44 protein-coding genes and 1 pseudogene (2 of these 45 cut by a window edge) are annotated in these 57,671 nt (G+C 58.0%); 24 read left to right on the forward strand and 21 right to left on the reverse strand.

Annotated features, from left to right (window positions below; genetic code table 11):
- Both mngB and mngA read right to left on the reverse strand, forming a co-directional pair.
- Positions 1-2,107: the 5' portion of a mannosylglycerate hydrolase gene (gene mngB / locus AB5Y99_RS14370; protein ID WP_368209984.1), read on the reverse strand. The gene continues 548 nt to the left of window position 1, outside the view; 2,107 of the gene's 2,655 nt are visible here — the first part of the coding sequence; the start codon lies at positions 2,105-2,107; the stop codon falls past the left edge of the window.
- Between the two features lie 86 nt (positions 2,108-2,193).
- Complete coding sequence (gene mngA / locus AB5Y99_RS14375; protein WP_368209985.1) at positions 2,194-4,140, reverse strand: PTS 2-O-a-mannosyl-D-glycerate transporter subunit IIABC; 1,947 nt, start codon at positions 4,138-4,140, stop codon at positions 2,194-2,196.
- 247 nt (positions 4,141-4,387) lie between these two features.
- On the opposite strand from mngA, the gene AB5Y99_RS14380 reads away from it, so the two are divergent.
- Entirely contained in the window at positions 4,388-5,107 is a 720-nt protein-coding gene (locus tag AB5Y99_RS14380) for a GntR family transcriptional regulator (RefSeq protein ID WP_201966151.1), read from the forward strand.
- 116 nt (positions 5,108-5,223) lie between these two features.
- On the opposite strand, the gene xseA is transcribed toward AB5Y99_RS14380, so the two are convergent.
- Positions 5,224-6,603, reverse strand: a complete 1,380-nt coding sequence (gene xseA / locus AB5Y99_RS14385; RefSeq protein ID WP_368209986.1) for an exodeoxyribonuclease VII large subunit — start codon at positions 6,601-6,603, stop codon at positions 5,224-5,226.
- Between the two features lie 88 nt (positions 6,604-6,691).
- Positions 6,692-7,330 carry a cold shock and DUF1294 domain-containing protein gene (locus AB5Y99_RS14390; RefSeq protein ID WP_307895037.1) on the reverse strand — a complete coding sequence of 213 codons (639 nt, stop codon included), beginning with the start codon at positions 7,328-7,330 and terminating at the stop codon, positions 6,692-6,694.
- Positions 7,331-7,982: 652 nt separating this feature from the next.
- On the opposite strand from AB5Y99_RS14390, the gene guaB reads away from it, so the two are divergent.
- The 5 genes from guaB to AB5Y99_RS14415 all read left to right on the forward strand — a co-directional run bounded on the left by guaB (position 7,983) and on the right by AB5Y99_RS14415 (position 13,427).
- Entirely contained in the window at positions 7,983-9,446 is a 1,464-nt protein-coding gene (gene guaB / locus AB5Y99_RS14395) for an IMP dehydrogenase (RefSeq protein WP_005360033.1), read from the forward strand.
- An 84-nt stretch (positions 9,447-9,530) separates the two neighbouring features.
- Complete coding sequence (guaA, locus tag AB5Y99_RS14400) at positions 9,531-11,120, forward strand: glutamine-hydrolyzing GMP synthase (protein ID WP_368209988.1); 1,590 nt, start codon at positions 9,531-9,533, stop codon at positions 11,118-11,120.
- A gap of 379 nt (positions 11,121-11,499) precedes the next feature.
- On the forward strand, positions 11,500-11,772 hold the full coding sequence (locus AB5Y99_RS14405; RefSeq protein WP_216977817.1) for a hypothetical protein: 273 nt from the start codon (positions 11,500-11,502) through the stop codon (positions 11,770-11,772).
- Between the two features lie 399 nt (positions 11,773-12,171).
- Positions 12,172-12,612, forward strand: coding sequence for a hypothetical protein (locus tag AB5Y99_RS14410; protein WP_216977816.1), 441 nt, complete (start codon positions 12,172-12,174; stop codon positions 12,610-12,612).
- Positions 12,613-12,701: 89 nt separating this feature from the next.
- The gene (locus AB5Y99_RS14415; protein WP_216977815.1) at positions 12,702-13,427 is read left to right on the forward strand and encodes a hypothetical protein; all 726 of its coding nucleotides are present in this window, start codon (positions 12,702-12,704) and stop codon (positions 13,425-13,427) included.
- Between the two features lie 311 nt (positions 13,428-13,738).
- Here the strand turns inward: AB5Y99_RS14415 and AB5Y99_RS14420 are convergent, their stop codons facing one another.
- Entirely contained in the window at positions 13,739-14,566 is an 828-nt protein-coding gene (locus AB5Y99_RS14420; RefSeq protein ID WP_199415521.1) for a bifunctional transcriptional activator/DNA repair enzyme AdaA, read from the reverse strand.
- 51 nt (positions 14,567-14,617) lie between these two features.
- Positions 14,618-15,382 (reverse strand): SDR family oxidoreductase, encoded by a 765-nt coding sequence (locus tag AB5Y99_RS14425; RefSeq protein WP_216977814.1) that lies wholly within the window; start codon positions 15,380-15,382, stop codon positions 14,618-14,620.
- A 318-nt stretch (positions 15,383-15,700) separates the two neighbouring features.
- Here AB5Y99_RS14425 and AB5Y99_RS14430 point away from each other — a divergent pair, with 318 nt between their 5' ends.
- Both AB5Y99_RS14430 and AB5Y99_RS14435 read left to right on the forward strand, forming a co-directional pair.
- The gene (locus AB5Y99_RS14430; protein WP_368209991.1) at positions 15,701-17,071 is read left to right on the forward strand and encodes a leucine-rich repeat-containing protein kinase family protein; all 1,371 of its coding nucleotides are present in this window, start codon (positions 15,701-15,703) and stop codon (positions 17,069-17,071) included.
- Positions 17,072-17,353: 282 nt separating this feature from the next.
- A complete protein-coding gene (locus AB5Y99_RS14435; RefSeq protein WP_005337003.1) occupies positions 17,354-18,001 on the forward strand; it encodes a thiopurine S-methyltransferase in 648 nt (215 codons plus the stop codon).
- 331 nt (positions 18,002-18,332) lie between these two features.
- On the opposite strand, the gene AB5Y99_RS14440 is transcribed toward AB5Y99_RS14435, so the two are convergent.
- On the reverse strand, positions 18,333-21,119 hold the full coding sequence (locus AB5Y99_RS14440) for an insulinase family protein (RefSeq protein WP_368209993.1): 2,787 nt from the start codon (positions 21,117-21,119) through the stop codon (positions 18,333-18,335).
- 162 nt (positions 21,120-21,281) lie between these two features.
- Here AB5Y99_RS14440 and sixA point away from each other — a divergent pair, with 162 nt between their 5' ends.
- From sixA to AB5Y99_RS14455, 3 genes are all read left to right on the forward strand, one after another.
- Positions 21,282-21,749: a phosphohistidine phosphatase SixA gene (gene sixA / locus AB5Y99_RS14445; RefSeq protein WP_005351311.1), complete on the forward strand. Its 468-nt coding sequence runs from the start codon at positions 21,282-21,284 to the stop codon at positions 21,747-21,749.
- 133 nt (positions 21,750-21,882) lie between these two features.
- Positions 21,883-22,089: a DUF1107 domain-containing protein gene (locus AB5Y99_RS14450; RefSeq protein ID WP_005336998.1), complete on the forward strand. Its 207-nt coding sequence runs from the start codon at positions 21,883-21,885 to the stop codon at positions 22,087-22,089.
- A 164-nt stretch (positions 22,090-22,253) separates the two neighbouring features.
- Complete coding sequence (locus AB5Y99_RS14455; RefSeq protein ID WP_201992559.1) at positions 22,254-23,171, forward strand: DMT family transporter; 918 nt, start codon at positions 22,254-22,256, stop codon at positions 23,169-23,171.
- Between the two features lie 105 nt (positions 23,172-23,276).
- On the opposite strand, the gene AB5Y99_RS14460 is transcribed toward AB5Y99_RS14455, so the two are convergent.
- Positions 23,277-24,893 (reverse strand): peptide ABC transporter substrate-binding protein, encoded by a 1,617-nt coding sequence (locus AB5Y99_RS14460; RefSeq protein ID WP_368209994.1) that lies wholly within the window; start codon positions 24,891-24,893, stop codon positions 23,277-23,279.
- Positions 24,894-25,275: 382 nt separating this feature from the next.
- Here AB5Y99_RS14460 and fbp point away from each other — a divergent pair, with 382 nt between their 5' ends.
- Positions 25,276-26,310 carry a class 1 fructose-bisphosphatase gene (fbp, locus tag AB5Y99_RS14465; RefSeq protein ID WP_005336993.1) on the forward strand — a complete coding sequence of 345 codons (1,035 nt, stop codon included), beginning with the start codon at positions 25,276-25,278 and terminating at the stop codon, positions 26,308-26,310.
- Between the two features lie 100 nt (positions 26,311-26,410).
- Here fbp and mfd read toward each other — a convergent pair whose 3' ends face one another.
- Positions 26,411-29,878, reverse strand: coding sequence for a transcription-repair coupling factor (gene mfd, locus AB5Y99_RS14470; RefSeq protein WP_368210021.1), 3,468 nt, complete (start codon positions 29,876-29,878; stop codon positions 26,411-26,413).
- A 55-nt stretch (positions 29,879-29,933) separates the two neighbouring features.
- The gene (locus AB5Y99_RS14475) at positions 29,934-30,509 is read right to left on the reverse strand and encodes a hypothetical protein (protein WP_005351323.1); all 576 of its coding nucleotides are present in this window, start codon (positions 30,507-30,509) and stop codon (positions 29,934-29,936) included.
- 76 nt (positions 30,510-30,585) lie between these two features.
- On the opposite strand from AB5Y99_RS14475, the gene AB5Y99_RS14480 reads away from it, so the two are divergent.
- The 3 genes from AB5Y99_RS14480 (at position 30,586) to lolE (ending at position 33,849) form a co-directional block, all read left to right on the forward strand.
- A complete protein-coding gene (locus AB5Y99_RS14480; protein WP_005345085.1) occupies positions 30,586-31,821 on the forward strand; it encodes a lipoprotein-releasing ABC transporter permease subunit in 1,236 nt (411 codons plus the stop codon).
- A gap of 88 nt (positions 31,822-31,909) precedes the next feature.
- A complete protein-coding gene (gene lolD / locus AB5Y99_RS14485) occupies positions 31,910-32,608 on the forward strand; it encodes a lipoprotein-releasing ABC transporter ATP-binding protein LolD (RefSeq protein WP_005336988.1) in 699 nt (232 codons plus the stop codon).
- Positions 32,608-33,849, forward strand: coding sequence for a lipoprotein-releasing ABC transporter permease subunit LolE (gene lolE, locus AB5Y99_RS14490; protein ID WP_005360064.1), 1,242 nt, complete (start codon positions 32,608-32,610; stop codon positions 33,847-33,849). Before lolD ends, lolE begins: the two co-directional genes overlap by 1 nt.
- Positions 33,850-33,936: 87 nt before the next feature.
- On the opposite strand, the gene yfbR is transcribed toward lolE, so the two are convergent.
- A complete protein-coding gene (yfbR, locus tag AB5Y99_RS14495) occupies positions 33,937-34,527 on the reverse strand; it encodes a 5'-deoxynucleotidase (protein ID WP_139734674.1) in 591 nt (196 codons plus the stop codon).
- Between the two features lie 92 nt (positions 34,528-34,619).
- The gene (locus AB5Y99_RS14500) at positions 34,620-35,054 is read right to left on the reverse strand and encodes a YccF domain-containing protein (RefSeq protein WP_005336982.1); all 435 of its coding nucleotides are present in this window, start codon (positions 35,052-35,054) and stop codon (positions 34,620-34,622) included.
- A 441-nt stretch (positions 35,055-35,495) separates the two neighbouring features.
- On the opposite strand from AB5Y99_RS14500, the gene tig reads away from it, so the two are divergent.
- The 6 genes from tig to ppiD all read left to right on the forward strand — a co-directional run bounded on the left by tig (position 35,496) and on the right by ppiD (position 43,934).
- Positions 35,496-36,806 (forward strand): trigger factor, encoded by a 1,311-nt coding sequence (tig, locus tag AB5Y99_RS14505; RefSeq protein WP_005345092.1) that lies wholly within the window; start codon positions 35,496-35,498, stop codon positions 36,804-36,806.
- An 86-nt stretch (positions 36,807-36,892) separates the two neighbouring features.
- The gene (clpP, locus tag AB5Y99_RS14510; RefSeq protein WP_005336979.1) at positions 36,893-37,516 is read left to right on the forward strand and encodes an ATP-dependent Clp endopeptidase proteolytic subunit ClpP; all 624 of its coding nucleotides are present in this window, start codon (positions 36,893-36,895) and stop codon (positions 37,514-37,516) included.
- Positions 37,517-37,586: 70 nt separating this feature from the next.
- Positions 37,587-38,861 (forward strand): ATP-dependent protease ATP-binding subunit ClpX, encoded by a 1,275-nt coding sequence (clpX, locus tag AB5Y99_RS14515; RefSeq protein ID WP_005336977.1) that lies wholly within the window; start codon positions 37,587-37,589, stop codon positions 38,859-38,861.
- Positions 38,862-39,002: 141 nt separating this feature from the next.
- Positions 39,003-41,357, forward strand: coding sequence for an endopeptidase La (gene lon, locus AB5Y99_RS14520; protein WP_005336976.1), 2,355 nt, complete (start codon positions 39,003-39,005; stop codon positions 41,355-41,357).
- Positions 41,358-41,597: 240 nt separating this feature from the next.
- The gene (gene hupB, locus AB5Y99_RS14525) at positions 41,598-41,870 is read left to right on the forward strand and encodes a nucleoid-associated protein HU-beta (RefSeq protein ID WP_005315375.1); all 273 of its coding nucleotides are present in this window, start codon (positions 41,598-41,600) and stop codon (positions 41,868-41,870) included.
- A 150-nt stretch (positions 41,871-42,020) separates the two neighbouring features.
- The gene (gene ppiD / locus AB5Y99_RS14530) at positions 42,021-43,934 is read left to right on the forward strand and encodes a peptidylprolyl isomerase (RefSeq protein ID WP_160880833.1); all 1,914 of its coding nucleotides are present in this window, start codon (positions 42,021-42,023) and stop codon (positions 43,932-43,934) included.
- A gap of 189 nt (positions 43,935-44,123) precedes the next feature.
- Here the strand turns inward: ppiD and AB5Y99_RS14535 are convergent, their stop codons facing one another.
- The 5 genes from AB5Y99_RS14535 to AB5Y99_RS14555 form a co-directional block, all read right to left on the reverse strand.
- A complete protein-coding gene (locus AB5Y99_RS14535; RefSeq protein ID WP_005336974.1) occupies positions 44,124-45,716 on the reverse strand; it encodes an ABC-F family ATPase in 1,593 nt (530 codons plus the stop codon).
- Positions 45,717-45,883: 167 nt separating this feature from the next.
- A complete protein-coding gene (locus AB5Y99_RS14540) occupies positions 45,884-47,536 on the reverse strand; it encodes a cation acetate symporter (protein ID WP_368210023.1) in 1,653 nt (550 codons plus the stop codon).
- Positions 47,537-47,547: 11 nt separating this feature from the next.
- Positions 47,548-47,859, reverse strand: coding sequence for a DUF485 domain-containing protein (locus tag AB5Y99_RS14545; RefSeq protein WP_005336970.1), 312 nt, complete (start codon positions 47,857-47,859; stop codon positions 47,548-47,550).
- Between the two features lie 105 nt (positions 47,860-47,964).
- Positions 47,965-48,591, reverse strand: coding sequence for a 3'-5' exonuclease (locus AB5Y99_RS14550; RefSeq protein ID WP_368209995.1), 627 nt, complete (start codon positions 48,589-48,591; stop codon positions 47,965-47,967).
- A 2-nt stretch (positions 48,592-48,593) separates the two neighbouring features.
- The gene (locus tag AB5Y99_RS14555; protein WP_368209996.1) at positions 48,594-50,381 is read right to left on the reverse strand and encodes a putative nucleotidyltransferase substrate binding domain-containing protein; all 1,788 of its coding nucleotides are present in this window, start codon (positions 50,379-50,381) and stop codon (positions 48,594-48,596) included.
- Positions 50,382-50,549: 168 nt separating this feature from the next.
- Here AB5Y99_RS14555 and AB5Y99_RS14560 point away from each other — a divergent pair, with 168 nt between their 5' ends.
- Positions 50,550-51,356, forward strand: a complete 807-nt coding sequence (locus tag AB5Y99_RS14560) for a crotonase/enoyl-CoA hydratase family protein (RefSeq protein ID WP_159143857.1) — start codon at positions 50,550-50,552, stop codon at positions 51,354-51,356.
- A 70-nt stretch (positions 51,357-51,426) separates the two neighbouring features.
- Here the strand turns inward: AB5Y99_RS14560 and AB5Y99_RS14565 are convergent, their stop codons facing one another.
- Positions 51,427-52,926, reverse strand: coding sequence for a sodium:alanine symporter family protein (locus tag AB5Y99_RS14565; RefSeq protein WP_159143856.1), 1,500 nt, complete (start codon positions 52,924-52,926; stop codon positions 51,427-51,429).
- Between the two features lie 348 nt (positions 52,927-53,274).
- Between AB5Y99_RS14565 and AB5Y99_RS14570 the strand changes: the two genes are divergently transcribed.
- Both AB5Y99_RS14570 and AB5Y99_RS14575 read left to right on the forward strand, forming a co-directional pair.
- Positions 53,275-53,712 carry a GNAT family N-acetyltransferase gene (locus AB5Y99_RS14570; RefSeq protein ID WP_323892468.1) on the forward strand — a complete coding sequence of 146 codons (438 nt, stop codon included), beginning with the start codon at positions 53,275-53,277 and terminating at the stop codon, positions 53,710-53,712.
- Positions 53,713-53,788: 76 nt separating this feature from the next.
- Entirely contained in the window at positions 53,789-54,574 is a 786-nt protein-coding gene (locus AB5Y99_RS14575) for a M90 family metallopeptidase (RefSeq protein WP_323892486.1), read from the forward strand.
- A 94-nt stretch (positions 54,575-54,668) separates the two neighbouring features.
- On the opposite strand, the gene AB5Y99_RS14580 is transcribed toward AB5Y99_RS14575, so the two are convergent.
- The 3 genes and pseudogenes from AB5Y99_RS14580 to AB5Y99_RS14590 form a co-directional block, all read right to left on the reverse strand.
- Positions 54,669-55,979 (reverse strand): hypothetical protein, encoded by a 1,311-nt coding sequence (locus AB5Y99_RS14580; RefSeq protein ID WP_368209998.1) that lies wholly within the window; start codon positions 55,977-55,979, stop codon positions 54,669-54,671.
- Between the two features lie 772 nt (positions 55,980-56,751).
- Positions 56,752-56,967, reverse strand: a pseudogene (locus AB5Y99_RS14585) (acetate uptake transporter); the annotation flags it as partial.
- 328 nt (positions 56,968-57,295) lie between these two features.
- Positions 57,296-57,671, reverse strand: partial view of an FAD-dependent oxidoreductase gene (locus AB5Y99_RS14590; protein ID WP_368209999.1) — the end only. 1,031 nt of this gene lie beyond the right edge of the window; the window shows 376 of its 1,407 coding nt (coding positions 1,032-1,407); its start codon lies beyond the right edge, outside the window — the gene reads right to left on this strand; it ends in the stop codon at positions 57,296-57,298.

Genomic DNA, 57,671 nt, shown 5'->3' on the forward strand with positions numbered 1-57,671 from the left:
TGTCGCACTGCTCGCCAATCACTTCAAACTCGCGCAGACCGTCGCTCAGCACCGCCAGCCCCTGCTTGCCATCTTGCAGGGCGACGAAGTTCATCAGTTGCCAGACCGGAATGGGGGCCTCTTTCCACCCTTCCGCCTCCCAGTTCGCCATGGCGCTGTCGCGGGTGGGGCGAGTGATGCAGCCAAACTGGTTGTCGGATACCACGGTGTCGCTCGGGAAGGGGGTGGGGATCAGCACCCGCACCCGGTGATCATCGGCCTGATTGTCGAGCTCCAGCTCGATGTCGATGCGTGGGCTCTGGTGCGCCAGGGTGATGCGGCAGGTGACATCAAGGTGGCCGCTGCACTGGCGGTTGGCCCGCTCGGCTAGGTTGGCCGGCAAGGCCATACGCAGTTTGAGAGTGGCGATGCTCTGCCATGCCTGATGGGTAACCTCGCGAGTCACCGCAAACTCGGTGGAGTAGCGCAGCCACTCGTCCCGCGACGGCGAGTAGTCATACTCGTCACCATCATCGGAGCCCTCTTCCAGCGTGAGCACCTGATCGAAGGTGGTGCCGCGCAGCTTGTCCAGGATCTGCAAGGTGCCGTTGTCGTTGAGGGCGATGCGATAAAAATCGTTCTCCAGCAGCTCGCCGCTGGCCGTCACCGGCTGCTCCAGTCCCGGCTGATTGCCCTCAATATGGAGAGTGCAGTAGCCCATGGCAGGCAGCGGATGGCAGAGCTGGATGTCGTACTCCATAAAGGGGTCGTAGTTGCCGTAGTGCACGATCTGTCTGTCCACCAGTCCCGGGTCAATCTCGCGTCTGGCGCGGATGAAGTAGGGGACCGGCTGGCCCGCCTCATCGCTCAGGGCAAAGGATTGGGCGCGAATGCGGATGCTGGTGTTGATCACCTCCTGACGGGGGAAGGGCATCAGGTTGAACAGGCAGAGCTTGTCGGCTACCTGCACGCCGTCTTCGCACAGCGCCGCCGGCATGTTGTCGACAATCTTGCGCATGTAGAAGCGGATCAGGTTCTCGGCCATGTCGTCGGCCAGAATGAAGCGGGTCATCACCTCCTGATGCACCTTGTCGCTACAGCAGCAGCCGATGCTGTCGTGGGCGTGGTTCTTCATGATCTCCTTCCACATCTTCTCCAACAGCCCGTGGTGGTACTCGAAGCCGAGCGCCCAGGCGATGCTCGCCAGCGGTTCGAGGATGTTGACGATCTTGTTCTCGATGGCGGCGTGGGCCAGCTTGATGTCCATCCGGGTGGAGGAGATGGTGCGGTGTACCCGCATGTATTTGCCGTCGTTGAACTCCCCCTTGAGGGTGGCCAGCTGGTCGCGGCACGCCTCGATGCGCTCGAAGACCTGCTCGAAGCGGCTCATGTGGAATTCACGCTGGGGGTAGATTTCCCGCAGCTTGTCGATAATGGCGAATATGTTCTGTTGCAGCGGCATCTGGTCGTGGCCGTTGGGCAGCAGGATATCCTTGGTCACCGAGGCCTTCTCCAGCACCTCGAAGTAGGATTCGAGCCGCTTGCGCAGCCCAGCTTCATCTTCCGGCAGGTACTTGCCGATGGCGTAGCCGAGCGGCAGTACCTGGGCGGTCACCTCGCTGCCATCGTTGCTCTGCCACAGGAACTCGGTCTTGTCGGTACCGTGGCGCTCGGAGCAGCCGCGCCAGAACATGGCCCGATCGATCCCGAAGCCGTTGAAGATGTGGGGCAGTTGGGAAGACATGCCGAACGAGTCGGGCAGGTAACCGATCTTCATCGGCTCACCAAGGCTCAGGCAGTCGCGCATTCCGTAGAGCAGGTTGCGCAGGATGGACTCGCCGCTCACCTGCATGGTGTCGGTCTGGGTGTACCAGGGGCCGATGATGAGCTTGCCCGCTTCCACCAGTGCCTTCACCCGGGCCTTGTTCTCGGGCTGGATGGCGAAGTAATCCTCCAGCACCGCGGTCTGGCCGTCCAGCACATAGAACTTGTAGTCAGGGTCGGATTCAAGACGCGCCAGGATCTCCGCCATATTGTTGACCAGCAGGATGCGGGACTCCTCGGTGGTGAAGTACCACTCCCGATCCCAGTGCATGTGCGGCGTGATGTGAACTCGTGAAACTGTCATGACAATGATCCTTTGCTGACGCACGGCGGCCCTTGCCTGCAGTGCGGAAAAATAGTCTGTTGAAAAAGTGGTGGTGAAGATGCGCCTTACTCTGCGGCGACCACCTGATAGGTGCCGCGCTGCATGGCGTGACGGCGCCAGCCGATCAGCACCACAGTGGAGATAAGGGTGCCCACCAGCGCCGCACCGAGCCAGACGGCGGCCGCCATCATGGCGCCGTGGCCGCCATCGTGGAGCAGGAACAGGGAGAAGATGCCGGCCCCCGGGGTGGAGAGACCAATCCCCATGGCTCCCACCATGGCGCCGGTGACCACCGAGCCTGCGAGGAAGGAGCCGATCACCCGGATTGGATCTTCGATGGCCATCGGAATGGCGCCCTCGGTGATCCCCGCCAGCCCCAGCAGCCAGGTCGATTTGCCGGTCTCGATCTCGAAGGTCTGGAACAGTCGCGGCGCCAGCATGGTGGAGAAGGTGACGGTAAAGGCCGAGACCATCTTGACCGCGCCGAAGATGGCGTAAGGGCCGTAGACCCCGTTGGCCATGGCGCCGAGGCAGAAGGCGTAGGCCGCCTTGTTGACCGGGCCACCCAAGTCAAACGAGCACATAAAGCCGAGCAGGGCGCCCAGTACCAGCGCATTGGTGCCGGAGAGGCCGTTGAGCCACTCGGTGAGGCTGTTGTTGAGCCAGGCTACCGGCTGGCCGATGACAAACAGCATCAGGCTGCCCGCCACCAGGGTGCCGATCACCGGATAGAGGTAAAAGGTGAGAAAGCCGTTGAAGTTGGGGCTCAGACGCACATGCTGCTTGACCCAGCGCATCAGGTAACCGGCGATAAGACCACCGACCACACCGCCGAGAAAACCGGAGCCAATCATGTTGGCGGCCAGTCCCGCCGCAAAGCCCGGGCCCAGCGCCGGTTTGTCCGCCAGCGAATAGGCGGTATAGGCCGCCAGCACCGGCACCATCAGGGTGCCCAGCATGCCGCCGCCCAGCTTGCGATACATCCAGAGCCAGGAGTTCTCGGTATCAAACAGATGTTGCAGGCCGAAGATCTGGGCCAGCAGCACAGAGACGGCGAGCACGGTACCGCCTGCCACGATCAGCGGCACGGCAAAGGAGATGCCGCTCAGCAGCGCCTGCTTGAGCTCGGTCTTGAAGCCCACCTTCTTTCCGGTTGGCGCCTCGCTCTGGCTGGGGTTGGGCGTCGGGGCGGTGCGACCGGCCTTGGCCGCTTCCAGCGCATCATTGAGGATCCGCTCGGCATGGCGGATGGGCTCGGCCACCGGCGTCTCGATCCGGGGGATACCGGCAAAACGTTCCTGCTCCTTGATGGCCACCTCGGCGGCGAAGATGCAGGCCACGGCAGCATCGAGCGCTTCTTGCGGCAGGCGATCCTCGATGCCGTTGGCACCCTGCTTTTCAACCAGTACCCGAATGCCCAGCTTGCGACCCGCCTTTTCCAGATACTCGGCAGCCATATAGGTGTGGGCGATCCCCGCCGGGCAGGCAGTGACACAGACCACAGCAGGTTGATTTGTATCTAAGTTGTCTTCTTTTGCTGGTTGCTGACCGCTATCCCCTTCGCCATCGAGCAGCGCCATCAGCTGCTCGGCACTTTGGGCCGCCAGCACCGCCTCGCGGGTATCGTCATCAACCAAAGCGGTAGTGAGGGTGGTGAGTAGCTGCATATGGGTAGAGCCCGCCTGATCGGTCGGGATCGCCAGCATGAAGATCAGGTTGACCGGCTCGGGGCCGTCGATCCCCTCCCAGCCCAGCTCCTCGCTCAGGGTGGCGACGGCAAAGGCCGCTTCGCGCACCGCATCGCACTTGCCGTGGGGCACTGCCAGCCCTTCGCCAAGGGCGGTGGGGCCCTGCGCCTCGCGGGCCATGACCGCGGCCAGAAAGGCGGCCTTGTCGTGCAGCTTGCCGGCCTGATCGAGCCGATCAGCCAAGGCATGAATGGCCGCATCCCGATCGGCAAACCGGGTTTGCAGCGTGATGAGATGGGGGCCGGTAAGACTGGTCAGATTCATGATGATCCTCTGTCAGGTTGGCTTGCCAGCAAGCCGTCATGGTGAAAGTGACAGCGATGCTAACAAACCGGCCGACTGATTTTTGTGAGTGGTATCATACAATTCGTTATTTGTATTGTTTTTGTATTGTTTTGTCAAGGTGATTTGTTAGGTCAAATGAGGCTGAGCCGTTTTGTCTGCCGGGCAACTGGGGTAGAATGGCGCCTCTTCCATTTATCATGGCGCAGAGCCGACGAGGTGGCCTTTCGTGTCGAAAAAACCCATGTATCGCCAGATAGCCGACATCATCCAGCAGTGGATTGCGCAAGGGGAGCTGGCCCCCGGCGATGCCTTGCCCACCGAAGCCGAGCTGCGCGAGCAGTTCGGGGTGAGCCGGGTGACGGTGCGTCAGGCTCTCAAGCAGCTGACCGAACTCAACGTCATCGAGAGTATTCAGGGCAGCGGTAGCTACGTGCGGCAGGAGAAGGTGAACTACGACATCTATCAGCTCACCAGCCTCTATGAGAAGGTGACCGATCCGGCGGCCGAGACCCACAGCGACATTCTCGCCTTCGAGGTGATCAAGGCGAGTAGTGAGTTGGCCGAGCGGCTCAATCTGCTGGAAGGGGCGCTGGTCTATTACGTCAAGCGGGTGCGCTTTATTCGCCAGATCGCGGTAACGCTGGAGGAGACCTGGATGCCGCTCGCTCTCTTCCCCGATCTCAGCTACGCGGTGATGCAGGGCTCGAAGTACCACTACATCGAAGAGGTGAAGCAGCTGGTGATCGACCGCAGCGAGCAGGAGATCATTCCGGTGCTCCCCTCGGCGCAGGTAGTGGAGGCGCTCGGTATCGATCCTGCCAAGCCCATTATCGAGAAGGTTTCCCGTGGCTTCTTGCAAGATGGCACCGTGTTCGAGTTCAGTCGCAACTTCTTCAAGAGCGATGACTACAAGTTCACCCTGGTCGCCCGCCGCGCCAAGGGGTGAGCGGGCGGCAGCACCTGAGATAAAAAAGGCCACCACCCTGTTTGCGGTGGTGGCCTTTGTTTTTGGCTGATTGCCGGGCTGAATAGCAGATTGGCTGGTGGTTTGATACAGCCGATCTACTGCGCAGAGTCTTTGATAACTTCCTCGACCCGCACCTGCAGGCTCCCTTGTGCCAGGGTGGTGATGAGCTGATCGCCGCTGCTGACCTGAGCGGCGCGGCTGATGACTTCACCACGCGCAGTACGGGTGATGGAGTAGCCGCGACCCAGAGTAGCAAGCGGGCTCACCCCGTCGAGGCGGGCGGTGAGCATGGCGAGGCGGTGGCTCGCAAGGTCTTGCCGCTTGGCAATCAGGGCATGAAGCCGCTCCTCGGCCAGCTGGTGGCGGCGCTTGCCAGCTGCCAAGAGGCGCTCCGGACTCTTGCCCTGCAGGCGCAGCTCAAGGTTGGCGAGGCGCCGCTCACCCTGATGCAGCCGCTGGCGTAGCAGCTGCTGCAAACGAGTAGATAGCTCGTCGAGGCGCTGGGATTGCTGCTCCAGCCGCCGCTTCGGATCCTGATGGTCGAGCCGCTTTTGCAGCAGGATGAAATCGTGGCGGGCGGCGGTCTGCTGGCGGCTCATCGCCTGCAGCAGTCGCTGCTTGAGGTGAACGAGACGCTGGGCACGGGTGCTTTGATCCGGCGCCACCAGCTCGGCGGCGGCCGACGGGGTAGGGGCGCGCAAGTCGGCGGCAAAGTCGCTGATGGTGACATCCACCTCGTGGCCCACTGCGCTCACCACCGGTATGGCGGAGTGGGCAATGGCACGCGCCACCGCCTCTTCGTTGAAGCACCAGAGATCTTCGAGCGAGCCGCCGCCGCGCCCGACGATCAGCACATCCACCTCGGCGCGCTGGTTCGCTTTGGCGATCGCCGCGACGATCTGGCTGATGGCGGCGCTCCCCTGAACCTGAGTCGGGTAGATAAAGACCGGCAGATCCGGCGCGCGCCGTTTAAGCACCGTCAGCATATCGTGCAGGGCGGCACCTGTGGCGGAGGTGATAAGGCCCACCGCCCGTGGTTCACGGGGCAGCGGCCGCTTGCGGCTTTCGTCAAACAGCCCCTCAGCGCCGAGACGGCGCTTGAGCTCTTCAAAACGCAGGGCCAGCACGCCATCGCCTGCGGGTTGCATCGATTCGATGATCAGCTGGTAGTCGCCGCGCGGCTCATAGAGGGAGACCCGCGCCTGCACCAGCACCTGCATGCCATCCTGCGGGCGGAAGGCCACCCGCCGGTTGTTGCCCTTGAACATGGCGCAGCGCACCTGCGCCGACATGTCCTTGAGGGAGAAGTACCAGTGGCCGGAGCTTGGCATCGCCAGATTGGAGAGTTCGCCGGTCAGCCACACCAGCCCCAGATCCTGCTCCAGGATCATGCGCACGGCGCTGTTGAGGCGGGTGACGGTAAAGACCTGCTGCTCGCGGCCGTTCGCCGCACTGGATGGGGTAAATCGGTTCAAAGGCGTACCTGTGGTCTGCCCCGGCGTGGCCGGGATAAAACGATGGCCGCTATCTTACCCCAGAGCGCGGCTGGAGCCGAGCCCGGACTCAAGCCCAAGGAGCGATCAGACGGAGGATTTCTGTTGTGACAGTGCCCAGGATGGAACGACCCTGAGCCGTCATGGTTAACCCGCACAATAGAAGCAAATTTAGGAATACGGTGACCCAGAACACTTGGCGAAATTCCACTTTAGCTGATTTATGCCTGAGTAACTGTTGGGCAGAAAGGGCGCCAGGCCAACCACCTAGCAGGGCCAGCAGATGCAGGGTGCTCTCTTGAGTACGCCAGTGGTTATGTTGGGCTGCATGTTTATCAATTGCATAGGCAATAAAGGTCATCACACTCAGGGAGGCATATACGATGAAGAGGAATACCGGGATACGCTGAAACAGGGTGAGCGCCAGCAGGCTTGACATAAACAGCAACGGCCATAGCAGACTGATATTACTTCCGCTTCTCTTTATCGCGCTGGACCGTTCATGTGGATACGAGACATTAATAGCATTGCTGCGTTGCCGATTATCTTTCGCTACTTCGTAAATAACCAGATCGCCATTGGTGGGGCGCCGTACTTTTGATTTGAATGACTTGATATGAATAAACGTCCGTTCGCCGCCACCATTGGGTTCGACAAACCCATATCCTTTGTCATCATTCCACTCAGAAATCTTTCCCTGAAATCTCATATATGTTCCCGCTTTCCTTGATTGAAGTGATTTATGGCATGTCATATTGCCATTAATAATGTTTTGAGACTTGTTGTGAATATATTTATAGGCAGTATGAATATGTCTGAAATATATTTCACATTCAGTCTATACAAAGCCCGTTTTCTGCTGTCAGCCTTTCCCTGGAACTGTACGTGCCAGTGGGAGGGCAGCAAGAAAGGTGTTTGGCAGGATATCTTACGAGACCTCGCCTTTTCTCGGCCACTACTTTCATCCCTCTGTAACGGTAAATGTGTCAATCATGGCGTTGGCGTCACAACGGCAACACAGTGGCAGACGCATAGTGGTGACGATGCGTTGCGAACGCATGTCATGTCGGGCGATCTCTGCCTGTTTTATTGAGGGCGAGGGCAGGGGGAGTGGGGATTGTGAAACCGCTGTCCGAGCTGCGCGAACAAGAGGCTTTCTGCATAAAACCCCATTCACCCAACTCTTTTGCCCCGAAATGGCGCTTTTCGTACTGATAATCTTGGTTTTTTGGCGTTTTGGCCGCCTAAAAGAGGGCTATGCCATAAAAAATTCAAAAAACTTCTTTACCAGTGACCAATGCGTGAGTAAACTTCGTCGGCAATATTTTACACCCCCACTTCCTCAACGGTGAGATATTGCCATGCTCAGGATTGCCAAAGAAGCGTTAACCTTCGACGATGTACTGTTGGTTCCCGCCCACTCCGAAGTTCTTCCCAATACTGCCGATCTGCGTACCAAGCTGACCTCCGCCATCAGCTTGAACATCCCGATGATCTCCGCTGCCATGGACACAGTGACCGAAGCCCGTCTGGCTATCGCACTGGCCCAGGAAGGCGGTATCGGCTTTATCCACAAGAACATGTCCATCGAGCAGCAGGCTGCCGAAGTGCGCAAGGTCAAGAAGTACGAGAGCGGCGTGGTCACTGACCCCGTCACCGTGCGCCCTGACATGACCATCGCCCAAATCAAGGAGCTGAGCCACAAGAATGGCTTCGCCGGTTACCCCGTGGTGACTGACGGCAATCAGCTGGTCGGTATCATCACCGGCCGTGACGTGCGCTTCGTGATTGACCTCTCCCAGACCGTTGAACAGATCATGACCCAGAAAGATCGTCTGGTCACCGTGCGTGAAGGGGCCCCTCGTGAAGAGGTGGTTGCCCTGATGCAAAAGCACCGTATCGAAAAAGTGCTGGTGGTGAACGCCGACTTCAAACTCAAGGGCATGATCACCGTTAAAGATTTCCAGAAAGCCGAGCGCAAGCCGCACGCCTGTAAAGATGACAAGGGTCGTCTACGGGTCGGTGCTGCGGTCGGTGCTGGTGCCGGCAACGAAGAACGCGTCGCTGCGCTGGTGGAAGCAGGTGTTGACGTGCTGCTGATCGACTCCTCCCACGGCCACTCCCAGGGCGTGCTGGATCGCATCAAGGCCACTCGCGACGCCTATCCGGATCTTCAGATCATCGGTGGCAACGTGGCGACCGCCGCGGGCGCCAAGGCGCTGGCTGCTGCCGGTGTCAATGCGGTCAAGGTCGGTATCGGCCCGGGCTCCATCTGTACTACCCGTATCGTGACCGGCGTGGGCGTGCCCCAGATCACCGCCATCTCCGACGCCGTTGACGCGCTGGAAGGCACCGGTATTCCGGTGATTGCCGACGGCGGTATCCGCTTCTCCGGCGACATCGCCAAGGCCATCGCCGCGGGCGCCAGCTGCGTCATGGTGGGCTCCATGTTCGCCGGTACTGAAGAAGCGCCGGGCGAGATCGAGCTCTATCAGGGTCGCTCCTTCAAATCCTACCGTGGTATGGGTTCCCTGGGCGCCATGTCCAAAGGCTCCAGCGACCGCTACTTTCAGACCGACAACGCCGCCGACAAGCTGGTACCGGAAGGTATCGAAGGTCGCGTGCCGTACAAGGGTCGCCTCAAAGAGATCATCCACCAGCAGATGGGCGGCCTGCGCTCCTCCATGGGCCTGACCGGCAGCGCCACCATCGACGACATGCGCACCAAGGCAGAGTTCGTGCGCATCTCCGGCGCCGGGATGAAAGAGTCCCACGTCCACGATGTGACCATTACCAAAGAAGCCCCCAACTATCGGATGGGCTGATAAAACGGGGCCCTGCGCCCCGTTTTTCCACCCTTTTTTTATCCCGTGCCCTTTGTGACAACATCAGCCTGATGCAGGAATAAAATGACTAAAGACATTCACCAGCACCGTATCCTTATCCTCGACTTCGGTTCCCAGTACACCCAGCTGATCGCCCGCCGCGTGCGCGAAATCGGCGTCTACTGCGAACTGTGGGCCTGGGACGTAACCGAAGAGCAGATCCGCGAATTCAATCCGAGCGGCATCATCCTCTCCGGCGGCCCCGAGTCCGTCACCGAAGCGGGCAGCCCGCGTGCCCCCGAGTATGTGTTCAACGCCGGTGTCCCAGTGTTCGGCATCTGCTACGGCATGCAGACCATGGCCGAGCAGCTGGGTGGCAAGGTGCAATCCTCCACCGAGCGTGAATTCGGTTACGCCAAGGTGGAAGTGCTGGGCGAAGCTGGCAAGAGCAGCGCCCTCTTGCGCAACATCGAAGATGCCATCGCCGACAACGGCAATGCCATGCTGGATGTCTGGATGAGCCACGGTGACAAGGTCACCACCATTCCGGCCGACTTCACCACCATCGCCCAAACCCCGACCTGCCCGCACGCAGCCATGGCTAACGAAGCCAAGCGCTTCTACGGCGTGCAGTTCCACCCGGAAGTGACCCACACCCGTCAGGGTGCCCGCATGCTGGAGCACTTCGTCAAAGACATCTGCGGCTGCGAATGCCTCTGGACCCCGGCCACCATCATCGACGACGCCGTTGCCCGCATCCGCGAGCAGGTGGGTGACGATGAAGTGATCCTCGGCCTCTCCGGCGGTGTCGACTCCTCCGTGGTTGCCATGCTGGTGCACCGCGCCATCGGCGATCGCCTGACCTGTGTCTTCGTGGACAACGGTCTGCTGCGTCTGAATGAAGGCGAGCAGGTGATGGAGATGTTTGGTGACCACTTTGGTCTGAACATCATCAAGGTTGAAGCGGAAGAGCGCTTCCTCTCTGCCCTGGCCGGTGTTGACGAGCCGGAAGCCAAGCGCAAGATCATCGGCCGCGTCTTCGTTGAAGTGTTTGATGATGAAGCGAAAAAGCTGAAAAACGCCAAGTGGCTGGCGCAAGGCACCATCTATCCGGACGTTATCGAATCTGCTGCCAGCAAGACCGGCAAGGCCCACGTCATCAAGTCTCACCACAACGTCGGCGGCCTGCCGGAAGAGATGAAGATGGGTCTGGTCGAGCCGCTGCGCGAGCTGTTCAAAGACGAAGTGCGCCGCGTTGGTCTTGAGCTGGGTCTGCCCTACGACATGCTCTACCGTCACCCGTTCCCGGGCCCGGGTCTGGGCGTGCGCGTCCTTGGCGAAGTGAAGAAAGAGTACTGCGATATTCTGCGCCGCGCCGATGCGGTCTTTATCGAAGAGCTGCGCAAAGCCGACCTCTACAACCAGGTCAGCCAGGCGTTCGCCGTCTTCCTGCCGGTGCGCTCCGTTGGCGTGATGGGCGATGGTCGCAAATATGACTGGGTCATTGCGCTTCGCGCCGTCGAGACCATCGACTTTATGACCGCCCACTGGGCACATCTGCCGTACGACTTCCTCGGTCACGTATCGAACCGCATCATCAACGAGATCAACGGTATCTCCCGCGTGGTGTACGACGTCTCCGGCAAGCCGCCTGCAACCATCGAATGGGAATAAGCGGCTCGCGCCCTTCTGCCCTTCGAGCATAAAAATGCAAAAAGACGCCCTTGAGGCGTCTTTTCTTTTCTCAATCGTTTGCGCAACACATCTTCTTTTTTCGAGCAGCTTTTTCGCCACCTTGCCCCTGTCATATGTGACAGGGGCATTTTTGCCATCCCGCACTAGGCTCTCTCATGCCAATTGAGCCCGCTGTCAACAGCGGCTTGTGGCTGGGGGGAGGGCTGATCCAGTTGCAGATAGCTGCGTAAATTTGCCCATCGTTATCGTGCCAACCGGCAGTGATGACACCCCGGTGGAGACCGGAAACCACTTGAATCAACGGGGCGCAGCCCGAACGGCCAAACGAGTCGGGATCATAGAGCACGGAGAGTTTGATATGTCAGAACAAGCAGTGTTGGTGGGTGGATGGACCGCATATTACAAGCTGACCGCCGAGGATCAGGCGGTATTTGATCAGGCGCTGAAAGGATTTGTCGGGGTGCAGTACGTACCCTTTGAAGTCTCCACTCAAGTGGTGGCTGGTACCAACTACCGCTTCAAGTGCAAGAGCACTGTGCCGCTTGCCAAACCGATCCATGGCGAAGCCGTGGTACAGATCTTCAAATCACTGGACGGGGATGCCCATATCACCTCCATTACCCCAATCTGATTGGGTGGTAGGGCAAGGCGGGGAGGGGGAAATCTCCTAGCCGGTTTGCTTCAAACCCTGAAAATAAGAAAGACGCCTTAGGGCGTCTTTCTTATTTCCACTACCAGTTACGTCTGATGTGTGGTCGGTATTTGTACTTATTGATTAATTTGTTGATCTTGCTCAGGAAACTATCATCTCACTATTTCCTTGTCTCTCCAGCTTGCTATGATTTTCGTTTAGCAACAGTTTGAGGATTACTGTTTAAAATCAAAGTAATGCCATAGATAAATAGCAGCAAGCTGGAGGCTATTCGGCAATTAAAGCAGCCGGACTTTTAAGGGGTGTTTTGCTATCTTATCGAATTAGTACCATATTCATTCCATCAGATTCACTGTTAGCGACAATGAGGTTTACATTATGTTCGAGCTAGAGAGTCCAAGAAGTCTTTTCGAAGAAATTCAAAGTGCGCTTACAGAGTACAACAGAAAACCTAATAGCAGGCTTTTTCTGTTTATAGTATTTTCTCTTAATCACTTAAGAGAGTGGATTGCTGGAAACGGTGCTAAAGAGGTTTATGATAAATCAAAAGCAGGGAAAGAACTCAGCGATGGAGAGGTTTTCTTACTAGAAATAGGTACGTTAAGTGAGTTTAACTTGGTCAGGTTATTGTGTAATAAAAGCAAACATATATCTGTAAGCTTACCATACGAGCTAACTACTTCTAGAGGCTTTCATGTTGGTAGCCCGTGCACTGACTCGCTTGACCAACTCTATTATACAATTGATGGTCTAGATTCACGACATGTGTTCTTTGTTGTTATGCAAAAATATAGTGAATGGTTTTTAAAGAACAACTAATAAGTGAATTTTTGTAGAATATAAAAAGTTGTGGTGTAAGCTCGAAATTTTACCTGTATGGTTAAAGCTTAAATATTAAGAGGTTTTAGATGACGGATAGGCGATGGGGAATAAATATTGATGTTGAAGGTTTTTCAAATTTATATGAGTCTGGTGAAGATAATCAAACTAGGGCGATCTTGGGGTTGAGTGAGCTAATGCATTCCATTATTCAACTAGGTATTCGAGTTTTTCCTGGCTCCCCCATTTCGAATGAAAGTGATAGGTTGTTTTCACATCAATTTGGTGATGGGTTTATCATAGTTTCAGATTATGAAGAAAGTGATGCCGGTCGAGCTATCGCAATAGCAGTAGCTTTAATGAGGCACATGTTAATTAATGGGTTCGCAACTAAAGCAGCAATATCAACGGGGAGCATGTCTGATATTAGCGGCTGTTACCCAAATGAGATGCGTGATGCGAAAGGAGGTATATTGCCTATGGGGGCGGGTTTGATGACCTCCATCCCTGTTATGGGGACAGCACTAACAAAAGCCCATAAACTTGGAAGTAGGGCCTCTGGATGTGTATTAATAGTAGATAAAACACAGTTTTCTACACTTCCCTCTGATCTTGTCTATAAGTCTGAGTCAAATTTGAGTTTCATTAATTGGCGTTCAGATATTAACTATTTGGCTAAAGGTTATGCTGCAAAAGCAGGCTTACAGTTTGGTACCAATGAGCAATTAAATGAACTATTCGATAATTACGTGAAAACGGAGCCCTGTCCTCCACAAAAATGGATAGCTGGTAGCCAAATCGAGGTGTCCACATAACAATTACAAGTGCTGTAGGGTGCAATGAAATTGCACCTCTACTTTTGTTTCTCATACCTTGCACAAAAGCCGCTCGGCAAATGGTGCAATGCGCTGAGCTTATTGCACCCTACGTCTTTTCGTAAATCCGCTGGGGTGGGGTGGCTAGGCACCATGTCTTGCCAAGGCAACAAAAGGGGCGATCTGCGCCCCGATTCTTCTGATCTCCCTGCTTTATATCGCCGTACGCTGTCTGGCGCTGTCTGATTGTTTGCTGACTCACCACCAACAGTTCTGTTTCTCCCCCATCAGGCGAGCAGAAAAGGCCACCTTCACTCATACCTCGCCGCTTCCCAGGCGTGTATCGCCTGTTTGCGGGTCTCGCCCCAGTGATAGCCGCCGAGTTTGCCGTTTTGCTGGATGACCCGGTGACAGGGGATCATCAAGGCGACGGGATTGGCGCCCACCGCTAGCCCCACGGCGCGGGCGGCTTTGGGGTTGCCGACGGCGTTCGCCACCTGGGCGTAGCTCACCACCTTGGCGGGCGGGATCTGCAGCAGCGCCCGCCAGACGCTGATCTGAAAGTTGGTGCCGCTCACGTGCAGCGAGATGGGGCGATCCGGCGCCTTGCTGCCATCGAACATGGTGTTGATGACCCCTTGAGTGCGTGATGGTGCTTCTTGCAGCGTTGCCGCAGGCCAGCTGCGGGCGAGGTCGGCCAGTGGCGCCTCTGGGGCCTTGTCATCGAGAAACGAGAAGTTGCACACCCCCCGCGGGGTCAGGGCGACGAACGCCTGACCGAAGGGGGTGTCGTGCACCCCGTGATCGATAACCAGCCCGGCCCCGCGCTGCTTGTACTCGCCCGGCGTTACCGCTTCGAGCTGCACGAAGTGATCGTAGAGCCGCGAGCCGCTGCTAAGGCCCAGGGTATCTGCCACCTCAAGCAGGGGGCGCGACTCCTGCAGCAGCGCCTTGGCCCGCTCCAGGGTCAGCACCTGCAGATAGCGTTTGGGCGTCACTCCGGCCCAGCGGCTGAACAGCCGCTGGAAGTGAAAGGGACTTAAGTGAACGTGCGCCGCTATCTCGTCCAGAGTGGGTTGGCGCTCCACCTGACTTGCGATAAAACGGATGGCATCGGCGATGCGGGCGTAATCAGACATAAGGCGCTCTCACGATAAGTTTGCGGTCGCAGTGTGTTGGGGGCGACAACATCATGTGCGACAAATAGATACCCCACCATCGGCCAGCAAGGCAATGCCGGTGGTAAAGCTGGATGCATCGGACGCGAGATAGAGGGCCGAGCGGGCGATCTCCTCCGGTTGGGCCAGCCGTTTGAGGGCATGCATATTCTGCACAAAGGCGAGACTCTCTGGCGTATCGGTAAAGGCCCGCCCCATGGCGGTGTCGGTGCCCCCCGGCAGCAGGGCGTTGACCCGCACCCCTTGTGCCCCATACTCGGCGGCCAGCACCCGGGTCAGGCCGATGAGGCCCGCCTTGCTCGCCGCATAGGCCGCCATGCCGGGCAGCCCCAGGGTATGGCCGACAAAGGTGGAGGTAAAGATAAGCGAGCCGCCGCCGCGCGCATGCATGGCGGGGATCTGGTACTTGGCTCCCACAAAGGCGCTGGTGAGGTTGGTATCCAGAATTTCCTGCCACTGCGCCAATTCAAGCTCCTTTACGCTGCCCGGCGTGCCTGTGGTACCGGCGTTGTTGAAGGCGATATCGAGCCCGCCGAAACGGGTTAGCGCGAGCTCCACCAGATCGCGGGCGTAACTCTCGCTTTTCACATCTCCCGCCAGACTCACCGCCTGGCCCCCCTCATGGCGGATCTCCTCCACCAGTAGATCCAGCTCGGGCTGGCGGCGGGCGCCGACGACGACGCTGGCCCCTTCGCGGGCAAACAGGATGGCGCTGGCGCGACCGATGCCGGAGCTGGCGCCGGTGATGATGGCGACCTTGTTGGACAGTAATGACATGGCAGTTCCCTCGCTGAGTGTGTTGTGCGCCTCTAAGTGGTACACAGGGTTGGCTGTGGGTTGGAACTCCAATAGGTTCCAACCGACTTGGGTTTGGCCCCCACTATGGCAACCACTCCTCGCTGGAACGACCCGAATCTTGCTCTCTTTGTTCCCAAGTCGTTTTGCTACATGTCGATACAGGCCTTTGCGGCAACAAAAGGGGAGAACTGAGCCCCGAATTCTTTATAATGCCCCCCTTTAAAATCGCCGAACCCGGGTTCGGCGCGCTGATGGTCGCTGTGCCATCAGGCAGATCATCAGGATTGAGAAACGGTTATGCATACTCTGGAACAGCTGCGCGCAGGTGAACTGTGCGGTGCCCGCCATCTGAAGCTTTGTGAAAACCTGACGGAGTTCCCCCTCGAGATTTTGAGCCTGAAAGAGACGCTGGAGGTGCTGGATTTGACCGGCAACCAGCTGAACTCGCTCCCCGACGAGCTGGCCGGGTTTGGCAAACTGCGCATCATCTTCTGCTCCGAGAACCGCTTTACCGAGCTGCCCGAGGTACTGGGGCGTTGCCCGGCGCTTACTATGGTGGGCTTTAAGGCCAACCGGATTGCTACCGTCTCGGCCAAGGCGCTGCCCGCCGGTTTGCGCTGGCTGATCCTGACCTATAACCAGATTGAAAGTCTGCCCGATGAGCTGGGCCAGTGCGGCGCCCTGCAAAAGCTGATGCTGGCGGGCAACCGTCTGCGCGAGTTGCCGGCAAGTCTTGCCAATTGCCGCAAGCTGGAGCTGCTGCGCATCGCCGCCAACCGCATCGAACGCTTCCCCGAGTGGTTGCTCTCGCTGCCGCGCCTTTCATGGCTCGCCTACTCCGGCAACCCCTTTAGCGAGGGGGCGGAGGCGCGGGCCATCGATGATGCCCATGTCACGCCGATTGCCTGGGAGACGCTGGCGCTGGGCGATCTGCTGGGGCAGGGAGCATCCGGCGTTATCCATCGCGCCACCCTTGTGGGTAATAGTGCTGATGAAGTGACTCAGGCGAGCGGCAGAGCCGATGCCAGTCAGGTGGCGGTCAAGCTGTTCAAGGGGGCGGTGACCAGCGATGGACTGCCCCGCTGCGAGATGGCGGCATCGCTGGCGGCGGGCACTCATTCCAACCTTATCAAGGTGATAGGCAAGGTGGCGGATCACCCCTCCGGCATTCCGGCGCTGGTGATGGAGCTGATCGACCCGGCCTTTGCCAATCTGGCCGGGCCGCCGAGCCTGGACTCCTGCACCCGGGATATCTATCCCGAGGGGCTGCATCTGAGTGTGCCGGATGCGCTGGCGATGGCCCACGGCATTGCCTCGGTGACTGGCCATCTGCACCGCGCGGGCATCATGCACGGGGACCTCTACGGTCACAATATTCTTTTTGCCCGTGGTTCTGACGCACCGGCTCGCGCCCTGCTGGGGGATTTCGGTGCCGCCTCTTTGTATGAGCGCAGCAACCGCGAGCGGGCCGTGGGCCTTGAGCGACTGGAAGTGCGCGCCTTTGGTTGTCTGCTGGAGGAGCTGTTGGCCCATTGCGATATGCAAGACTCACTGTTCGATGGGTTGCATCAACTCAAAGCGGCCTGCCTCTCGGAACTCCCCGCCGAACGCCCCGATTTTGCTTATATAGAGCGCCAGCTGGCGGCCGCTCGCGCCACGCTGTCGTGATCTTTCTGGCGTTGGCGAGCACGTTTGGCCTGCCAACGTCATTCCCTTTATTCATTCATCGCCATACACCCATGACGTTTTTGCATGGGTTGGTATACCTCTGTCCGTCATAAACGTACCCAATAGCGCCGATTGCGACAGCGAGGCGCAGGGCAAGGGAAGGTCCCGTCATTTGCCGGATAACACGCAGAGGCTGCGCGGCAAAAAGGGAAGGGCAAAGGGTTGCGTGGTGCCGGTTAAGTTGTGATATTGAGGCATCTTTAGTACAGAAGGGTAATAACGATGGAAGCTGCGTTTTGGCATCAGCGTTGGGAAGAGAACCGGATTGGCTTTCATCAGGCGGACTTCAACCACTGGCTGCAATCCTGGTGGTCAGCCCAGCAAGCGGACGAGCCGGTGCTGGTTCCCCTGTGCGGCAAGTCCCGCGACATGCTCTGGCTGAGTGCTCAGGGCCATCCGGTCGACGGTTTCGAGTTATCGAGCCTTGCCGTCAGCCAGTTCTTCAGTGAAAACCAGCTCGCCGCGACCGTGAGCGAAGTGGGCCCTTATCAGTGCCATCAAGTGGACAGCCTGCGCATTTTTCAGGGAGATTTTTTCGCCGCCCCCAGTCTGGGTCGCCGTTACCGGCTGGTCTATGACCGCGCGGCGCTGATCGCCCTGCCGACCGCGATGCGCCGCCAGTATGCAGCCCTGATCAGTTCGCTGGTTGAGACCGGTGGCCAGATCCTGCTGGTGACCCTTGAATATCAGCCGGAGCAGCAGAGTCAGCCTCCCTTCTCGGTGGGTGAGATGGAGGTGCGAGCCCTTTTCGAACGGGATTTTCGCATCGAGGTGCTGGGGCGCGCCGCCGAGGTGGATCACCCGCGGGTGTTGTCGGGCCAGCTCTCCTACTTCGATGAGGTGGCCTACCGGCTGGTTCGCCGTGGCTAACGGACAGCTAACGGGCGGCCAAAGGGTGATCTGCGCCGACAAATCGTCGGGCTGTGCGCTCTTCGCTACCTCCTTTGACGTAGATCAACGTGACTGGCGGGGGGAGTGCCTAATATGAGGCTGTTTCTCAATCACTGTTGGCATTGCAAAGCGAGTATCGGGTCTTTCCCGCTTGCTGATCAGCAACTCAGTGTCTGATTTTCACGCTCATGTTCACTTTTGGCGGCTTTGGTCGCAATTGTTATGGTTTTTCCAGCCGACCCTGATGGGTCGGCTTTTTATTGTCTGTGATTTGCCGGGGGCAGGAAAAATGGGGGATGTCGAGGCCTGATCAGGCCTCGAAGGTGGCGGCATTGAGCCGAAATGCCCGTGGATCATCGATAAACTGGCCAGTGATCCGCTCGTCATGTTCGTGCCCCTGACCATAGCTGCAGAGGATCAGCCGATCGGAGGTGCGCGAGCGCAGCTGGGTGATAAAGCGCACCAGATCGGCGCGGCTCAACTTGCCCACCTCATCGCAGACCCGCTCCCGTTGATCAAACCCCAGATCCTTGTTGCCGATGCTGACCCACAGCCGCTGGCCGCGACTGCGCAGGTTGGCATCCCGCTCGCTCAGCTGGGCTTGCAGCCCCGCCTTGCTCTCTTGCCACTGCTGCTCGGTAAATTCGAGCATGGCGAGTGGGAAGAGGTCGATAAACTCCTCCACCGCATCGAGCAGGATCTGCGGCCCCGCCACCGGCGACTGGATATAGAAGATCAGGCCCGGATGGCGATTGAGGGGCAGGTTGCCGGCACCCACCACATACCCCAGTTGCTGGCGGGTGCGCAGCTCGTGGAAGAAAGTAGAGGACATGATGTGGTTCGCCAGGGTGAAGCAGGCGAGATCCCGCGCCCGGGTGGTGCGGGACTGGTAGTAGACCAGCAGTGCTGAGTCTTCGTGATCGCAACCCTGTTCGCGAATAAGGGTGCCCCTGTCCTGAATGGAGATGAGCGGACGACGGGTCTCGCCGCTCGGCTTGCTGCTGGTGCCATTGATATCGCTCAGGTGACGCTCCATCAGGGCGGCCAGCTCCAGCGCTTCGGCGGCAGTCCAGTCGCCATGCACCAGTGCCTCGACATGCACCTCGCCAAACAGCTGGGCCACGAAGCCGGGCATCTCCTCCAGCTCGACGGTGCGCAGGTGGCGCAGCAACTGCTCGAACGGCGGGTTGTTCGGTTGCAGCAAACTGGTGAGCTGGTTAAAGAGCTGGGAAATGGGGCGCGCCTTGGACTGGTTATCCCAGTTGCGAATGAGCTGCTCCTTGATCTCGGCGAAGCGACCAGGATCCGGATACCCCAGGGTGCGGTTGCCGAGGATCATGTCGAGCAACAGCGGCTGCTTGTCGGCAAAGCCGCTCAGGTTGATGGTAAAGCCCCCCTGATGGGCATAGATCTGATAGCCCAGCCCCGCCAGCTCCGCCGGATAGGTGAGGGCGTTGAGGTGGTCGGCCAACAGCTCCACGGCGAGGCGCGCCATGGCGATATTGCGCGGATTTTTGACCGCATGTTCGCTGTCGATGGAGATATAGAGATTGCCCTTGGGCACGCTGAACAGGTGCTCATGGAGGTGCCAGAGGCGAAAACCGGGGCGATCGATAAGGCAGGCGGGCATGTCGGCGGCAAGCTCGGGCGTGCGCGGATCGAGCCTACTGCTGATAAAGGGGTTGGGTTTGGGCAGCGCCAGCGCCGGCTCCGGCTCGCTCTGTTGCCAGCGAATTTTCTCGGCCTCGGTAATGGTCGCCACGCTATAGGGGGTCTGATACCAGCGGGCCAGCCGATCGGTCGCCACTTCCGGCGCAGTGATGGTGATTCGCAGGTTGTGCGGGGTGAGTTTGGCGAGGAAGCGGCGGATCAGCCCCTCGTCATATTCGCGCATCATGTAGTCGCCGTAGAGCAGATCCTCAGGTTTGTAGCTAAAGAGGTTGAGCACCAGCCCCGACACCGTATCGAGGGGGCGGCCGCGCTCCTGAAAGCGAAACGCCGATTCGAGCACGGTCCGTTTTTCGTCATAGCGCCAGCTCTGCAGCCCTTCGCGGCCAATCAGTTTCAGATAGCCAAACAGGGCGGCGAGGATGTCGTCCACATGTTCAAGGCCCAGAGGAGTGAGGCCGAAGTTGACGCCAAAATCCTTGAAGTTGGCGCCGCTGATGCCACCGCCCGCCGAGAGCTGATTGACCCAGCCTTTCGCCTTGAGCAGGGAGAGCAGGCTGCCATCCCCCTCATAACCAATCAGATGGCTCAGGAAGGTGAGGGGCTTTTTGTCGTAAAACGCGTCCACATTGGGCAAGGGGAAGCTGAGCGACAGCTTGCGGGTCTCCTTGACCGGATTGATGTGGATGCGCACGCCGAGATCATCGAGCCGGTAGAGTGGCATGGTGAGGGTCGGGGTTCCCAAATTGCGATTCAAAATGGGAGCAAAGTAGCGACAGCACCACTGCAACTGGGTATCGATGGATTCCGGCGAGATCATCACCAGCGCCATGCGATCCGCGCTGTAGTGGCTTTCGTAAAAACGGATAAGGTCGGAGCGCAGATCCCGTCCCGGCAGATCGGCCAGGGTATCGAGGTTGCCCACCGAGAACTTGGAGAAGGGGTGCGCCGGGTTGACCGTCTCTTTATGCACCTGATAGCTGCGGCGCATGTCGTCCTGCAGCTTGAGGCGATACTCGGAATCGACCGCGTTGCGCTCCTTGTCCACCCACTCCGGATCAAAGGTGGGGCAGATAAAGAACTGGGAGAAGCGATCCAGCCCCGCTTCGAAGAAGCCGTTGTCGATCTCGAAGAAGAAGTTGGTGAACTCGGTACCGGTCCAGGCGTTGTTGCTGCCGCCATGACGGCTCATAAATTGCTGGTACTCACCAGGCTTGGGGTAGGTGCAGGTGCCGAGAAACAGCATGTGCTCCAGAAAATGGGCCATTCCCTGCCGGTCGGCGGGATCGTCAAAATGGCCGGTATTGACCGCCAGCGAGGCGGCAGATTTGTCTGTGTCGGGATCACAAATCAACAAGACCCTGAGCCGGTTGGCCAGCTCCAGAAAATGGTATTGCCGATGGTCATTGGGACTGGCATATGGGCTCATTGGCGTGTGACTCACGTTGGATTTATTTGAATTTAAACATGATTATCGACCCCGCTATCCCGTCAGGCAAACCCTTTTCTGAGAGGTAGCGCAATTGTTTCCACACCCGTGGCGGGGTAAGATTCCCCGGCTATCAAAACAGGCCCGTTGGGCGAGGTTGTAATGAAGATCTATATCATGCGTCATGGCCAGGCTGGCATGAATGCGAAAACAGATGAACAGCGTCCATTGACCGAGCAGGGTATTGAAGAGTCTATCCAGATGGCCCGCTGGCTGGCGCCTCAGCTGATTGGCCCGCTGGATCGGGTGATCCACAGCAACTATCTGCGGGCACGCCAGACCTGGCAAGCCATATGCAGTGAATTACCTGACGCAGCAGCCGTTGAAGAGAGTGGCGACATTACCCCTTACGGTGATCCCGCTTTCGTGGCCAGCTACCTCACCACTTTGGCGCAGCAACATGACCAGATCCTGATGGTCAGCCATCTGCCGCTGGTGGGTTATCTGGTGCAAAGCCTCTGCCCGGCAGCAGGAGCACCCATGTTCGCCACCTCGGGGATCGCTTGTATCGAGTGGCACGATGGCAAAGGAGCCTTGCTCTGGCTCGAAGGGCCGCATACAATAGGCTAAAAGTTAATAAAAAGTTATAGATTGAATTTTTTGGGAAGAGATGGGCGAGTTTTCCGGATTTTTATAAATACTTTACGGAATTAATTCGCAGAAGCTGCTGTCATACGGATACAACTGCAAGAGGTTGCAAACGATGAGAGTGTTCAAGAAGTACCTGCCACTGATGGTGGCAAAGCATGTCAAAACCTTCTTTAAAGGTCGGATTTACATCCATGGTCGGGGGCGGTTTGATTTCCAATCCGGTTTGTTGCTGATGCCGAATCCGGCGGATATTCCCCACCGCCAGACAGTCACCGAGGTCAACGAGCTGATCTCCAGACTGCACATGGATGCCGCGTGATGCGCTTCTGAACCTGTTTCTGCACTGATATGCCCGCACTTTTGCGGGCATATTTGTTTCTGGCGACTGGCGTTCATCATGTGGCTGTTCAGGCCCACACCTTTGTTTATCTCCCATCGCCCCCTATACTGGCCCGCTGTTGTCTCTTCGGTCTGGATCCTCTCATGCCCCTTGCCTTTCTGTTTCCTTTCTCCTGCATTGCCATCTGGGCTGGCAATGGCATCGTCAGCAAACTGGCGGTTGGTGTTTTGTCCCCCGCAGCCTTGGCCTGGTCGCGCTGGGTGGTGGCTGCGCTGGTATTAAGCCCGTTTCTGGCCCGTCGGGTATGGCGTGCGCGTGCCCGCCTGCGCGCTGGCCTTTGGCAGATCGCCATGCTGGCCTCGCTGGGCATGGTGCTCAACCAGACTTTTGGGTACTACGCGGCGCAAACCCTGGGAGCCACCGAGATGGGGTTGATGATGGGACTGACGCCGCTGCTGACCGTGTTGTTCAGCATCTGGCTGCTGCGCGAGCGGCCCACCTGGGGCGCCGTGCTGGGGGCGCTGCTTTCCCTCCTTGGCTTGTCTATCTTGCTGGGGCAGGGGGATCCGACCCGGCTGTTTACCCAAGGCATTCATATCGGCTCTGTCTATATGCTGATTTCGGCCGGTACTTATGCCCTTTACAGCGTGCTGCTCAAGAAGTGGGATCTGGGGCTCGACAACTGGTCGCTGCTCTACGGTCAGGTGATCTGCAGTGTGGTGATCCTGACCCCCTTCTTTTTGCTGATGGATGGCCAGTGGCCGGATGGCCGGGCCCTGTGGCTGATCCTCTATGCTGGTATCCCCACTTCGGCGCTCTCGCCCTGGCTCTGGATGCAGGGTATCGCCCTGCTCGGTGCCAACCGTACCGCCATCTTTATGAACCTGCTGCCGGTGATGACGGCTGGCCTTGCCATCACCCTGTTGGGTGAGCGGTTGACCAGCTATCACCTGATCGGGGGCGGTCTGACCCTGCTGGGTGTCTTGCTGGCACAGTTGCTGGTGCGTCCGGTGGCGATGGGTCGCCGCCGGGTAGTGCTGGCTCCCTGTCCCGAAGAGTAATCTTGCGCGAAAGCGTAGATGGGCCCAATGGCCTGCTTGGCCGCCAATGAAAAGCGCCTGCAGCAATGCAGGCGCTTTTTATATGATCAAGCAGTGCCAGACAGGTTACTGGGCGACCAGATAGAGGTCCCGGCTATAGACGATGTCTTGCGGGCTCTCATAGGGATAACCCTTGACGAACGGCTTGAGCAGTCGCGATTTGACGTAGAAGTAGAGCGGTGCGATAGGGGCGTCAGCCTCGATCAGTGCTTCTGCCTGCTGGTAGAGCTGATTGCGCTCGGCCGCATCCTGCGAGTCGTGGGCCTTGGCCAGCAGGGCATCGTACTCCTTGTTGAACCACTTGCCGCTGTTGGCGCTGCTGCTGGAGGTCAGGATATCGAGGAAGGTGGAGGCATCGTTATAGTCCCCGTTCCAGGAGTAGCGACTCACCCCGAAATCCCCCTCGTTCAGTGCCGAGACCATGGTTTTCCACTCCATGTTGTTGAGGGTGGCGGTGACCCCCAGGTTGTGTTTCCACATGGAGGAGACGGCTAAGGCGATTTTCTTGTGGCTCTCGTTGGTGTTGTAGAGGATATCCACGCTGAGCGGTTTGTCCGGGCCATAACCCGCTTCGGCCAACAGGGCTTTGGCCTGCTTGATCCGCTCCTCTTTGCTTTGCTGCTGACTGGCCGGTTTTTTCAGGTCAAAGCCATCGACACTCGGTGGGGTCAGGCTGAAGGCGGGCAGTTGCCCTTGTCCCAGGATCTTGTCGGTGATGGTCTCTCGGTCGAGGGCCAGCGAGAGCGCCTTGCGTACTTTCGGATCATCGAACGGCTCGCGGTTCACATTGAACACATAGTAATAGGTGGCGAGCATGGGGGCGCTGACCAGATCTTGCGGGCTCTGGCTCTTGATGTGCTTGTACTGCTCCAGCGGATAGGTGGTGTAGTGCAGCTCGCCGGTGCGGTAGCGGTTGTAGGCGGCGGTTTCGGAGACGATCTCCAGATAGACCACCTTGTTCAGGACGGTGTGCTGATTGTCCCAGTAGTGGGTATTGCGCTCGGCACTCAGCCGTTCGTTGGGGGTCCACTCCTTGAGCACGAATGCGCCGTTGGAGACGATATTGCCCGGTTTGACCCAATCCTTGCCGTATTTTTCAATGGTGGCCTTGGGGGCCGGGAACGTGGTGTAGTGGGCCAGCATCTTGAGGAAGAAGGGGACCGGATTTTTCAGGGTCACCTGCAGGGTGTAGTCGTCGAGCGCCTTGATCCCGAGCTCTGACGGGCTCTTCTTGCCCTGGATCACCTCGCCGGCATTGGCCACACCGGTCAACTCGATAAACCAGGCGTAGTTGGAGGCGGTCTTGGGATCGGCTGCCCGTTGCCAGCCGTAGACATAATCGGCGGCGGTGACCGGTTCACCGTTAGACCATTTGGCCTCGGGTCTCAGCTTGAAGGTGTAGACGGTCCCGGTTTTGTCGACCTCGTAGCTGACAGCGCCAGCGGGCTGGGTCTTGCCTTTGTTATCCAGTACGTAGAGCCCTTCAAACAGATCGTTGACGATCTCGCTACCGGCACTCTCTTCCACCAGCTGGGGGTCGATGGTGGTGGGCTCGGTGCCGATATTGGTCACGTAGATTTGTTGGGCATCCGGCAGCAGCTTGGTACCGGCAGGCACCTGGGCAGCCCAGGCGGGAAGGGCAAACAGTCCGGCTACCATGCCGGCAATGAGAGTCTTGTTCATTGATAATCCTTGAGTTTTATTTGCTTCCAAAGCGAAATCAGTGTGCTGGATTGGCGATCGGATCTCAAGAGGCAATGGCTGAGGGAACGGCAGGCCCATCAGACTCCATTTTTCATGGCTCAAGGCCAGTCAGCTCATGGCTTGTCGCAGGTTATTGCCACGAATTAAGGGTCAGAAAGTTATCGATTGAAACCGAATAAAACGCGTCTTTTACCATAACGTGAGGCGAAATAGCCTATTTAATAGGCCGCTTAATTCGCTGCAAAAACAAAAAACAGACGTTACATTAGGTTACAAATCAAGGCCGCCGGTGATCGGCATTTTTTTTGCCGATGCCTGCAAACGTTTTCAATGCCAACGGATGCGATCTAAAGGAACAAAAATGCGAAACATGATCACCATGGGTGAGTTCATCGTCAAAAAGCAGGCGGATTATCCTACCGCGACTGGCGAGCTGACCTCGTTGCTCAGCTCGATCCGCCTTGCTGCCAAGGTGGTGAACCGGGAGATCAACAAGGCGGGACTGGCGGATATCATCGGTTCCATGGGCGCTGAAAACGTACAGGGCGAGGTGCAGCAGAAGTTGGATGTTTATGCCAACGAACGCTTCAAGGCGGCGCTCGAAGCGCGCGGCGAGGTGTGCGGCATGGCTTCGGAAGAGGAAGAGGACTTCGTCGCCTTTGACTCGCCGCTCTCCAAAAACTCCAAGTATGTGGTGCTGATCGACCCGCTCGATGGCTCTTCCAATATCGACGTCAACGTCTCGGTCGGGACCATCTTCTCCATCTACCGCCGTTTGAGCCCGCAGGGTTCGCCGGTGACCCTGGAGGACTTCCTGCAGCCGGGCAACCGTCAGGTCGCCGCCGGTTATGTGGTCTACGGCTCCTCCACCATGCTGGTCTACACCACAGGGTTTGGCGTCAACGGCTTTACCTACGACCCCTCCATCGGTTGTTTCTGCCTCTCCCACGAGAACATCCGCATTCCGGAAGAGGGCAAGATCTACTCCATCAACGAGGGCAACTACATCAAGTTCCCGGACGGGGTGAAGAAGTACCTGAAATATTGTCAGGAGCGGGATGAGGCGACCCACAGACCTTACACCTCCCGTTATATCGGCTCCCTGGTTTCCGATTTCCATCGCAACCTGCTCAAGGGCGGCATCTACATCTATCCGTCCGGCACCAACTCGCCGAATGGCAAGCTGCGGCTGCTCTATGAGTGCAACCCGATGGCGTTTCTGGTAGAGCAGGCTGGTGGCAAGGCCTCTGACGGTTTTGGCCGCATCATGGATATCCAGCCCACCGCGCTGCACCAGCGCACCCCTTACTTCGTTGGCTCGACCAAGATGGTGGAGCGGGCCGAGGCCTTTATGCGTGAATTCTCCGCCCATGAGGATCCAGCCAATCAGGGCTGAACGTACGCAGTTGACTGATAGCGAATAAAAAACGGGAGCCGATTTGGCTCCCGTTTTAGTTGGCGTGATCTCTCTGGCTCGCCGCCAGCGCTGCAGAGATTCACAGGCTGTTGTTGGCCAGATCAGCCAGCAAACCATCCACCAGTTTCAGACGCATGGCGCGATCCTGGGTCGGCACCTGGAAGCGCAGCCGGGTCGGCCCGTCCATCTTGTAGACCCGTGGCTGGCTGGAGAGCAGTTTGACCAGATAGGCCGGATTGACCTTGGTCTCCTGGGTGAAGTCGAGATAGCCGCCACGCTCGCTCATCTCCACCCGGCGAATGCCAAGGGCGGTGGCGCGCTGGCGGAAAGCGGCCAGCTCCAGCAGGGTTTTGGTTGCCTCCGGCAAGAGGCCGAAGCGGTCGATCAGCTCCACTTTCAGCTCGCGCAGCTCCTGCTCGTCCGCCGCACTGGCGATCCGCTTGTACATGGAGAGGCGCATGTTGACGTCCGGAATATAGTCATCCGGCAGCAGTGCAGGCAGGCGCAGTTCCACCTCGGTGTGCTGGCTCATCAGCTGCTCCAGCGACGGCTCCTTGCCATTTTTCAGCGCCTCGACCGCCTGCTCCAGCATCTCCATATAGAGGGTGAAGCCGACCGATTCAATCTGGCCGCTCTGATCGTCGCCGAGCAGTTCGCCTGCGCCACGGATCTCCAGATCGTGGGTCGCCAGCGCAAAACCGGCACCGAGATCTTCGAGCGAGGCGATCGCCTCCAGCCGCTTGGCTGCATCCTTGGTCATCAGCTTGGGATGGGGGGTGAGCAGATAGGCGTAGGCCTGATGGTGGGAGCGGCCAACCCGGCCCCGCAGCTGGTGCAGCTGGGCCAGACCGAGATGATCCGCCCGATCCATGATGATGGTGTTGGCGCTCGGCACGTCGATGCCGGTCTCGATGATGGTGGTACAAACCAGCAGGTTGAAGCGCTGGTGGTAGAAGTCGGACATGATCCGCTCAAGGTCGCGCTCGCGCATCTGGCCGTGGGCTATGCCGATGCGTGCTTCCGGCACCAGCTCCGCCAGATCAGCTGCGCACTTCTCGATGCTCTCGACATCGTTGTGCAGGTAGTAAACCTGACCGCCGCGCTTGAGTTCCCGCAGTACCGCCTCGCGCACCACCGCCGGTTCGTGCTGGCGCACGAAGGTCTTGATGGCGAGTCGCTTGGCGGGCGGAGTCGCGATGATGGAGAGATCCCGCATGCCGGACATCGCCATATTGAGGGTGCGCGGAATAGGGGTGGCGGTGAGAGTGAGGATATCCACATCGGCCCGTAGTGCCTTGATCTTCTCCTTCTGGCGCACCCCGAATCTGTGCTCCTCATCGACGATGAGCAGCCCCAGATCCTTGAAGGTGAGCTCGGAGCCGAGCAGCTTGTGGGTGCCGATGATGATATCCACCTTGCCCTCCGCCAGCTCCTTCATCACTGCGGTCTGCTCCTTGGCGGAGCGGAAGCGGCTCAGCACCTCGACCCGCACCGGCCAGTTGGCGAAGCGGTCGCGGAAGTTGTCGTAGTGCTGTTGCGCCAGCAGGGTGGTGGGCACCAGCACGGCGACCTGTTTGCCGCCATGCACGGCCACAAACGCCGCCCGCATAGCCACTTCGGTTTTGCCGAAACCGACGTCGCCGCACACCAGTCGGTCCATGCTCTTGGCCTGACACATGTCCCCCAGCACCGCATTGATGGCGTTGAGCTGATCGTCGGTCTCCTCGAACGGGAAGCTTGCAGCAAACTGGCGATAGGCCTCTTTGTCGTGCTTGAAGGCAAAACCGGCGCGAGCGGCGCGATGAGCGTAGACATCCAGCAACTCGGCTGCCACGTCGCGCACCTTCTCCGCCGCCTTGCGCCGTGCCTTGCTCCAGGCTTCGCCACCGAGCTTGTGGCTGGGCGGGTTATCAGAGCCTGTATAGCGGCTGATAAGGTGCAAACTGGTGACCGGCACGAACAGCTTGTCGCCGCCGGCATATTCGAGGGTCAAAAACTCGGTGGGCAGACCACCGGCGTCGATGGTTTCGAGCCCCAGATAGCGGCCGACCCCGTGATCCAGATGGACCACCGGCTGACCCTGGGTCAGCTCGCCCAGGTTTCTGATCACCGCATCGGAGCTTAAGTTTTTGCTCTTCTCTCGCGCCCGTTTGCTGCGCACCTTGCCGCCCAGCAGTTCGGTCTCGGTGATCAGCGCCAATGGATCCTGACCAGCCTCCTGCCACAGGAAGCCACGCTCAAGGGGTGCCACCAGCAGGCCGTGGCTATCCGGACTCGCCATAAAGGCGTCGAGGGAGGGGAACTCCTTGGGTTGCAGCGAGATACGCGCCAGCAGATCGCCGAGCACCTCCCGCCGTCCTTCGGACTCCACCGCAAACAGGGTGCGCCCGGCAAAACCTTGCAGGAACTGGTTGAGCGCCAGCAGGGGTTGCTCCTTGCTGTGATCGAGTTGCAGATCGGGCAGCGCCGAGATGGGCAGATCATGCTGACCGGCATCACCGGCGGTAGCGGCCTCTTGCAGCCGCACCGCGCCATATTGGCCTAGAGAGGCAAAGAGCTGCTCCACCGGCAGATAGAGCTGGGCCGGGGATAGCAGGGGGCGGGTGTTGTCCCAGCGTCTGTCTTCATAGCGCTGGCCGATGTCGTTCCAGAAACGCTGGGCGGCGGGGTAGATATCCCCCACGGTGAGCAGCAGGGTCTCTTCCGGCAGGTAGTCAAACAGGCTGGCGGTCTGGTTGAAGAAGAGCGGCAGATAATACTCGATGCCGGCGGGCCAGCGCCCCTTGCTCACCTCCTGATAGACGGAACCCTCGGCCCGCGACAGCTCGAACTGCTCGCGGAACTGGCCGCGAAACAGTTCGATGGCCGCCTCGTCGGTAGGGTATTCCCGGGCGGGCAGCAGGCTGACCGTCTTGACCGGTTCGCTGGAACGCTGGGTTTCGGGATCGAATGGGCGGATGGAGTCCACTTCATCGTCGAAGAAGTCGATGCGATAGGGGCTGCTGCTGCCCATGGGGAAGAGATCGAGCAGGGAGCCGCGGGCGGCAAATTCGCCATGTTCCAGCACCTGATCCACCGCCACGTAACCCGCCTCGGCCAGGCGTCCGCGCAGCTGTTGCAGATTGAGGCGCTGGCCGGCCTTCACCATCAGGCTGTATTTGTCGAGATAGACCCGGGGGGCGCAGCGCAACATCAGGGTGGAGATGGGGACAATCAATACCCCTTTGCTCATCTGCGGCAGCTTGTAGAGAGTTTCGAGCCGCTGGGAGATGATGTCCTGATGGGGAGAGAAGGTGTCGTAGGGCAGGGTCTCCCAATCGGGGAACAGCAATACGGGGGCGGACTGATCGGCTAGCTGTTTGTCTGCCAGCAAGTACTGTAACTCCTGCTCCAGGCGCAGGGCGCTCGGGGTATCTGCGGTGATAAGCAGTACCGGCCCCTTGGCTTCACTGGTGAGACGGGCTGCAATCAGCGAGAGGCTGCTGCCGACCAGCTGGCCGAGCGTGATCTTTTGGCCCGCTTTGGCGGGCAAGGCGGGGAGTGTCATTGGCATGATTCGATTCTTTTAACGTTGACGTTATCTATCGCGACGTTCGCTATGGTTAGCGCTGACGTTCTTGGGCGCGCAGCTTGAGCTGCTTCGATTGCACGTGGAGGCTGGCACGAACCAGCAGTTCACGGTCATCTTCGCGGATCCGCACATAGTCGAGCTGCACATGGGTGCCATGTTCACCGCCGTCGAGCTGTTTGACCTGGCCATAGCAGTAGATGGCGGCCGCCTCTTCCCGCAGGAAGATCTTGAGGCGCACTATCTGGTGCAGGTGCGGCGCATCCCCGTGATCATGATAGGGATGCAGGTAGGTGAGCTGGCCAGCCCCGAAGCGCAGGGTGTGAAAGCGCTGCTCCGGATGGTCCTGCAGGGAGAGCACATAGCCCATAATCATGTCGATCTTGCGGGACTGCTGATTGACGATCTCGATCAGATCGTGCATCGACTCGTTCTGGTTGCGCAGCAGGCGAGTGGTCACCAGATCGATGGAGGTAATGGCCGAAGAGATCCGAAAGGGCTCCGGCAGCTCAGCGTCCAGCTCCTCCAGCGAGGGGAGGTGGAAGTCGGCCGGCATGGGGATCACATTGACCGGCGTGGCATGAGTGACGCTGAAGAACTGTTCCTGCATGGAGGCTATCCCTTGTTGTCATGGACGGTTTCCCTTTATTATCCGGTATCTTATTTTGTTGGCAACGTACATATCCTTGAAGACCGGACTTTTTCAGCCCCTTTCGCTGGCCATCGGCCTGCGTTATGCAGGCTCGAAGCGCAGCAATCGCTTCGTCTCATTTATCTCCCTGTTCTCTACCTTTGGCATTGCCATCGGGGTTGCCGCCCTGATGGTGGTTATTTCGGTGATGAACGGTTTCGAAGGGCAGCTCAAAGGGCGCATCCTCGGGGTGATCCCCCATGTGGTGGTGACCAATCAGGCTGGCCGCATTGATGCAGACCCGCAAGGCTTGCCGGATCTGGCCAAATTACCCCATGTGGTTGCCTCTGCCCCCATGCTCGACAGCGAAGGAATGCTGCAAAGCCCCGGCCAGCTGACCGGGGTGAGCGTGCAGGGGATCGACCCTGCAAAGTGGCCCAAGGATGACATCCTCCACAGCCAGATGCTGGGGGGGCGCCTCGATACCCTGCAGGCGGGTCACTACCGCATCGTGCTGGGGCAGGGGGTGGCACGTCGCCTCAATGTCTCCATCGGCGATCAGGTTCGCCTGATCCTGACCGAGGGGACCCGCTTCACTCCGTTTGGTCGGGTACCGGCCCAGCGCCTCTTTACCGTCTCCGGCATCTTCGGGGTCGGCGCCGATGTGGATAACCAGATTGCGCTGATCGCGCTGGGGGATGCCCAGCGGTTGCTGCGTCTGCCGCCAGAAACCGTCGGTGGCATTCGCCTCTGGCTCGATGATCCCTTTGCCGCTGACGAGGTGATCAAGACGCCGTTGCCGGATGGGCTGCTGTGGCAGGATTGGCGCCGCGAGAGGGGCGAGCTGTTCCAGGCGGTCGCCATGGAAAAACGGATGATGGGGCTGATGCTGGTGCTGATCATCGCCGTCGCTACCTTCAACATCCTCTCCGCGCTGGTGATGGTGGTGACGGACAAAGAGGGCGAAGTGGCCATCCTGCGCACCATGGGCATGAGTGAATCGGGGATTGTCAAAATCTTCATGGTGCTTGGCGCTTCCAGCGGGGTGATTGGCGCCCTGTTTGGCGGGCTGGCTGGCCTAGCGCTTTCCCTGGGTCTCAACCCCCTGCTCAATGCGGTGGGGCTCAACCTCTATATGGCGGCGGGCGGCAGTGGCTTGCCGGTGATTGTCGAGCCGGCTCAGGTCATCACCATCTTGCTGGGCGCCGTGCTGCTGAGCTTCAGTGCCACCCTCTATCCGGCGGCCCGCGCTGCGCGGGTGAAACCGGCCGAGGCGCTGCGTTATGAGTAATGCCGTGAATAATGCATCTTCTGTTGTGACTGGTGCCCCCGTTGTTGCGGGTGCCAGCGTTGTTACCGAGGCAAGTGGAGCCCCTGTTATGAATGAAGCCGTATCCCGTGAACCTCTGCTGCGTTGCCAGGCGCTCAATCATGTCTATAAAGAGGGGGAGCTGGAGACTCAGGTGCTCAAGGGGATCGATCTCTGCGTCGCACCCGGTGAAATGCTGGCGGTGGTGGGGAGCTCCGGCTCCGGCAAGACCACTCTGCTGCATCTGATGGGGGCGCTCGACAACCCCTCCAGTGGCGCCGTGCTGTTCAAGGGGGAGGATATTCACCATTGGGACAGCCGTACCCAGGCCCGTTTTCGCAACCGCGAGCTGGGCTTTGTCTATCAGTTCCACCACCTGCTCTCCGAGTTCAGTGCGCTGGAAAATGCGGCCATGCCGCTCTTGATCGCCGGTGAGTCGGTGGCGGTTGCCACCGAAAAGGCGACCAAAATGTTGGGTAGGGTTGGGCTCTCCCATCGCTTGAACCACCGTCCTTCAGAGCTCTCCGGCGGTGAACGTCAGCGGGTGGCGATCGCCCGGGCGCTGGTCAACGAACCTAGTCTGGTATTGGCGGACGAACCCACCGGCAATCTGGATCACGCCAGTGCCACCGCGGTGTATGAACTGCTGTGTGAACTGAACCGTGAGCTGGGCACTGCGTTTGTGGTGGTGACCCACGACTTGAGTCTGGCGGCCAAGCTCCATCGCCGGGTGACCTTGGTGAGCGGCGTGATGGCGGAGGTTGCCTGATGTTCAAACCGCTGCCCCTCTTTCTGGGCCTGCGTTACAGCCGCTCCCGCCGTCGCAACGGATTTATCGCCTTTATCTCAGCCTCTTCCCTGATCGGTATCGCCCTCGGGGTGATGGCGCTGATCCTGGGCCTCTCCGCCATGAACGGTTTCGAGCGGGAGCTCAAAGACAGGGTGCTTTCAGTGGTGCCGCAAGGTGAGCTGGACGCCGTCGAGCGGCCGCTGCCGGATTGGCCTCGTCTGCGTGACTACCTGCTGGCCCAGCCGGGCGTCGAGGCCGCTGCGCCGGTCATTCGCCTCAATGGCCTGCTGGAGCACGGCTCCGCCCTCAAGGGGGTGCAACTGCGCGCGGTATTGCCGGAGCTGGAAGCCAATTTGTCGGATGCGGGCAAATACATGACGGGCCGCGGCCTGCGTGAGCTGCAACCGGGTGAGCGTGGGGTGATCCTTGGCAAGACCATTGCCGACAAACTGGGAGTCAAGGTGGGTGACACTCTTGGCTTGTTGTTGCCACAAGGGGGTGATCAGACCGGGATCAAGAATCCCCGGCGCGAAGCCCTGACCGTGGTGGGGCTGCTGGAGATCGGCGGTCAGCTCGACGGTCTGCTCGGCTTTATGCATCTGGCTGATGCGCAAGCGATCACCGGTATGGGCAGCGATGTGGAGGGCTTTAGCCTGCGGGTGAGCGATGTGCTCAAGGCGCAATCCATCACGGTAGCCGCCGCACAGCAGTTCCCCCATCATGTTTACATCCGCAGCTGGATGAACAGCCAGGGCTACCTCTATCAGGACATCCAGATGGTGCGTACCGTCATGTATGTGGTGATGCTGATGGTGGTGGCCGTCGCCTGTTTCAACATCGTCTCCACCCTGGTGATGGCGGTGAACGAGAAGCGCAGCGAGATCGCCATCCTCAAGACCATGGGGGCGAGCCCCGGCCAGATCCGGCTTACCTTCGTCATTCAGGGCATGGTCAACGGCGTGGCCGGTGCGCTGCTTGGCGCCCTGCTGGGCGGGCTGCTTTCGAGCAAGCTGACCCAGATCCTTAGCGTTGTCGAAAAGCTCATCGGCCATCGCTTCCTCAATCCGGATATCTACTTTATCGACTTCTTGCCGACCGAGTTGCATATGCAGGACCTGCTCATCGTGACGGGCGCCGCCATCCTGATGAGTCTGGTGGCGACCCTCTATCCCGCCTGGCGGGCGAGCGGTCTGGTACCCTCCCGCGAGCTGGGCCACTGATGGATTGCATCTAATGCGCCATAAATAACGAAGGGCCCGCTGGTGCAAACCGGCGGGCCCTTCTGTTTTCAGGTCACGTAGACTGGCTTAGTGAGCGTTAAGCTCATCGAGTGGCAGGGAGAAGCTGGCCACAAAGGTGTCGATAAAGTAGCGCATCTCATCGCTCATCCGCGCTGCCAGCATGGCCTCGAGGCGCTTGCGAGCCGGTTCAAACTCCCGGTTGCCCGCGTTGATCTCCTCCAGACACTTGGTATAGGCGCAGAGGGTGTCGGCATCTTTCACCAGCCTGGCCAGCTCGGTATCCTGGGCTGCCGAATCGAGCAAGGGGCGAAAGTCCTCCACCAGTTCTGGCGGCAGCATGCCAAGCAGACGCTGCTCGGCGGCCAGCTCTATCTTCTTGTACTCGCGGGCGATCTCGGGATTGAAGTATTTGACCGGGGTGGGTAGATCGCCGGTCAGCACCTCACTGCTGTCGTGATAGAGGGCCATCACGGCGGCGCGGTCGGCATTCACGTTGCCGCCAAACAGCCGGTTTTTGATGATGCCGAGGGCATGGGCCACCATGGCCACCTGCAGGCTGTGCTCGGCAATGTTTTCCGGCTGGATGTTGCGCATCAGGGGCCAGCGATAGATGAGTTTCATGCGGGCGAGATTGGCGAAAAAGTGGCTGGGTAACATGATGGCCTCAACAAAAGAGAATAGAAAAGGGCAGACCCTAGTCTGCCCTTTTTTTCGTTGCAGGGCAGCGTCTGCCCGCGCATTTCCCGCAGTTAGCGGATATAGCGGCCCGATTCCGCCTCCTGGTTGGTCACAATCATCTGGCCGATAGGCGCCAGACTGATGAGTGCCAGCTTGAGGTGCTGGATACCGAACGGAATACCGATAATGGTCACGAAGCAGGCCAGCGCGGAAGCGATGTGGCCGATGGCCAGCCAGACGCCGATCAGCACGAACCAGAGGATGTTGCCAATCAGCCCCAGAGTGCCGGTGCCGATATCGCTCTGGCCAGTCATGGTCTTGCGATTGACGGCCTGCTTGCCAAACGGGAAGAAGGTAAAGGTGCCGATCACGAAGCAGGCACGTCCCCAGGGGATGCCGACCAGCGAGATAAAGCAGACAAGACCGGCCAGCCACCAGGCCAGGCCCATAAAGACACCTCCCAGTACAAACCAGAGCAGATTGAACAAGAAGCGGAAAAAGGCCATGTGAGTGACTCCAGATCATCAATTTGGTTGCCACCATAACGAGGGAGGGGTAGGGACGCAATGGTTGATTGGTCCAATCGCCATTTGGCTGGTCAAATTGAGTCGCCGCCCGCAACGGTGGGCTGTTTTTCGGCGAAAGATGGGTAATAAAGCGGCGTTCGGATGAAAAAAGGTGAGCAAACGCAAAATTATTGCCATCGGATAGTTGAAGTCGGGCACCTCTCTCCCCATATAAAGGGCAGTTTTGCATGAATTGTGCTTGCACGCCGCTCAATGTGGGGGATGTGTGGCTCGACTCGACCAAAGTGCGCCGCTATAATGCCGCGTCATATTTTCTCATCACAAAGACATATCGTTGTCTTTATAAACAGGAAGACTCCGGGCTTTGCCCAGGGGCAATAAAGGGTCAGCACACAGTGCTGAGTTGAACGAGGTAGAAGAATGCAAGTTTCTGTAGAGACAACCCAGGGTCTGGAACGCCGTCTTACCATCACTGTACCGGCTGCTACCGTAGACGCCGCTGTGCGTAAAGAATTGAATGGCCTGGCCAAAACTCGTCGCATCGACGGTTTCCGTCCTGGCAAGGCTCCGGTTGCCATCATCAAGAAGATGTTCGGCGCCATGGCTCACGCCCGCGTTGCTGATGAAATGATGCAGAGCAACTTCATCAAAGCCATCATCGAAAACAAACTGAGCCCGGCTGGTGCCCCGACCATGGATCCGAAAGAGATCAAAGAAGGTCAGGATTTCGAATTCACCGCCACTTTCGAAGTGTATCCGGAGTTCGAAGTTGCAGGTCTCGAGACCATCAAGGTCGAGAAGCCGGTTGCGACTGTGAAGGATGAAGATCTGGCCAACATGATCGACACCCTGCGCAAGCAGCACGCTACCTGGGCTGATGCCGATGTTGCCGCTGCCAATGGCATGCGTGTGACCATGGACTTCGTAGGTTCCATTGACGGTGAAGAGTTCGACGGCGGCAAAGCTGAAGGCTTCAACCTGGTGCTGGGCGCTGGCCGCATGATCCCGGGCTTCGAAGACGCCATCCTGGGCAAGAAAGCAGGCGACGAGTTCACCATCGAAGTGACCTTCCCGGCTGACTACCACGCTGAAAACCTGAAAGGCAAAGAAGCCAAGTTCGCTTCCAAGCTGATCAAGGTTGAAGAGCAGATCCTGCCTGAGCTGACCGAAGAGTTCGTGAAGCGTTTCGGTATCGAAAGCGGTTCTGTTGAAGAGCTGAAAGCCGAAGTGCGCAAGAACATGGAGCGCGAACTGGCTCAAGCCCTGAAAAACAGCGTGAAAGAGCAGGTTCTGAACGGTCTGGTTGAAGCCAACCAAATCGACCTGCCGAAAGCAGCCGTTGCTCAAGAGATCGACGCACTGCGTCAGCAGGCTCTGCAGCGCTTCGGTGGCTTCCAGGGCGGCAACGCTCCCGAGCTGCCGGCTGAACTGTTCCAGGCTCAAGCCGAGCGTCGTGTACGCGTAGGCCTGCTGCTGGGTGACGTGATCCGCACCAACGAGATCAAGGCTGACGATGCCCGTGTAAACAGCATCATCGAGTCCATGGCGACTGCCTACGAAGATCCGAAGGAAGTGATCGAGTACTACCAGAAGAACGAACAGATGCTGAACGGCGTTCGTAACCTGGCAGTAGAAGATCAAGCCATCGACCTGATCCTGTCCAAAGCGCAAGTGACCGAAAAAGAAGTTGCCTTTGACGAAGTGATCAACAAGTCTGGCGCCGCTGCCTAAGAACATTTGACTTAAGGTCAAGACTGTTAAGTATAATGGCTCGTGTGATCTCCACTCGGGCCATTTTATTTTAGGGACAATGCCTTATGTACAAGAACTATAACGATATGACCGATTCTCCCAGCAATGCGCTGGTCCCCATCGTGGTCGAACAGACTGCCAAGGGTGAACGTTCCTACGATATTTACTCCCGTCTGCTGAAAGAGCGGGTGATCTTCCTGACTGGTCAGGTTGAAGATCACATGGCCAATCTGGTGGTTGCCCAGCTGCTGTTCCTCGAGTCCGAGAATCCGGACAAGGACATCTATATTTACATCAACTCGCCGGGTGGTTCGGTGACTGCGGGCATGTCCATCTATGACACCATGCAGTTCATCAAGCCGGATGTCAGCACCGTCTGCATGGGGCAGGCCTGCTCCATGGGTGCCTTCCTGCTGGCTGGTGGCGCCAAGGGCAAGCGTTTCTGCCTGCCTAACGCCCGCGTGATGATCCACCAGCCACTGGGTGGCTTCCAGGGTCAGGCATCTGATATTCAGATCCACGCCCAGGAGATCCTGAAGATCAAAAATACCCTGAACGAGCGCCTGGCGTTCCACACCGGTCAGGACATGGCTACCATCGAGCGTGACACCGATCGTGACAACTTCATGTCCGCCGAGCAGGCCGTGGCCTATGGTCTGGTAGACGGTGTCCTGAGCCAGCGTAGCTGAGCAGGGTGTCCCGGTCTGTTGTAAACTCAACAGGCCGATCCATCCTCTATTGATAAAACGAGGTTGCTGAATGACAGAGAAACGCAAGGGTGAGGGTGATAAGCTGCTCTACTGCTCTTTTTGCGGCAAAAGCCAGCATGAAGTGCGCAAGCTGATCGCTGGCCCTTCCGTCTACATATGTGATGAGTGCGTCGAGCTGTGCAACGACATCATCCGCGAAGAGATCCGCGAGATCTCTCCCAAGCGCGATGGTAACGAGCTGCCAACCCCTCATCAGATCCGCGCTCATCTCGATGACTATGTGATCGGGCAGGAGTATGCCAAGAAGGTGTTGGCCGTTGCCGTCTACAACCACTACAAGCGTCTGCGCAACAGCGGCGAAAACAGTGGTGTGGAGCTCGGCAAATCCAACATCCTGCTGATTGGCCCGACCGGTAGCGGTAAAACCCTGCTGGCCGAGACTCTGGCTCGTCTGCTGGATGTGCCGTTCACCATGGCCGATGCGACCACCCTGACCGAAGCCGGTTATGTGGGCGAGGACGTGGAGAACATCATCCAGAAGCTGCTGCAAAAGTGTGACTACGACGTAGAGAAGGCCCAGCGTGGCATCGTCTACATCGACGAGATCGACAAGATTTCCCGCAAGTCGGACAACCCCTCCATCACCCGCGATGTCTCCGGGGAAGGGGTACAGCAGGCACTGCTCAAGCTGATCGAAGGGACCATCGCTTCCGTGCCGCCGCAAGGTGGTCGCAAGCATCCGCAGCAGGAGTTCTTGCAGGTTGATACCTCCAAGATCCTCTTCATCTGTGGCGGTGCCTTTGCCGGTCTGGACAAGGTGATCGAGCAGCGTTCCGTGAAGGGAACCGGTATCGGTTTTGGCGCCGAGGTGAAATCCAAGGATGCCAAGGCCACCCTGAGCGAGACCTTCGCCAAGGTGGAGCCGGAAGATCTGATCAAGTATGGTCTGATCCCCGAGTTCATCGGCCGTCTGCCGGTGGTCGCGACCCTGACCGAGCTGGATGAGTCTGCGCTTATCCAGATCCTGAAAGAGCCGAAAAACGCGCTGACCAAACAGTACGCTGCGTTGTTCGACCTGGAAGGGGTCGAGCTGGAGTTCCGTGACGACGCACTCAACGCCATTGCTCGCAAGGCGATGGAGCGTAAAACCGGTGCTCGTGGTCTGCGTTCCATCGTGGAAGCCGTGCTGCTGGATACCATGTATGACCTGCCTTCTCTGGAAGGGGTCAGCAAGGTGGTGATCGACGAGACCGTGATCAAAGGGGACTCCGCGCCCTTGATGATTTACGAAAATCCCGAAACCCAGGCTGCTGCATCAGAGTAAATGTCTGATTTTTAATCGAATGGAAGGGGCTTTTTGCCCCTTTCATGCTTTTTACGGTTTCGGCGATTGAATCTCATCTCAGCGCCCCCATATACTCAGCCAAGCGCTTTGCCAACGGTATAACAAGCCGAGAGGACATATATGAACCTAGAGCGTTCAGAACGCATCGAGATTCCCGTCCTGCCTCTTCGTGACGTGGTGGTTTATCCCCACATGGTCATTCCACTCTTTGTGGGGCGGGAAAAATCCATTCGCTGTCTGGAAGCGGCCATGGAGCAGGACAAGAAAGTTCTGCTGGTGGCCCAGAAGGATGCGTCAACCGATGAGCCAACGGTGGAGGAGATCTTCACCGTCGGGACAGTGGCCAATATTCTGCAGATGCTCAAGCTGCCGGACGGCACCGTCAAGGTGCTGGTAGAGGGTGGGCAGCGTGCCCGCCTGGAGCGGATGATCGACGACAAGGATTTCTTTGTCTGCGAGGCCCAGTACATTCCCTCCCAAGCCATTGAGGAGAAGGATCAGGAAGTGCTGGTTCGCTCCGCCATCGGCCAGTTTGAAGGCTATATCAAGCTCAACAAGAAGATCCCGCCCGAGGTACTGACCTCGATCTCGGCGATCGACGATGCTGCGCGTCTGGCTGACACCATGGCGGCCCACATGCCGCTCAAGCTGGAAGACAAGCAGAAGGTGCTGGAGATCGTCTCTGTCTCCGAGCGCATCGAATTCCTGATGGCGATGATGGAGTCGGAAATTGACCTGCTGCAGGTCGAGAAGCGCATCCGTACTCGCGTCAAGAAGCAGATGGAAAAGAGCCAGCGCGAGTATTACCTCAACGAGCAGATGAAGGCCATCCAGAAAGAGCTGGGTGAGCTGGAAGATAGCCCGGATGAGTTTGAAGCCCTCAATCGCAAGATTGAAGAGGCTGGCATGCCGGAAGATGCCCGTGAAAAGGCCCAGGCCGAGCTTGCCAAGCTGAAGATGATGTCTCCCATGTCCGCCGAGGCTACCGTGGTGCGCAGCTATGTGGACTGGATGGTACAGGTGCCGTGGAAGGCGCGATCCAAGGTCAAGAAAGACCTTGGCAAGGCGCAAGAGGTGCTGGATGCCGATCACTATGGCCTTGAGAAGGTCAAGGATCGCATCCTCGAATATCTGGCGGTGCAGGCGCGCGTCAATAAGCTCAAGGGCCCCATCCTCTGTCTGGTTGGCCCTCCCGGTGTGGGCAAGACCTCGCTGGGCCAATCCATCGCCAAGGCGACGGGCCGCAAATATGTGCGTATGGCTCTCGGTGGGGTGCGTGACGAAGCGGAGATCCGCGGTCACCGCCGTACCTATATCGGTTCCATGCCCGGCAAGCTCATCCAGAAGATGGCGAAAGTCGGCGTGAAGAACCCGCTGTTCCTGCTCGACGAGATCGACAAGATGAGCTCGGACATGCGCGGCGATCCCGCATCCGCCTTGCTGGAAGTGCTGGATCCGGAACAGAACAACAGCTTCAACGATCACTATCTGGAAGTGGATTATGACCTGTCGGACGTCATGTTCGTGGCTACCTCCAACTCCATGAACATCCCGGGTCCGTTGCTGGACCGGATGGAAGTGATCCGTCTCTCCGGTTACACCGAAGATGAGAAGCTCAACATTGCCAAGCAGCATCTGGTTGCCAAGCAGATCCAGCGTAACGGCCTGAAAGAGTCCGAGATCACCATCGAAGATTCTGCCCTGGTCGGAGTGATCCGTTACTACACCCGCGAGGCGGGTGTGCGGAGTCTGGAGCGCGAGATCTCCAAGATTTGTCGCAAGGCGGTCAAGCGCATCCTGCTGGACAAGAGCATCAAGCATGTTCAGGTCAATCAGGAGAACCTCAAGGAGTTCCTCGGGGTGCAGCGTTTCGATTACGGCAAGGCCACCGACCAGAATCAAGTGGGTCAGGTGTGTGGTCTGGCGTGGACCGAAGTGGGGGGCGATCTGCTCACCATCGAGACCACCAACATGCCGGGCAAGGGCAAGCTCACTTATACCGGTTCTCTCGGTGATGTGATGCAGGAGTCCATCCAGGCGGCCATGACCGTCGTGCGTGCCCGTGCCGAGAAGCTGCGCATCAACGCCGACTTCTACGAGAAGCGCGATATCCACGTGCACGTACCGGAAGGTGCAACCCCGAAAGATGGTCCGAGCGCCGGTATCGCCATGTGTACTGCCCTGGTCTCCAGCTTGACCGGTAATCCGGTTCGTGCTGATGTGGCGATGACAGGGGAGATCACCTTGCGCGGCGAAGTGCTGCCCATCGGTGGTCTCAAGGAGAAGTTGCTGGCAGCCCACCGTGGCGGCATCAAGCGAGTGCTTATTCCGAAAGAGAACGAGCGTGACCTTGAGGAGATCCCGGCAAACGTCAAACAAGACCTTGAAATTTATCCGGTTCGCTGGATTGACGAGGTGCTGGAATTGGCGTTGCAGGACAATCCACAGGGGTTTGAGCGCGTTTCTGTCGTGTAAATGTTGATGCGCCGCAAATTTGGCGCATTCGGCGGGTGGTTAAGGCTTGCATGCGCCCGATAACGGAAGTAGCCTTGACCACCGATCGGGTACTCGTGATGAGTCGCAATGCGTTGTGTGGCGCGGGTTTGCGCCAGATTGTCACTTGCAACTGATCAGGAGGCTTGCTATAAAACCTCCACTTGTTGTGGCCAGGGAAATCAGCGCCGCAGCGGTGTTTGATAAAAGGGGAATATAAGAGTGAATAAATCTCAACTGATTGACAAGATTGCAGACGGTGCCGATATCTCCAAAGCTGCCGCTGGCCGTGCGTTGGATGCCTTCATTGATGCTGTTGGTGAAGCGCTGAAAGAGGGTGACCAGGTTGCTCTGGTTGGTTTCGGTACTTTCGCTGTACGCGAGCGTGCTGCCCGTTCAGGCCGTAACCCGCAGACTGGCGCGACCATCGAAATCGCTGCTGGTAAAGTTCCTGCCTTCAAAGCCGGTAAGGCCCTGAAAGACGCTGTTAACTAAGTCGGTCGCTGATATCCGTCGGCTACCGTCCTTGGTCGCAGACCAGACAAGTTAGAGAGTCTTCTCTCATACTGATTGACCAAGGCGCATCGCAATCGGTGCGCCTTTTTATTGTTTACGCCCATCGAGTTCGGGAGCATAAGTACAAACATGATGTTGGATAAACTACGCGAAGGGGCGCAGGGCAAGGTAGCCAAGGTTATCTTGGGCCTGATCATCCTCTCCTTTGCCTTGGCTGGTGTAGGTAGTTACCTGAACGGCCCGGCCCGTACCGCCCCCGCCACCGTCAATGGCACCGAGATCAGTGCTGCGGCACTGGAAAATGCCTACCGTAACGAGCGCGCCCGCATGGAATCCCAGATGGGAGAGGCATTCAGCCAGCTGGCCGCGAACCCCGATTACATGAAACAGTTCCGTCGCGGCGTGCTGGATCGGCTGATCGATCAGGCTCTGCTGGACAGCAAGGCCCGTGAACTGGGTCTGCGTATCAGTGACGAACAGATCAAGCAAGCCATCGTGGCCATGCCGGAGTTTGCCGAGAATGGCAAGTTCAACAATGACCGCTATCTGCAGCTGATCCGTCGTGCCGGCATGACTCCTGAAATGTTCCGTGACTCCCTGCGTCAGGACATGGTGCGTCAACAGTTGATGAGCGCTCTGCTGGGCACCGAATTCTCCCTCAAGGGGGAAGCGGAGCAGCTCGACAAGCTCTACAACCAGACTCGCGATCTGCGTCTGGTGCGTCTGGCGGCCGCCAACTACATGGCTGACGTTCAGGTCTCCGACAACGAGCTGGAGCAGTACTACAAGACCAATGGCGCCCGTTTCATGAACGACGAGCAGGTCAAGGTCGACTATCTGCTGCTGGACGCTGCCAACCTCGCCAAGGATATCAAGGTCACCGAGCAGGATGCCCAGGATTACTACGATCAGCACCAGGATCTGTTCCAGCGTGCCGAGCGTCGCCACGTGGCTCACATCCTGATCCCGTTTGGCAAGGATGAGAAAGCGGCCGAGCAGAAAGCAGAAGCAGTGCTGGCCAAAGCCAAGGCGGGCGATGATTTCGCTGCGCTGGCCAAGGCTGACTCTTCCGATACCTTCTCTGCCAAAAAAGGCGGCGAGCTGGACTGGTTCGAGAAAGGGGTGATGGATCCGGCTTTCGAGAAAGCTGCGTTCGCCCTGGACAAGGCTGGCGATCTCTCCGGCGTGGTGAAGAGCCCGTTCGGTTTCCACATCATCAAGCTGCTGGGGGTTGAAGCAGCCCAGACCAAGCCGTTTGCCGATGTGAAAGAAGAGACTATCACTCGTCTGCAAGCTGACAAGGCCAAGGAGAAATTCTTCGCCGAGCAGCAGAAGATGGCTGACAACAGCTTCGAAAACCCGGACTCGCTGGATCTGACCGCTGATGCCATGGGGATGAAGGTTCAATCTTCCGATTTCTTCACCCAGGCGACTGCTCCGGCTCCGCTGAACGATCCCAAGGTGCTCTCCGTGGCGTTCTCCGAACAGCTGCGCGATGACAACACCAACTCCGACGTGATCGAGCTGGCTGACGGCAAGGCGCTGGTGCTGCACATCACTGGTCACAAGCCCAAAGCGGTCAAGCCGCTGGCTGAGGTGAAAGAGCAGGTGATTGCCGCCATCAAGCATGACAAGGCTAGCGAAGTGGCCCGTGGCAAGGCCCAGGGCCTGCTGGACAAGCTGAAAGTCGGTGAGAGCATCACCGCCGATCTGACTGCACTGGGTCTGAAAGTGGAGACCCACAAAGGGGTTGCCCGCTTCGATCGCGAGCTGGATCAGAACCTGATTGCCCAGGCGTTCACGCTGCCCCATCCGATCGACGGCAAGCCGAGCGTGGCTCTGGTTGCCGAGACCAATGGTGACCGCGTTGTGGTTGCGCTGGACAAGGTCAACGTCCCTGCCGCCGCATCCGGCATGGCCGCCATGCTGCAAGCTCAGCTGGGTCAGGGCAAAGCCCAGGTGGATTACAAGTCTCTGATCGACGAGTTGCGCAAAGCAGCCAAGATCGAGTACTTCACCAGTGTGGAAGCGACCGTCGAGTAATCGGCACTGCGCAATCCATTGAAAACGGCTCCTTGATGGAGCCGTTTTTTTATCTGTGGGCAAGAGGGGGGAGACTCAAGCTCTGTGCTCTTCGTGTAGTCACACCGCGGCTATACGTCCTGATACGTGATATAAAAAAACCGGCACCTGAGTGCCGGTTTTGCATTGCGCACTTGTGCAGGAGCGGGGTTATACCACGCCCTGGGTGCGCAGGTAATCCTCGTAGGTGCCGCCGAAGTCGCGGATACCATCTTCGCTCAACTCCAGAATGCGGGTCGCCAGAGAGGAGACGAATTCGCGGTCGTGGGAGACGAAGATCAGGGTGCCCTTGTACATCTCGAGGGCCAGGTTCAAGGATTCGATAGATTCCATGTCAAGGTGGTTGGTCGGCTCATCCATGATCAGGATGTTGGGGCGCTGCATCATCAGCTTGCCGAACAGCATGCGGCCCTGTTCACCACCGGAGAGCACCTTGACCGGCTTCTTGATGTCGTCCTGGGAGAAGAGTAGACGGCCCAATACGGAGCGCACAGCCTGCTCGTCTTCGTTATCCTGTTTCCACTGGGCCATCCAGTCGAACACGTTGAGGTCGGTATCGAAATCTTCGGCGTGATCCTGAGCGTAGTAACCGATCTGGGCGTTCTCGGACCACTTGATGGTGCCGGTATCCGGTGCCAGATCGCCGACCAGCGTCTTGATCAGGGTCGATTTACCGATACCGTTGGTACCCAGAATGGCGACCTTCTCACCCACTTCCAGCATCATGTTGAGGCCCTTGAACAGGGGGGCCTCACCATAACCTTTGGACAGGCCTTCGATCTCCAGAATGTTGCGGTAGAGCTTCTTCTCCTGCTCGAAGCGGATGAAGGGGTTCTGGCGGCTGGAGACCTTCACTTCCTCAATCTTGATCTTGTCGATCTGCTTGAGGCGGGAGGTCGCCTGGCTGGATTTGGAGGCGTTGGCACTGAAACGGGAGACGAAGGATTGCAGATCGGCGATCTGGGCCTTCTTCTTGGCGTTGTCGGCCAGCAGACGCTCGCGCGCCTGAGTGGCGGCCAGCATGTAGTCATCGTAGTTGCCCGGATAGACGCGCAGCTCGCCGTAGTCCAGATCCGCCATGTGGGTACAGACGGAGTTCAGGAAGTGACGGTCGTGAGAGATGATGATCATGGTGCTTTCACGTTCGTTGAGCACCTGCTCCAGCCAGCGAATGGTGTTGATATCCAGGTTGTTGGTCGGTTCGTCCAGCAGCAGGATATCGGGGTTGGAGAACAGCGCCTGTGCCAGCAGCACCCGCAGTTTCCAGCCCGGGGCCACTTCGCTCATCGGGCCGTTGTGCTGCTCGATGGGAATACCGGCACCCAGCAGCAGTTCACCTGCGCGGGACTCGGCGGTATAGCCGTCATACTCGGCGACCAGACCTTCCAGCTCGGCGGCCTTCATGTAGTCGTCGTCGGTGGCTTCTAGGTTGGCGTAGATGGCATCGCGCTCGGCGATGGCCGCCCACAGCTCGGTGTGACCCATCATGACTACGTCCAGTACGCGCATATCTTCGTAGGCGAACTGATCCTGACGCAGCTTACCGATGCGCTCGTTGACGTCCAGGCTCACATTACCGCCAGTGGGCTCCAGATCACCGCCGAGGATCTTCATAAAGGTGGACTTGCCACAGCCGTTGGCGCCGATAAGGCCATAGCGGTTGCCGCCGCCAAACTTGACGTTGATGTTCTCAAACAGCGGCTTGGCGCCGAACTGCATGGTGATGTTGTTGCTACTTAACAAGGTATGTGTCCCGATTGGTCTGTCAAATGGCGCGCATTATGGCACAGATCCCCCGAAAGTTTTAGCGAGAAGTGTGATCTTGATCGGGGCAAGCGGGGCGTGCAGCCGATTGATGGGCAATAAAAAAAGCCGGCGCGAAGCCGGCTTGGAAGGATGAACTTGATCTGTTAGTGGGAGGTGGCGCCAGAGGCACCCAGCCCGGTCTGGGAGCGAACGAACTGCGGCATGAACTTGGCGTGTTCGTCGGCGGCGTTCTGGGAGCTGTCGGTGATGGAGAAGAACCAGATCCCGACGAAGGCCAACCCCATGGAGAAGAGGGCAGGGTATTCGTAGGGGAAGATAGCCTGGGCATGGCCCAGCACTTTCACCCACACGGTCGGGCCCAGGATCATCAGGGTCACGGCGCTCACCAGTCCCAGCCAGCCACCGTAGACGGCGCCACGGGTTGTCAGGCGTGACCAGAACATGGAGAGGAACAGTACCGGGAAGTTGCAGCTGGCGGCGATGGAGAAGGCCAGACCCACCATGAAGGCGATGTTCTGCTTCTCGAACAGGATCCCCAGACCAATGGCAACCACACCCAGCACCAGAGTCGTCATTTTGGAGACACGTAGTTCATCGGTCTCGTTGGCCCTGCCCTTCTTCAACACGCTGGCATAGAGGTCATGGGAGACCGCAGAGGCACCGGCCAGGGTCAATCCGGCAACTACCGCCAGAATGGTGGCAAATGCCACGGCGGAGATGAAGCCGAGGAACAGACTGCCACCGACCGCATTGGCCAGATGGACGGCCGCCATGTTGGTGCCGCCCAGCAGGGCGCCGGTGGCGTCCTTGAAGGCCGGGTTGGTGCTCACCAGCAAGATGGCGCCAAAGCCGATGATGAAGGTGAGGATGTAGAAGTAGCCGATAAAGCCGGTGGCGTAGAACACCGATTTACGCGCCTCTTTGGCATCGCTCACAGTGAAGAAACGCATCAGGATATGGGGCAGACCGGCGGTACCGAACATCAATGCCAGACCGAGCGAGATGGCGGAGATGGGGTCAGCAACCAGGCCACCCGGGCTCATGATGGCGATCCCTTTCTCGTGCACCTTGACCGCTTCGCTAAACAGGGCACCGATATCGAAGTTGACCGATTTCATGACCATGATGGCCATGAAGCTGGCACCGGAGAGCAGCATCACTGCCTTGATGATCTGCACCCAGGTGGTGGCCAGCATGCCGCCAAACAGCACGTAGAGCACCATCAGGATACCGACCAGCACCACGGCCACATGGTATTGCAGGCCAAACAGCAGCTCGATCAGCTTGCCGGCACCGACCATCTGGGCGATCAGGTAGAGGGCGACCACCACCAGCGAACCACAGGCGGAGAGGGTACGCACCTCAGTTTGCTTGAGACGGTAGGAGGCAACATCGGCAAAGGTATATTTGCCAAGGTTGCGCAGCCGCTCGGCGATCAGGAACAGAATGATGGGCCAGCCCACCAGAAAACCGATGGAGTAAATCAGGCCATCGTAGCCGGAGGTGTAGACCAGCGCGGAGATCCCGAGGAAGGAGGCGGCGGACATATAGTCACCGGCGATGGCCAGACCGTTCTGGAAGCCGGTGATACGGCCACCGGCGGCATAGTAGTCGGAAGCCGAGCGGTTGCGCTTGGAGGCCCAGTAGGTGATGAACAAGGTGGCGGCTACAAAGATCACGAACATCACGATGGCCGACACATTGAGGGGTTGGCGTTGTACCTCGCCGGTCAGCGCATCCGCTGCCAGCAGGGGGGAGGAGGCCAGTGAGGCCAACAGCAGCCACTTGCCTTTCATGCTTTTTGCGCTCATGACTGCACTCCCTTGAGGATCTTCTGATTCAGCTCGTCAAACTCGCCGTTGGCCCGAAACACATAGATGCCGGTCAACACGAAGGAGGAGAGGATCAGTCCTACCCCGACCGGAATGCCACGGGTGACGGTGGTGCTGTCGCTGAGCGGGGTGCCGAGCCAACCGGGGGCAAAGGCGATGAGCAGAATAAACGCCAGGTAGAGTCCCAGCATCAGAGCCGAGAGGGCCCAGGCAAAACGCTGGCGCTTGGCGACCAACTCCTGGAAGTTGGGATCTTGCTGGATCCTCAGATAGCTTTGCTGTTCCATTGCAGTTCTCCATGACATGAGTGTCAGCGGTGGATGGGGTAACCCCGACGAGCAGGCAATCTGCTCATGTAAGCAAAATGTGAATTAAATGTTATTTATCGACAATTAGACTTTGGGATAAGCCAGTGGCGAGCCGCAGGTCAGGCGCAGGTAGATGAGCGCGGCCGTGGTGGCATCGGCAAGGGCATCGTGGGCTGGCAGGGATGGCAGTTCAAGGTGGCTGCAGATGGCACTCAAATGGAGGTCAATAGCCGCATCGGGATAGCGGCGATAGAGGTGGTCGTGATAAAGCTGGCTCACCTCGATCCCTCGCTGGGGCAGGGTCAATCCCCACAATTTCTGGCAGGCGAGATTGAGAATACGCAGATCGTAGGCGATGTGATAGCCCACCAGTTCGCGCGGGCCGATAAAGGCCAAAAGTAAGCGCAGCGCTGCTTCCAGCTCCATTCCCTGTTGCAGATCCTGATGGCGCAGACCGTGGATCACCACAGATTGGCTGGTCAGGCTGGCCGGTGGCTGTACCTTGATGGCGAGGGCCTCGCCGGTCAGCAGCCGGTTACCCTGAATGGGCACCGCCCCGATGGAGACGATCTCGGCCTGCTCGGGATCGAGACTGGTGGTCTCGAAATCGAGGGCGATCCGTTCATCTTCCGGTGGGGTGGCAAAGAGCGGCGCGAACTCGCCCGTTCGGAACGCGCGGCCATACCAGTAGCGTCGAACGCGGCTCAACATGGCTATTGTCTCAGACGAAAGTGCAAGGTGAGCCACTGCTGGAACTTCTTCACCTGATGCAGCGCCTGGCGCAGCAGATCCCGCTCGCTGTGGCTGAGCTCGCTTGTCTGCACCCGACTATTGCCTCCCTTTAGCTGGCTGCGCAGCCTCAGCCGGATAAAGAGCCGGAACGCCTCTGCCAGATTGCTGCCATAGTCGGCACTGAGCCGATCGGTGGCCACCAGTGCGTCGATACGCCCCAGGGTTGAAGTCTCCAGAATGCCTGCCTCAAGGGCCAACATGCGGATACCGTGCACCAGCGGGAACAGGCCGCCCCGCTTCAGATCCAGCCCTTCCGGTGGCTGTTCCAGCCGGCCAAACAGGGTGAGGGGGGCATGGAAGGCCACCGCCGGTCGCACCATCTCCGCCAGTAGATCCCGTCTGTCGGTCAACTGCTCGCGCAGCGCTCTGGCAACAGGCAGATGGAGCTGTCGATCCCCCGCGATTGGGTGAGCATCGGCCAGGGTGGCGAGCCACAGCAGCTCATCCTCTTTTGCCGTGGTGCAGGCACTGGCAATGGCGCTTTGCCACTCGCTGCCCGTTTTCACCCAGGCCGGATTGTTCACCATCACCTGCCCGGGGCACAGCGGGTAGCCGAGCCGCTCCAGCAGGGCGCTGAATTCGGCGAGATCGGCTGCCTGGGTGGGCCATGCCAGCCCCTCTGGCAGGAGCAGGGCGTTGTCCTGATCGGTTTTGAGGATCTGCTCGCCGCGCCCCTCCGAGCCCAGCATCAACAGGCAGACTCTATCCTGCACCTCGGGGGGGATCACCAGCGCAAAGGCTTTGGCGATCAGCTGTTCGTTGATGGTGGCGATCAGCTTCATCAAAAAGGCGGTGTGGATCCCTTGGGCAAACAGCGAGCGGGTCAATTGCTGCTGTTCGCGGGCCACCGCCTCCAGTGCCGGCAGGCTGTCGGCGCGGGCGATACGCAACGTCAACACGTGGGAGTGGGTAGAGAAGAGCCCCAGCACCTGAGTCAGTTGCAAGATGCCCGCCACCTCGTTGCCACGCCATACCACCAGTCGCTTGATACGATGGCGGGTCATCAGCAGCAGGGCATCAAACAGATAGCTCTCCAGCGGCAGACCAATCAGAGGAGTAGGGGTCAGCACCGAGAGGGGGGCCGTCAGCGGCAATCCCTTGAGGGTCAGGGCATGGAGCAAGGTCTTGCGGGTTGCCAGCGTGAGGGAGCCATCGTGGGCGGGGTAGAGCAGGCAATCGGTCCCCTTGCTCACCATAGCTTCGGTCGCCGCCAGCAGTGACAGCTTGCTGTCGACGATAAGCGGTGCCTGCAGGTGGCCGGGTTCGATGCGGGTCAGGATAAACTCCGCCAGATTCTTCTGACCCAGTTGTTCGCGCTGCTCTTGCTGGCGCTGACGCTCGGCCAGATTGGCGGTGAAGTAGCTGGCAAACTGCGGATCCTGCTCACAGAGCGCCAGAAAGGTGTGGCGAGGGATGAGCTGGCAGAGGCTATCTTCCAGCGCGGTGAAGCGGTGGCGGCAGCGGCCGTCAAACTGGGCGCGCACATCGAACAGGTCATCGACCCCGTAATCACCAAACTGGTGGTGAGGGGCAGACTCTTCCACCGCCCCCTTGATGATGAGATAGAGGCCGGGAGGCTCGTCCCCCTCCTTGAGCAGCAGATCCCCGGCCCGAAAATAGCAGAGCGAGAGGTGACGGGAGAGCCGCTCGCGCGCCTCCTCGCCCAGTCGGTCGAACGGTGGTCTGGCAAAATTGAACAGGGTTGACATGACAGCGTCCTCTGCTGGCTTGCGGCACTCATGCAGCTCCCAGTGTGACAAAGGGAGGGGGAGGCGACCAGCCGACTTTAGTCTCAGCTGTACCGCCTGTTCACACTCTGATAACGTGGTGGTATGACCAGTGAGTCAGTTTCAGGGATCAAGGAGAGGACAAGGGAGATGGAAAAACCAAGGGTCAAGTGCGAGATCCATGACGGGATTGCCGACGTGATGCTGACGCGGGGGGATAAACTCAATGCGCTGGACCGCGCCATGTTCAGCGCCATCGATGAGACGCTGACGAAACTCGCCCGGCACAAGGGGCTGCGGGCGGTGATCCTGCACGGCGAGGGGCGGGCCTTCTGCGCCGGGCTGGATGTGAAATCCATGCTGAGACAGCCGGTGGCGGCGCTCGATATTCTCAAGCGTGAAGCGGACGAGGCGACCAATCTGGCCCAGCGGGTTGCCTATGGTTGGCACCAGCTGCCGGTGCCGGTGATTGCGGTGACCCAGGGAGTCTGTTTTGGCGGTGGCTTGCAGATTGCGCTCGGCGCCGATTTTCGCTTCAGCACCCCCGATTGCCGCTTCTCGGTGATGGAGATCAAGTGGGGCATCATTCCCGACATGAGCGGCAGCGTCACCATGCGCAACCTGATGGGGCTGGATACCGCCATGGAGCTGGCCATGAGTGGGCGTGAGCTGGATGCCGTCGAGGCCAAAGCTCTCGGGATGGTGAGCCGGGTCTGCGCCGATCCGCTGGTGGAGGCGCGGGAGTTTGCCCGCACCCTGATCACCAAGTCGCCCGATGCCCTGGCGGGGATCAAGCAGCTCTACAGCCAGGCCTGGGCTCGTAGTGACGAGGCGATGCTCAAAGAGGAGACCCGGCTGCAAAAGCAGATCCTGGGGCGACCCAATCAGTGGCGGGCCACCCTTAACAGCCTGTTTCGCTGGCGTCTGCCCTTCGGGCCGCGCCGCAATCCGCTCTGAGATGAGGTGACAGGAAAAAGAAATGGCAGCCGAGGCTGCCATTTCTATTGATGTCTTATGTCGTTCTGGTTCAGGAGAGCTTGCGATCCTGATCCGGCTCGAACTGATGGCCTGATTTCTCCAGTTCCAGGTTCTCTTCGGAGCGTTTGCCCACCCAGTAATCGGCGTTCTTGATGCCGAGCTTCTCAGGGTGGAATACGGGGTCAATACCTTGTGCCTGCTGCGCTTCATAATCCTTCAGACAGGTGAAGGCGGTCTTTTGCAGCAGCAGAATGGCGATGATGTTGAGCCATGCCATCAGGCCGACTCCGATATCACCCATGCCCCACGCCAGATCTGCAGTCTTGACGGTGCCGTAGACGGTGGCAGCCATCAGCGCAATCTTCAGCAAGAAGGTGAGCCAGGGGCGATTAATCTTGCGGTTGATGTAGGCGATGTTGGTTTCGGCGATGTAGTAGTAGGCAACGATAGTGGTGAACGCGAAGAAGAACAGCGCGATGGCCACGAAAATGCTGCCAAAGCCCGGCATCATGCTCTCCATGGCGGTCTGCACATAGCCCGGGCCTGCTGCAATACCGGCAATACCCGTGTAGATGGCGGCGCCGTCCGGCCCTTGTACGTTATAGAGACCGGTGATCAGCAGCATAAAGCCGGTGGCGGAGCAGACGAACAGGGTGTCGATATAGACGGAGAACGCCTGCACCAGACCCTGTTTGGCCGGGTGACTCACTGCCGCAGCAGAGGAGGCGTGCGGCCCGGTACCCTGACCCGCTTCGTTGGAGTAGACCCCGCGTTTTACCCCCCACATGATGGCCAGACCCAGAATGGCACCGAAACCGGCATCCAGACCGAAGGCGCTTTTCCAGATCAGCAGGATCACGCCCGGCAGCTGGCCGATATTGAGGGCGATGATGACGCAAGCCACGATGATGTAGCCCAGCGCCATAAAGGGCACTACGGTACTGGCGAAGCTGGCGATACGCTTGACGCCGCCGAAGATAATAAAGCCGAGCAGCAGCGCCAGACCGGCGGCAGTGACGTTCGGATCGATATTAAAGGCGGTCTGCAGGCTTGAACCGATGGAGTTGGCCTGCACGCCAGGCAGCAGCACGCCGCAGGCGAAGACGGTAGCGATGGCGAAGGTCCAGGCGTACCACTTCATGCCAAGCCCTTTCTCGATGTAGAAGGCCGGGCCGCCGCGGTATTCACCGTTGATCTTCTCTTTGTAAACCTGACCCAGGGTGGACTCCACGAAGGCGGAGCTGGCTCCGAGGAAGGCGACCATCCACATCCAGAACAGGGCGCCCGGGCCACCGAAGGTGATGGCGGTGGCCACACCTGCGATGTTACCGGTACCCACGCGACCGGCCAGGGTCATGGCCAGCGCCTGGAAGGAGGAGACACCGGCATCGGTGCTCTTGCCATCAAACATCAGGCGCACCATCTCTTTGATATGACGCAGTTGCAAAAAACGGGTACGCAGGGAGAAGTAAAGACCGACCCCCAGACACAGGTAGATGAGCGCAGGGCTCCAGATTACACCATTGATGGCATTGACGATTTCATTCATGTACAACAACTCCTTTGTTGTGTTTGTGGCGCTGTCTTGGCGAGATCTTGGCCTCGCTCTCTGTCACTGTTTTTGGCCCTGTTTGTTAACAATCCAGTTAACAAATGAGCGCGGGGTTGAGGGGTTAAGCAGAGCGCAAACACGCGCCATGCATGGCTTGTAACATATCGAGTTGTATCGGTGCTTCCCAGCGAAAAATGTTGCCTTGTTGCAAATTTGTGAATTGACAAGGGTGGGGGGATAATGGCAGGCAGCGTTTTCTATGAGTAAAGATGAGATCCTCCTTGTTGATCTGCGCCGGACAATGTGACGGGCGTAACACAATGGAAAGCAAACATGAGGCCAACAATGAAAAATGACCCTGAGACGTTGACGATCCGTCCCCCTGAGGCCGACGACGGGAGCGCCATCGCCCACCTGTTCAGCCAATTGGGGTATCCTGCCGAAGGCGCTGACGTCACGGCGCGCCTGTTGGCGCCGGATCCCGCGAGCGTTGTGCTGCTCGCATCCCTGGCCGACAAGGTAGTCGGCGTGCTGGTGTGGCACAAGCTGGCACCGCTGCATGTTGCACCAGCTTGGGGCCTGATCTCGGCGCTGGTTGTCGATGAAGGGGCAAGAGGGGCGGGAGTGGGCGCAGCCTTGCTCAAGGAAGCAGAAGCGATGGCGCGGGCCGCAGGTTGCGCCCAGCTGGAGCTATCCAGCAGCCTCAAGCGCGAGGCAGCCCACCGTTTCTATCTGGCGCAGGATTATCATGAGCGGCCGAAACGGTTCGTCAAACTGTTGTGACCTGTTGTTTGCATCAAAAGAAGGAGTAGGCGTGCTGGGATGGTTCAAATGGCTGGGTGGTCGCCCGCAAACGTCCATGAGTGAAGATGAGTTGGCACTGTGGCGTCAGGCGCTGGCGGCTGTGCCCATCTTGCAAGGGCTCAGCGACACCGAGCAGACGACGCTCATTGGCTTGGGGCAACAGCTGCTCAAGCGCAAGACCCTGACCCTGATCGGGGTAGATCTCCGCCCCCGTCAACAGGAGGTGCTGGCGCTGCAGGCGGCGTTGCCCATCTTGCACCTTGGCCTTGACTGGTATCGCGGCTTTCACGAAATCATCATCATTCCCGAACCAGTGACCCGGCGCCAGGAGGTGCAGGATGAGTTCGGGCTGGTGAGCGAGTTTGAAGAGGAGAACGCCGGCGAATCCTGGCCGCAAGGGCCGCTGGTGCTGGCCTGGAGCGAGCTGCAGCAAGATGGCGACTGGGACGGCTTTAATCTGGTGATCCACGAGCTGGCCCACAAGCTCGATATGCTGGGCGGTGAGGCGGACGGTGCGCCGCCGTTGCCGGGGCAGATGAGCAGCCAGCTGTGGCAACAGGTCTTTCAAACCGCCTTCGATGCGCTCTGCCAGCAGCTTGATCGGGATGAGGTAACCGCCATCGATCCCTATGCGGCCGAACATCCTGCCGAATTTTTTGCCGTCAGCTGCGAGATCTTCTTTACCGATCCGCTGCGGCTGCAGCAGGTCTATCCCGCGGTATACCGGCAACTGAGCCAGTTCTTTAGCCAGGATCCCGCCCTGCGTTTCCCCGCGACCCGCTTGCTGGCGGGGGAGGGTGTTGCAGGATCCCGTGCCATTAATACAAATCCCCCACTGTAAAATAGTGAAAAAGCACCATTAGTATCGGTTTGATTTTTCGCCATAGGCCCAGAGCTGGTTGGCACTGGGCCTATGGTATTGCTGTTAAGATAATTTATACATCTCTGCTCATTGGGGAGGGAAGCTCCTCTTCGAATTGAGCAAGATTACTATTTTTAAGGAAATAGAAAAATGTCGAATCAATAGCATAAAGCAATCTCTTGCCTTTGTCATAGTCGATTAGAGGTGGGTTTATCTTTTTCTTAAACTGAAGACTGGATAAATTATGCAGAAGATTGCTCATATCACTAGGTCGCACATCCTCAGGTCGATGATGCATCATCTTTATTGAATCAGTAATATCTGAACGAGAAAGACCCCCAATGATTCCTTCATAGCCTTTTTGTGCTATAACCCTGACAAGATAATAGGGAAGATGAAGGGGGACCTTTTCCTTTTCTTTACTATGAGTGATGTTTCCAGATGCAAGAAGCTCAAGGTCTTGCTGATGGTTTTCGCGATAGTCATCACATTTCTTTGATAAAGCAATATCGGCATATAAGTCATCAGAAATATGAAAGCTCGCTCCGACGTGAGTTTCGGTGATATCAGCCGCCGTACAACATTCTCTCAGCAACTCTTGAAGGACACCAATGCTGCCGAATGAGTTAGATATTAATTTTGAAATAATTTTTTCGCAAAAAACAATATTGAGTTCTTTTGAGCCTTTCTCTATTACTTCTCTAAAGTCTGCCTCCTCCCAAGGTTCTACAGGAATATCATCAACCCTATCTGTCAGGTCAGTGCAAAAATTTCGCAGCCTATCTTTTTTTCTCCAAACACCAAGAATAACAAAGACAATTCTAGTTTCTTGGAATGTTCTCAAATCAAATGCAAGCTCTCTTTGTTTTTCTTCATCAAGATAATGAAAGTTTTCTAAGATAATCTTCTTGTCAAAATTTATTGCATGGAGAAGTTCCGTGATATCTTGAGCAACAGCCAAATTAAAAGGAATCGTTTTATATGTTTTTTTAAGCTTGTCTGCTGCCTCTACCTTTCCAGATGCATTTGCTTCACCTTCACCAAAAAATAAAATTTTGGCTTTGGCCTTTATTCCGACTGTTGCAGATGATGATGATGACTCTTCACTTTCACTGCTAATTTCAATCTCTACCCCGAGTTGTCTCAAAATACTTGCATATACATCTGAAATATTAGTGTTTGGCGTCAGTCTAACGACAACATTTTCGTCATAAGGTAAATATCTAGAAACCAGAGCTGTTTTACCTTGTTTTGAAGCCCCATACACCACGATGTGATTCCCTGTCTCCAAAGATCTTCGGAATTTCACATCAATGTTGCTTCTCTCTACATAAGAAAGAACTTGGTCAGGGCTAACACCAAAAACTTCAGCTAGTTGAGACATGTTATTAAGTCCTAAATATACATGTGGTTACATGGGATAAGATTTTATGCAATAATTAAATAAACTCATGCTATGTATTTATTCACGAAGAAACTGTAAGTAATAATGATATTACTAGCTGCTTGGTTCTGTCTAGATGTATCTACTTTATTGTCTCAATCTGGACAATCTCCAGCTCAACATGTAAATCGGCAGAGAGATAGATTGTTTGCTCAGCTACGTTTTGTCTGTGTGCACTAGTTCATATGGTAAATGAGGTGGTAGGCATCACATGGTGTAGCTGGGCAAGGTTTGAGGTAACGCAAAGAGATAGAATGGAATAATCCCATTACTTTGCCATCACCTTATCCCCTCTGAAGTTGGCTCAGTACAGTTATTGCCAGAGCTACAAGGAGCGCAGCTGGCGCTGCTTGAGGGCAACTTGCTAGGTGCTCCGCTGCGCTCGCTTAACCCCTCCACCTTGCCCGCTACAGGCGTCTCTGCCGCTTTGCGACGGTCAACGCGATCTTGCCTGCAGCAAAGTACACAAAGGCCTACAAGCCGGATCACTGGTTCCCTGAGCTGCGGTTAATGCGCTGATATAGCTGTTCTGAAGCGGCTAAAAGAGGTCAATAAGGGGGAGGGGATAACGAGGGGATGCGGCAATATCCAAGGCTTGGCATATTCGACTGTGAGGTAGTAAAGGAAAAAAGCGTGCGCAGGACAATCAGCTTTTCGAAATAGCAAAAAGGCACCCGAGGGTGCCTTTTTCACAATCTGAGTGGCTTGCCTATCAGGTAGCGGCTTTCAGCTGTACGGCGGCGGCTTTCTTGTGATCGCCGATCGGCATCACGGTGCGGCCGAACTGCTCATTGATCACGGTGGCCATGGCCAGGTAGATGGCGCTGGCGCCACAGATGATGCCTTCGAAACCGGCGATGGTGCCGATCAGGGTGCTGCCGGTGAAGTCACGGGCGGCCAGCAGGAAGAACATCTCGTATGTTGGGCTAAAAAGGGTAGGTTGGTGCTGAACGAAGTGAAGCCCAACGTTTACCGTGAAATATGCTTGTCAATCTGTTTACTGCTCGGCCACATCCTCGTTTATCCCGCTCTGGTTGACGTAATCATGCTCGCCTGTTGGGCTTAGCTACGCTCAGCGCCAACCTACAAATCACGTTATCTCAATCCTGCCGCCGCTGGGACCATCAGCTGATCACGCTTGGTGATAATGCTCCCTCAGATGTCACCTGTAAAAATGCCGACCCTAGGGTCGGCAGTTTCAAGAAATAGGGTGTGGGGCGAAACAGTATGATAAATGGTTGCCCGTTATCGCCGGGCTATTTATCCGCCTTGCCCGCTGCATCGGCAAGTGTGGCAAGCTGTTTGTCATACCAGGCCACCGGACGGTTCTCATCTTCCGCCCGCTCTTTGCGCCGAATGGCATTGCGCACCGCCATAGCGCCCAGCCAGCGAAATGGCTCGGGCGGAAAATAGCCGCGCGGGCCGCTGACCAGCGCGCAGTCGCGCCACGGCTTATCCGCTTCCCGCACTTCATCGCGCACCAAGGCTGCCAGGATCTGGCCGCCGATCCAGCTCTGCGCCACCCCGTTGCCGGAGTAGCCGAGGCCATAGACGATATTGGGCTGCCCTCGCCAGTGGCCGAAGAAGGGGAGGCCATCTACCGAGCGGTCGGAGGCGCCGCACCAGCTGGCA

The sequence above is a fragment of the Aeromonas sp. R4-2 genome (genome assembly GCF_040908295.1).
GTDB lineage: Bacteria > Pseudomonadota > Gammaproteobacteria > Enterobacterales > Aeromonadaceae > Aeromonas > Aeromonas veronii.

Bases quoted from the DNA above. Each gene is read 5' to 3' on its own strand.
- mngA (WP_368209985.1), bottom strand. From the start codon at position 4,140: ATGAATCTGACCAGTCTTACCGGCCCCCATCTCATCACGCTGCAAACC.
- AB5Y99_RS14390 (WP_307895037.1), bottom strand. From the start codon at position 7,330: ATGAGATTTCAGGGAAAGATTTCTGAGTGGAATGATGACAAAGGATAT.
- guaB (WP_005360033.1), top strand. From the start codon at position 7,983: ATGCTCAGGATTGCCAAAGAAGCGTTAACCTTCGACGATGTACTGTTG.
- guaA (WP_368209988.1), top strand. From the start codon at position 9,531: ATGACTAAAGACATTCACCAGCACCGTATCCTTATCCTCGACTTCGGT.
- AB5Y99_RS14405 (WP_216977817.1), top strand. From the start codon at position 11,500: ATGTCAGAACAAGCAGTGTTGGTGGGTGGATGGACCGCATATTACAAG.
- AB5Y99_RS14410 (WP_216977816.1), top strand. From the start codon at position 12,172: ATGTTCGAGCTAGAGAGTCCAAGAAGTCTTTTCGAAGAAATTCAAAGT.
- AB5Y99_RS14415 (WP_216977815.1), top strand. From the start codon at position 12,702: ATGACGGATAGGCGATGGGGAATAAATATTGATGTTGAAGGTTTTTCA.
- AB5Y99_RS14420 (WP_199415521.1), bottom strand. From the start codon at position 14,566: ATGTCTGATTACGCCCGCATCGCCGATGCCATCCGTTTTATCGCAAGT.
- AB5Y99_RS14425 (WP_216977814.1), bottom strand. From the start codon at position 15,382: ATGTCATTACTGTCCAACAAGGTCGCCATCATCACCGGCGCCAGCTCC.
- AB5Y99_RS14430 (WP_368209991.1), top strand. From the start codon at position 15,701: ATGCATACTCTGGAACAGCTGCGCGCAGGTGAACTGTGCGGTGCCCGC.
- AB5Y99_RS14435 (WP_005337003.1), top strand. From the start codon at position 17,354: ATGGAAGCTGCGTTTTGGCATCAGCGTTGGGAAGAGAACCGGATTGGC.
- AB5Y99_RS14440 (WP_368209993.1), bottom strand. From the start codon at position 21,119: ATGAGCCCATATGCCAGTCCCAATGACCATCGGCAATACCATTTTCTG.
- sixA (WP_005351311.1), top strand. From the start codon at position 21,282: ATGAAGATCTATATCATGCGTCATGGCCAGGCTGGCATGAATGCGAAA.
- AB5Y99_RS14450 (WP_005336998.1), top strand. From the start codon at position 21,883: ATGAGAGTGTTCAAGAAGTACCTGCCACTGATGGTGGCAAAGCATGTC.
- AB5Y99_RS14455 (WP_201992559.1), top strand. From the start codon at position 22,254: ATGCCCCTTGCCTTTCTGTTTCCTTTCTCCTGCATTGCCATCTGGGCT.
- AB5Y99_RS14460 (WP_368209994.1), bottom strand. From the start codon at position 24,893: ATGAACAAGACTCTCATTGCCGGCATGGTAGCCGGACTGTTTGCCCTT.
- fbp (WP_005336993.1), top strand. From the start codon at position 25,276: ATGCGAAACATGATCACCATGGGTGAGTTCATCGTCAAAAAGCAGGCG.
- mfd (WP_368210021.1), bottom strand. From the start codon at position 29,878: ATGACACTCCCCGCCTTGCCCGCCAAAGCGGGCCAAAAGATCACGCTC.
- AB5Y99_RS14475 (WP_005351323.1), bottom strand. From the start codon at position 30,509: ATGCAGGAACAGTTCTTCAGCGTCACTCATGCCACGCCGGTCAATGTG.
- lolD (WP_005336988.1), top strand. From the start codon at position 31,910: ATGAATGAAGCCGTATCCCGTGAACCTCTGCTGCGTTGCCAGGCGCTC.
- lolE (WP_005360064.1), top strand. From the start codon at position 32,608: ATGTTCAAACCGCTGCCCCTCTTTCTGGGCCTGCGTTACAGCCGCTCC.
- yfbR (WP_139734674.1), bottom strand. From the start codon at position 34,527: ATGTTACCCAGCCACTTTTTCGCCAATCTCGCCCGCATGAAACTCATC.
- AB5Y99_RS14500 (WP_005336982.1), bottom strand. From the start codon at position 35,054: ATGGCCTTTTTCCGCTTCTTGTTCAATCTGCTCTGGTTTGTACTGGGA.
- tig (WP_005345092.1), top strand. From the start codon at position 35,496: ATGCAAGTTTCTGTAGAGACAACCCAGGGTCTGGAACGCCGTCTTACC.
- clpP (WP_005336979.1), top strand. From the start codon at position 36,893: ATGTACAAGAACTATAACGATATGACCGATTCTCCCAGCAATGCGCTG.
- clpX (WP_005336977.1), top strand. From the start codon at position 37,587: ATGACAGAGAAACGCAAGGGTGAGGGTGATAAGCTGCTCTACTGCTCT.
- lon (WP_005336976.1), top strand. From the start codon at position 39,003: ATGAACCTAGAGCGTTCAGAACGCATCGAGATTCCCGTCCTGCCTCTT.
- ppiD (WP_160880833.1), top strand. From the start codon at position 42,021: ATGATGTTGGATAAACTACGCGAAGGGGCGCAGGGCAAGGTAGCCAAG.
- AB5Y99_RS14540 (WP_368210023.1), bottom strand. From the start codon at position 47,536: ATGAAAGGCAAGTGGCTGCTGTTGGCCTCACTGGCCTCCTCCCCCCTG.
- AB5Y99_RS14545 (WP_005336970.1), bottom strand. From the start codon at position 47,859: ATGGAACAGCAAAGCTATCTGAGGATCCAGCAAGATCCCAACTTCCAG.
- AB5Y99_RS14550 (WP_368209995.1), bottom strand. From the start codon at position 48,591: ATGTTGAGCCGCGTTCGACGCTACTGGTATGGCCGCGCGTTCCGAACG.
- AB5Y99_RS14555 (WP_368209996.1), bottom strand. From the start codon at position 50,381: ATGTCAACCCTGTTCAATTTTGCCAGACCACCGTTCGACCGACTGGGC.
- AB5Y99_RS14560 (WP_159143857.1), top strand. From the start codon at position 50,550: ATGGAAAAACCAAGGGTCAAGTGCGAGATCCATGACGGGATTGCCGAC.
- AB5Y99_RS14565 (WP_159143856.1), bottom strand. From the start codon at position 52,926: ATGAATGAAATCGTCAATGCCATCAATGGTGTAATCTGGAGCCCTGCG.
- AB5Y99_RS14570 (WP_323892468.1), top strand. From the start codon at position 53,275: ATGAAAAATGACCCTGAGACGTTGACGATCCGTCCCCCTGAGGCCGAC.
- AB5Y99_RS14575 (WP_323892486.1), top strand. From the start codon at position 53,789: ATGAGTGAAGATGAGTTGGCACTGTGGCGTCAGGCGCTGGCGGCTGTG.
- AB5Y99_RS14580 (WP_368209998.1), bottom strand. From the start codon at position 55,979: ATGTCTCAACTAGCTGAAGTTTTTGGTGTTAGCCCTGACCAAGTTCTT.